Here is a 56,563-nt window from a genome sequence, read left to right on the forward strand (position 1 = left end):
CTCGGAATGCCTGGATTCGGATCGATCTCCGGAAGGACTTCCACATGATTGCCAAGCTAGAATTCTTGTTCAGAGAAGCCTGCGTCTTCGGCCCCGCGTGGTCCGACGACCAGGACGCACCTGGTGGCCACGACGGGTGCGATACCCGCAACAACGTTCTGGCCCAAGATCTCTCGGACGTGGTGTTCAAACCGGGAACACGTGACTGCGTCGTACTGTCGGGCGCGATGACCGACCCGTACTCCGGAGATCGCATCGAATTCGAACGCAGCCAGGCCAAGTCCGTCCAGATCGACCACGTCTTCCCGCTCGCCGCGGCCTGGGACTTCGGCGCGAACTCCTGGACTCCTGCGTTGCGGATGAGGTTCGCGAACGACATGTCTCTGAACCTGTTGGCCGTCAACGGCCCCGACAACCAGTCGAAAGGCGACAGCACGCCCAGTGAGTGGTTGCCGCCCGATCCTGCGTACCGATGCTTTTACGCCGGCAAGTACTTGACCGTCGCGATTTCCTACGGCTTACCGGTCAGCCGGGCGGATCACTCGGCGTTGACAGAACTCGCCACTCGCTGTTGAGCTACCGGCCGTCCTTCACCACTCGACCGCTCTGAATGACGAGTGCGATGCGCTCACGATCGGCGAAGATGGACGGATCCGTCAACGGATTGCCGCGGAATGCAACGAGGTCGGCGAACTTGCCGACTTCGATGGTGCCGACCTCGTCGGCGATACCGAGAATGTCGGCGTTGATCCGGGTAGCGGAAACCAATGCGTCCATCGGGGTTTCGACCTTGGCGCGCAGGACCAGCTCCATTCCCCGGCCCGTTTGATCGGTACCGATGAGGTCCGATCCCAATCCCACTCTGACGCCGGCATTTCGAGCAGCAAGAAGCCCGTCGATCTGACCCTGCATCATCTGGCCGATCCGAGCCGAAATCGATTCGGGTAGACCTGCTGACGCCGCGCTGTCCGAGAGCGCCTGCACCACAGCCAACGTCGGCACCAACGCGACGTCGTGCTCGGCCATCAACTTGGCGGTCTCGTCGTCGATATCGGAGCCGTGCTCGACGCATTTTGCCCCGGCAGTGACAGCGTTACGGATTCCCTCGTTGTTGTGAGCATGCACCGTGACATAGGTACCGCGCGCATTGGCTTCCTCGACGGCAACTTCGATCTCGTCGACCGTGAACTGGGTATCGGTGAGCTTGTCATGAGTGGATACCACTCCCCCGGTAACACACAGTTTGAGGAAGTCCGCACCCCTGCGGAACGTCTCGCGAACGTTCTTTCGCATTTCGTGCGGACCGTCGGAAAGCAGAGACATACAACGTAATCCGGGGATGTCATGATCGGACCAGTCCGAAGTCGGCTCCCATTCGGCCGCCAGGTGCCCGTGTCCACCGGTCTGGCACTGGATCGGGCCGCACTGAATGATCCGCGGACCCGGAATCTTGCCCGAGGCGACAACTCCGGCGAGTCCACCGTCGATTCCGCCGCAGTCACGAACAGTGGTGAATCCCCCGTCGAGGGTCGATGCGCAGGTCGCGAACATGTCTGCAGCGAGCTCGGCTACCGAGATCTGACGCCGCAGGCTCGGTGCGAGATCGCTCGATCCACCGAGATGAACGTGTGCGTCGATGAGGCCGGGCGTGATTGTCAGCCCGGTGCAGTCCAGCACCTCCGCCCCCGTGGGTGGCGTGCCACCGAGTGCACTGATGCGCCCGTTTTCCACAGCAACAGCGCAGTTCTCGATCGGGTCGGCGCCCGTCCCGTCGATGATCGTTGCACCGGTCAGCCATACGACAGACATATTGAATGTTCCTCCGACGTGTACCGATCGCCGGAAGATTCCGCCGACATACCGAATAGGGTTCGGTTAGTATGATGCATATCGGCTCCCGAAATCAAGGAGTTGTCATCACTCGATGAAGTCCGAGATTGCTGACGAATCCCTCACCAGGAGAATCGATGCCGCGTCCCACCCAGCCGATACTGTCCACGCGAAACATCACCGACGCGGCTCTGGATGCTGTCGACGCGACCGGCGACTTCACCATGCCCGGGATCGCCAAGCAATTGAACGTGACTCCGTCTTCGCTCTACACACATATTTCGGGTCGATCCGAGATCGTCGAACTCATGCGCATCCGCGTGATGTCGTCGATCTCTGTCCCCCACCCACCGGCAGGGTGGAGCGAACGGATCAGCGCGTGGGGGTGGGCCTATCGCCGAGCTGCGGTCGAGCACTGGCGCCTCATCCCGCTACTCATGACCCGCAGCGTCCGCACCGAGGTAACTTTTGATATCGATACTGCACTGGTTCAGGCATTTTCGGACGGGGGTTTCGATTCGGCCGACACTCGTCACGCAATCTCCACGCTGGACAGTCTGGTTCTCGGATCAGTCGTGAAACTCTCGACGCCGGATGTCGCATGGACCCAATCCTCCAACCCGAGCGAGATCACGCGCGAGGCTACGACCCCACTGCGAACCGACGACACGTTCGACTTCGGCCTGCGAACCCTGATCGCCGGATGGATGGCTCAGCGCGTTGTTCGTCTGTATACCGAACCTCATTCGGATTCCGACGTCACTTCACGGTGAACGACCTGGTGTGCCATCCCGTGGCGCCACCGGGAATCGGCGGAGTGCGCTCTTCCACCTGAACGTTCCCGTCCAGATCCGTCGCTCTGACCTGCACCGTGTGCAAACCCGAGCCTGCATCCCACATCCACGACCATTGACGCCAGGTGTCGATCGAGTACTCCTGCGCCAGTGTCGCCGGTTGCCATTCACCGTTGTCGACGCGAACCTCGACCTTCTCGATCCCGCGATGCTGCGCCCAGGCCGTTCCCGCCACCAGCACCTGGCCCGGCTCGATGGGAGCCAGAGCTGCCGGCACCTCGATACGCGAGGACGTCTTGATCGGTGCCTGCGCACCCCAACCGCGCTGGGTCCAATAGGCCTCGACCTTGTCGAAACGCGTGAGTTCCCACTCCGTCACCCACTTGGTGGCGGAGACGAAACCGTACAGACCGGGAACGACCTGCCGAACGGGATAGCCGTGCTCGAACGGCAACGGCTCACCGTTCATCGCCACAGCGAGAATCGCGTCACGGCCGTCGGTGACTATCTCGACCGGGGTGCCGACTGTGAAGCCGTCGACGCTGGTCGAGAGGAGCATGTCGGCGTCGGGATGGACACCGACTTCGTCGAGCAGGTCCTTCATGGGATAACCGATCCACTTCGCGTTCCCGGCCAGAACGCCGCCCACCTCGTTCGAGACACACGTCAGCGTGATGACTCGCTCGATGGGCGTTCGCGCCACCAGATCGTCGAACGACAACGTCATCTCGCGGTCCACCATTCCGTGAATCCGCAGTTCCCACGAATCCGTCGTCAATTGCGGAACGAGGAGTGCAGTGTCGATTCGGTAGAAGTCGTCGTTGGGCGTGATGTACGTCGACGCACCCGCAATCGCGATGTCCGCACCCGCCGGAATCGGCGGCGCCGGGTCAGCGGCGGTGGGCACGACAAAATCTTCACGATTCGCTACTGCTCCGGCGATTCTCTGCCCCACGAACTTCCCGGCCGCACCCGCTGCCGCAGCCACTGCCAACGCCGCACCCGCAAGCAGGAGGAACTGACGACGAGGCAACCACGAGTCGGCGACGCCCGGCGAGAGCGGCACTTCGAGTTGTGTGATCAGCAACCGCAAGGTTGCGACGCCCGCCACCACACCGACCAGCGTCGGGAACACGTACATCGCATCGGCAGTCGGGCGCTGCATCGCCGCATACACACCAACCGCGCCCAGAAGAACGAGAATGACGCTGCCGATCGGGCGGCGTCGCCGTTCCAGGAGCCCGGCCACCGCACCGAGCAGAACGATCAAGATCGACATTCCGATGAACAGCGCCGGCTTGTCATTGGTACCGAAAGTGTCGATCGCGAACTCGCGAGCCCACGCCGGCGTTCGGTCGACGGTAGTCGCACCTACCGCGTAGAAGGGCGACGCGTCCGGGTTGATCGGCAACGCAACCAGTTCACCGACGCCCAGGACGACAGCCGCGGCCAAGACCCCGGAGATCGCGTGAGCAGCCCATCTACGACGCGGTGGACGAGATTCGGTGCTCGGGTGCTCGTCGATGTTCTGTGTGACCATGTCGTCTCGGCTCTGTCGGTGCGAGTGGTGCTTCGATCGGATACCCGACATTCGGCGCTGCGGGCCATCCGGATGGGTGCACTCCTCCATCAAGAACTACTCCGAACTCGCGATTAGAGTGGGAACGATGACCGTCGACCTCAACAAGGACACGCTCCTGTGCATGTCGCTCTCCGGGCGACCGAGCAACATCGGCACCAGATTTCACAATTACCTCTACGCGGAATTGGGCCTGAACTTCGTCTACAAAGCCTTCACCACCGAAGACGTGCCAGCCGCGATCGGCGGCATCCGAGCACTCGGGATTCGAGGCTGCGGGGTGTCGATGCCGTTCAAGGAACAGGTCATCGAGCACATCGACGTCATGCATGATTCGGCCAGCGCCATCGACTCCGTCAACACGATCGTCAACGAGTCCGGAGTGCTGCACGCCTACAACACCGACTATCAGGCGGTGGCCGATCTACTGCGTGACAACAACGTCGACACGAGCCTGTCCGTCGCTGTCGCCGGCAGCGGTGGCATGGCAAAAGCAGTCGTCGCCGCGGTGCGCGACGCCGGATTCACCGACGTCACCGTGATCGCCCGCAACCAGCAAGTGGGGTCATCGCTTGCGAAGCAGTACGGCTTCGACTGGCAGGCCGAACTCGGTGAGCTTCGTCCCGGTGTGCTGATCAACGCCACCCCGATCGGTATGTCCGGCGGCGCAGAAGCAGATGCACTGTCGTTCCCCGAGCACGCAGTGCGCGCAGCCGATGTCGTCTTCGACGTCGTCGCGATGCCTTCGAAGACGCCACTGATCGCGTTGGCGACCGAACTCGGCAAAACGGCGATCACAGGAGCGTCGGTCATTGCCCTTCAGGCCGCCGAGCAGTTCGTTCTCTACACCGGTGTGCGCCCGAGCGCGGAGCAGATCCAGCGAGCGTCGGAATACTCACGGGCGTAGGAACCACGTCGCCGTGAACGAGACCGGGGAGACTCCACCTCAACAACTCGCGCGGAACTTCAACGAGTTGTTGCAAGAACTGCGCGTCGCGCTCTCTGGTGTGCAGATCCTGTTTGCCTTCCTGCTGGCCGTGGCATTCACCGAACGCTACGAGGAAGCGTCGGCGTACATCCGCGGCATCCACTTGGTGACGGTGATCCTTGTTGCCATCTCGTTCGGGTTCCTGATGGCACCCGCGGTCTGGCATCGCATGCTTTTCCGCCGTGGGCACCGCGAGAACATATTGCCCGTGGCCAACCGATTCACCCTGTGCGGCATAGCCTTTCTGGCCGCCTCCATGACCGGCACGGTCCTGTTGATCGCCGAGGTCGCCGTCGGCGGAGTTGCCGCAAAGGTTTTGGCAGCGTGCGCCGCGATCATGTTCACGGCGCTGTGGTTTCTCGTGCCGTCATTCATCGATCGCACCAAGAGCTGACTCAGGCTCCGGTGTCGACGGCGCGAGTGCTGTCGTTGGACCACTGTGACCACGAGCCCGGGAACAGCGTCGCGTCGTAACCAGCGATCGCGAGCGCCGCGATCTCGTGCGCTGCAGTCACTCCGGATCCGCAGTACACCGCCACCTTGTCTCCGACGCCCAGTCCGGCGAATCGCTCACGCAGGTGGGTCGTATCCAGGAATCGCCCGTCGCCGGTGATGTTCTCGGCGGTCGGCGCGTTCACCGCACCGGGGATGTGCCCTGCGACGGGATCCATCGGCTCGACCTCGCCGCGGTACCGCTCCCCGGCTCGGGCGTCGAGAAGGACACCGCCCTCGCTCGTCCAGTTGCCGACACCGTCGATGTCGACAGTCGGCATGTTGCCGCCGGTGAAAGTCACGTCGCCCGGGCTGACGGACTCGCCGATACCGGCCGCCAACGGCAGTCCTGCGGACTCCCAGGCCTGCAGCCCGCCGTCGAGCAGTCGGACATCCGAGAGTCCGGCCCACCGCAGCAGCCACCAACCACGAGCAGAGGCCGTGTTGCCGGTGGCGTCGTAAAGCACCACCGAATCACCGTCGTCGATTCCCCAACGACGCGCCGCGGCCTGCAGGTCTTCGAGACTCGGCAGCGGATGCCTTCCCTTGCCCGGCGACGGCGGCGAGGCAAGTTCCTCGTCGAGGTTCACGAATACCGCACCGGGAATATGGCCGTCGCGAAAATGCTGCTCGCCGTTCGAATCACCCAGCGCCCATCGGACATCGAGCAATCGCGGCGCAGCGCCGGCCTCGATGAGAGCGGACAGTTCTTCGACGTCGATCAGCACGGGAAGTGTCATGAGCCCATCCTGACACGACCACTCATGCAACCCCGAAGAAGGCACCGAGGCCCACCAACAACACTCCCGTCACCACGTCGATTCGCTTCCCGACGCCAGGGCGACGCAGCTTCTTGCCGGCTCCGGCCGCCAACACCACCACGATCGCCCACCACAGTGCCGCGGCGACCACCGTCGCGCCCGCCAACATCAACGTCCGCAGCCCTGCGCCTTCACCCGGCTCGATGAATTGCGGGAGTAGCCCGAGAAAGAACAACAACGCCTTCGGGTTCAGCAGGTTCGAGAGGAAGCCGTAGCGAAATGCCGTGGTGACCGCGATCGGTTCTTTCGCTGCCGGAATTCCCTCGTCCGAGGCGCGGGCTTTGAAAGCACTTCGAATCGCGGAGATGCCGAGCCAGGTCAGATATGCCGCCCCGGCGTAGGTGAGCGCGGAGAGCAACTGTGGCCGTGTCGCCACAAGTGCGGAGAGACCCAGTGACGCGGCAGCGGTGTGAACGAAGAGCCCGGAAATCACACCGGCGGCCACCACCGCGCCGGTCCGACGATCTGCTAGAGAATGACGCAGGATCAGGACAAAATCCGGTCCCGGCGTGAACAGGACGATGGATAGCAGGGAGCCGAAAGCGAGCCATTGACCGACACTCATCCGAAATACCTCACACCCGAGCTGATTCGAGACACATGTTCATGCCAGGAGTGTGCAACTGGATCCGGGAAGTTCAAAACGACTCCGGATATAGTTCGGCAGATGACGAAGAATGAGCCTCTGGATCCGGTGGACTGGAAGATTTTGGCCGAATTGCAGAACGACGCGTCGATCACCAACAAGGTGTTGGCCGATCGAGTCGGTTTGGCGACGTCCTCGTGCCACGAGCGCGTACGACGCCTACGCGCCAACGGCACGATCAGCGGCATCCATGCGGTTGTCGATCCGGCAGCCGTTGGCCGGTCGATGCAGGCGATCATCGCCGTTCAATTGCGACCACACCGCCGCGACCTCGTCGACCGGTTCACCGCCGACGCGCTAGCGCTGCCGGAAACGCTTGCGCTCTTCAACGTCTCGGGGCCCGAGGACTTCTTCCTCCACGTCGCGGTCCGTGACAGCGCTCATCTACAACGGGTATTGATCGACCACCTCGCCGCACATCCCGAGGTCTGGCACGCCCAAACGCACCTCATCTACGGCAAAGCGGTCACCTCACCCATCCGACCGGACAGGTAAATCGGGTCTGGGGCGGGTCGGGCAGAATCACTGACCATGTCGGACTCCACAGATACCACCGAACCGGAAGCCGTTCGCAGCAACTCGCAACCGATGAGCGCAGGCATCGTCACGGCCCTCGTCGGCTTCACCAGTTCGTTCGCGGTGGTGCTCACCGGCCTCGCCGCTGTCGGTGCGGATGCGACCGAGGCGGCGTCCGGACTGCTGGTTCTGTGTGTGACCCAAGCGTTGGGAATGCTCTGGCTCTCACGCCGGTATCGGATGCCGATCACCCTGGCCTGGTCGACGCCCGGTGCCGCTCTGCTCGCCGGCGCCGGAGCGGTCGAGGGTGGGTGGCCGGCCGCGGTCGGAGCATTCATCGTCGTCGGAATCGCGATCGTGCTGACCGGACTGTGGCCGACGCTCGGAAGGATCATCTCGGCAATCCCGACGCCCCTCGCGCAAGCGATGCTCGCCGGGGTTCTGATGCCGTTGTGCCTGGCGCCGATCATCGCCGTCCGGGACGCACCGGCAGCGGTCGCGCCCGTCATCCTGGTTTGGCTTGCCGCGCAGCGCTTCTCCAAGCGATGGGCGGTTCCGCTCGCGTTTCTCACAGCAGCGGTCGTGATCGGGATCAGCCTCGTCACGTCGGATCGAGTGCTCGACGCCGGCGCCATGATTCCCCGCATCGATCTCACCGCGCCGTCGTGGACCTGGCAGGCAATGATCGGCATTGCGATTCCCCTCTACATCGTCACGATGGCTTCGCAGAACATTCCCGGTGTGGCCGTGATGAATTCGTTCGGATACACCGTTCCCTGGCGACCGTCGATGATCGTGACGGGTATCGGCACCATCGTCGGCGCACCGGCCGGTGGCCATGCGATCAACCTCGCGGCGATCAGCGCAGCCCTGGCCGCCGCCCCCACCGCACATCCGGATCCCAAACGTCGATGGATCGCTGCCTTCACCGCAGGCTGGGCGTATCTCGTTCTCGCTGCCGGCGCGGCCGCGGTGGCCGCTCTGGTAGCCGCCGCACCGGCCGGAGTCGTGGAAACTGTTGCCGGACTGGCGCTCCTGGCAACGCTTGCCGGCGCCCTCACGTCGGCGCTGAGCGAGGCGAGTGAACGTGAAGGCGCCGTGGTCACGTTTCTGATCGCCGCATCCGGGGTCAGTATCCTGGGAATCGGTTCGGCATTCTGGGCACTGTTGGTGGGGCTGATCGTGCGTGCAGTCCTACAGGGCACCACCCTGCCCTCACTCTCGCGAAAGTCCTCACTACAGTCGAAGCCGTGAGCACAGCGCAGACGCCCCCGTCGATCAGCGAGTTTCCCGTTCTCTGGCCCGTCCCGACGCGGTGGGACGACAACGATCACTACGGCCACGTCAACAACGTGACCTACTACTCGTACTTCGACACCGCGGTCAACGCCTGGCTGATGTCTTCCACTGGAACCGACATCCGCACCCTGCCTGCCATCGGCGTCGTCGCCGAGACGTCGTGCCGGTACCTGAGCGAGCTGTCGTTCCCCGAGCAGTTGCAGGTGGGTATCTCCGTCGAGAAGCTCGGCACCAAGAGCATCGTCTACGCGCTGGCGATATTCCACGAGGTCGAAAGCGGCCATTGGGAACCTGCCGCGACCGGGCGCTTCGTGCACGTCTACGTCGACGCCGACACCCGTAAGCCGGTGGAGATCCCGGCGGCCATCAGATCGGCAGCCGGGACCTTGACCGAAAACTAGCTCAGGCCGAGCTGATCTGCCGTCAAGACGGCGCGTGCAACGATTCCGTCGATCAGCGCGACGGTCGGGCCGCCGTGCTCGGCCTTGTTGCGCGGATCGTCGAGGATGCGTCGCAGCACGCCCTCCGCGATGATCGAGAGCTTCCACAGAGCGAGTACGTGCCAGTATCCGACCGCTGACACGTCGCGGCCAGTCGCCTCGACGTAGGCAGCGACCAGCTCGTCACGGTTCGGGAAGCCTTCCAGCGTGGACGCCATGAACGGACCGGCAACCTTGTCACCGGCTTCCGGCCAGTACGCGAGTAGCGCACCGAGGTCCGCGAGCGGCTCCCCCAACGTGCACAGCTCCCAGTCGACGACGGCAACGATGCGCCCCTCGGCCGGATCGGTGATGACGTTGTTGAGGTGGAAGTCGCCGTGAACCAACGTCACTTCGTTCTGTTCCGGAATGTTTCGGTGCAGAATCTCGGCCAATCGGTCGACATCCGGAACATCGCGGGTCTTCGACTTCTCCCACTGCGCCGACCACCGCTTGAGCTGACGCTCGGCAAAGGGCTTGCGGCTGGCCAGGTCGTCCAGCCCGGTCTCTTCCAGGTCAACTCCGTGGATGCTGGCGAGGGTTTTGGGCATCGCCAAGCCGACCGCGCGACGCTCGTCCTCGGTCAACTTCTGAGCCACCGGAACGCCGTCGATCACAACGCCGTCGATGTAGCTCATGAGGACCAGCGGAGCGTCCGTGATCTCCGTATCTTCCGTGATGCCGAGGATCTTCGGAACCGGCACTTTGGTTCCCTGGAGCGAGGACAGGATGCGGTGCTCGCGAACGACGTCGTGCGCGGAAGCCAACAACGTGCCGAGTGGAGGTCTGCGCAGTACCCACCGTCCTCCGCCCGCATCCGTCACGGAGTAGGTCAGGTTCGATTGCCCGTTACCGATCCTCTCGAAAGTCAGTGGTGTCGTGGCGCCGACCCCCAGTTCGGCGATCCACGCGGAAACAGCTTCTTCGTTCAAACCGACTGCAGTCACCGCACCGATGCTAGCGGTTGAAGTCCGATCGGTTGGCCGTACCGACACGTTTGTTACTCGCCAGTTCGCAGTTCAGGTCTTGATACGGCAGTGAAAATACTTGCGGATTTCCCAATCAGGGGGATCCTGATGGTAGAGCGACAACTGCATACAACACATCGGGATTGTGCGGCGTACTCACGAGGCGCGCCGGGCATGAGCAGAAACCGAGGTGAGCGAAGATGATCGACAACCTCGATTATCCGGTCCAACTCATCCAACCGAACGGCGCACGAGTGTGCCGTCCCGAATTCGACCGCCTGATAACAGACATCGGGCCTGACGAACTGCTGTCGTTGTATCGCGATCTCGTCGTGAGTCGCCGAATCGACACCGAAGCTGTTGCCCTGCAGCGTCAAGGCGAAATCGGTTTGTGGGCTCCGATGCTAGGCCAAGAAGCCGCCCAGGTCGGTTCCGCGAGAGCGCTCGCCCCAGACGACTTCGCGTTCACCAGCTACCGCGAACATGCCGTCGCGTACTGCCGGGGTGTTCCCCCCGAATTGCTGACCACCATGTGGCGAGGAATCTCCCATTCCGGTTGGGATCCAGAACAATTCAACGTCACCAATCCGGCGATCGTCGTCGGCTCCCAAGGGCTGCACGCCACCGGATACGCACTCGGCGCACACCTGGACGGCGCCGAGATCGCAACGATCGCGTACTTCGGCGACGGCGCCACAAGTCAGGGCGACATCGCCGAGGCGATGGGATTTGCCGCCAGTTTCCGTGTCGGCGTTGTCTTCTTCTGCCAGAACAACCAGTGGGCAATCAGTGAACCGGTATCCCTCCAGTCACGCACGCCCATCTCACATCGGGCAATCGGTTACGGCATCCCCGCGATCCGCGTCGACGGTAACGACGTCCTTGCCGTGCTCGCCGTGACGCGCTCGGCGCTCAATCGCGCACGCGAAGGCAGCGGCCCGACGTTCATCGAGGCGATCACCTGCAGAATGGGCCCGCACACGACCTCCGACGATCCGAGCAGGTACCGCACCGATACGGATATGTCGGAGTGGAGAAGCCGCGATCCGCTCGAGCGAATGCGTCTGCTCCTCGGCCGTCGCGATCTTCTCGGAGAAAACGAACTCAGCACCATCGCGGCAGCCGCCGACGACGTCGCCGCTGGACTGCGACGCGCAACCATCGCGCTCGCCGATCCGCCCCCGTCAGCGCTCTTCGATCACGTCTACGCCGAGGCACACCCACTGATCGACGCTGAACGCGAAGAGCATCGCGCGTATCTCCGTAGCCTGGAAGGGGCTTCGTCATGACCGTCATGAATCTGGTGACCGCGCTCAACACCGGCCTTCGACGCGCACTCGAAGACGATCGTCGCGTTGTCATCATGGGCGAGGACGTCGGCCGTCTCGGCGGCGTATTCCGGGTTACCGACGCCCTGCAGAAGGACTTCGGCGACACTCGGGTGATCGACATGCCCCTCGCCGAATCAGGGATCGTGGGAACAGCTTTCGGGCTTGCCTTGCGCGGGTATCGGCCTGTCTGCGAAATTCAATTCGACGGGTTTGTCTACCCGGCTTTCGATCAGATCGTCTCGCAGGTGGCCAAGATCCAGTACCGCACCCGAGGCGCTGCCTCTGCGCCACTGACGATTCGGATTCCCAGTGGCGGCGGAATCGGTGCGGTGGAACATCATTCGGAGTCGCCCGAAGCGTACTTCGCTCACACCGCGGGACTGCGGGTGGTGTACCCGAGCAATCCGATCGACGGTTTTCACATGATCCGCCAATCCATTGCGGCCGACGACCCGGTGATATTCCTCGAACCCAAACGGCGCTACTGGGATACCGCCGACGTGAATACCGATGCCGCGCCCGAGCTTCCGCTCCACCGTGCCCGCGTCGCCCGCTCGGGGAACGACGCGACAGTGGTTGCGTACGGATCCATGGTCGCCACCGCGCTCGACGCCGCGCGGATTGCCGAAGAAGAAGGTCACGATCTGGAGGTCGTGGATCTGCGTTCACTCTCCCCCATCGACTTCGACACGATCGAGGCTTCGGTGAACAAGACAGGCCGGCTTGTCGTCGTCCATGAGGCGCAGAAGTTTCTCGGCGTCGGCGCCGAAATCGCAGCACACGTCGCGGAACACTGCTTCTATCAGCTGGAGTCACCGATCCTGCGGGTCACCGGATTCGACATCCCCTACCCGCCCGCCAAGCTCGAGCGATTTCACCTTCCGGACGCCGACCGGATCCTCGCGGCGCTCGATCGAACGCTGGCAGCATGAGCACGGCGCACGAATTCCGGTTACCGGATCTCGGCGAGGGCCTGACGTCCGCCGATCTGGTCGAGTGGACGGTCGGCGTCGGTGACACGGTGGAACTCAATCAAGTTCTCGCCCAGGTAGAGACAGCCAAAGCTCTTGTCGAACTGCCGTCGCCCTACGTCGGCGTTGTCAGAGAACTCCTCGTCGAACCTGGCACTACCGTTCCGGTGGGTACTCCGATCATCCGTATCGAGGAGTCTTCAGATTCACCGTCTCCAAGTGATTCGCAGTCTCCGAGTGTGCTGGTCGGGTACGGACCCGCGGCCGAGAGACCGAGCCGACGACGGAGCAGGATCACGCCGGACTCGCAATCCGCGGCGAGTACCGAGCGACGGCCCGCAACCCCCGCGGCGCGGCGCGCGGCCCGCGAAGCCGGCATCGATCTGAGCGAAATCACCGGCAGCGGATTCGACGGTGCCGTCACCGCGGCTGACGTCGCAGACGCGCTTACCGTGCAGGCGCCTTCGGATAACGCGACACGCCTGGCCCCGTCCGGCATACGAAAACAGATGGCGTCGGCGATGGTTGCCAGCACCCGCGCTCCGCAGGCCAGCGTCTTCCTCACCGCTGATGTCACGCCTTCGATGGAACTGCTCGGCAGGCTCCGTTCCTCGGAGGCGTTCACCGGACTGTCCCTCACTCCGCTGACTCTCGCTGCCAAGGCAATGGTGGCCGCCATCGCCTCGCACCCGATGGTGAACGCGCATTGGGACGAGGCCCGCGGCGACGCCGTCATCGACGATCACGTGAATCTCGGCATCGCCGTCGCCTCCGAACGTGGACTGTCCGTGCCCAACATCAAGAGCGCCCAGACCCTGAGCCTGGTCCAGCTCGCACGCGCGGTGACCGAACTGACCGTCGCTGCCCGTGAGGGAAAGACGGACGTCCATCACCTGACCGGTGGCACCGTCACGATCACCAATGTCGGAGTCTTCGGCGTCGACGGCGGCATTCCGCTTCTCAATCCAGGAGAAGCCGTCATCCTCTGCCTGGGCTCGGTGAGCGAGCGTCCGTGGGTGATCGAGCGCAAGATCGAAGTGCGGAGCGTCGTGACACTGACGTTGACGTTCGACCACCGCGTGCTGACCGGTGAGCAGGCCGCGAGATTCCTCTCATTTGTCGCAGAGATGCTCGCGAACCCGGACCTGTTGCTGACTCACCTGTAGAAAGGAACGAGTGAGCGTCAACCCCACCGACCGCGCAGTCCCCACCTCCGCCCTGGTGCGCGCCCGCGCCGGCATCTTCGGCATTTTCGGCATCAACGGATTTCTCCTCGCGATGTGGGTCGTCCACATCCCGTCCATCGAACACCGAGTGGGGATCAGTCACTCGACGCTCGGCTCACTTCTTCTCCTTCTTGCAGTCGGAGCCATTGCCGGCATGCAGTTGAGCGGCCCGCTCGCAGATCGATACGGCAGCAGACGCATGGTCGTCCTGGCGGGTAGCGGGCTGGCATTCGCCACTCTCGGCCCGGGGTTTGCCACGAACACCTGGCAACTGGGCGCTGCACTTGTCGTGTTCGGCTTTGCGAACGGCGCGTTGGACGTGTCGATGAACTCGCAGGCCGTCGAGGCCGAACAGTTGTACCGGCGCCCGATCATGGCGGCCTTTCACGGCATGTTCTCGGTCGGTGGCGTATTGGGCTCTGTCATCGGATTCGGCACTCTCGCACTGGATCTTCCGCCGTATGTCACGCTCAGCATCGCGTCGGCAATCGGCTTGCTGGCAGTCTGGTTGTGCTCGCGACCCCTTCTCCCTCACGTCGACGTGCATGCCGAAACCGCGTCGACTACCGGAAAGACACACGGCAGATTCTCGGCTCGCGTACTTGCCCTCGGAACCCTCGCCTTTGTTCTGATGCTGGCCGAGGGAGTGGCAAACGACTGGAGCGCGCTGCAGGTCAAGGAAGATCTCGGTGTTTCGAATGCCGTTGCCGCACTGTCGTTCGGCGCATTCTCCGCCATGATGACCGTCGGCCGGTTCACCGCGGATCGGATCAGCGCGGCGGTAGGCCCGGTGGCCGTGGTTCGCTACGGCGCGTTGCTGTCGTCCGTCGGCATGCTGACCGTCGTGGTATCCGGCTGGCTACCACTGACGTTGCTCGGTTGGGCCCTGTTCGGCGCCGGCCTGTCGGGATGCATTCCGCAGATCTTCACCACGGCCGGAAATCTGGGCTCAGGTTCGGCCGGCACCAACATGTCTCGCGTCGTCGGCATGGGATACATCGGATTCCTCGCCGGTCCGGCAACCATCGGCTGGGTCACCAAGCTTGTGCCTCTCACCACAGCAATGTTGATCCCGTTTGCATGCGTCCTGGTCGCAGCGGGTTGTGCGGGTGTCGTTCGGCGCGATTCTCCGACCGCCTACAGACCTCACAGCTGATCCTCACGATCGGCACAGACTCAACAGGGATGCTGGTACTCGTGACCGTCTCGACCTCCACCCAGCACCCCGCTCCCTCCACAACCACTCGCTTCCTCGTCCTTGCCGCGATCGCCGTCGTAGCGCTGGGCGTCTTGTATTTCGTGCGACCCACCTCGCCCGGTTTGAGCGTCCCGGAACAGGTGCGCGCACTTGCCGAGTGGACGGTAGGCCGATTCGACGTCACCGCTGTACTCGCAGCCACTACCGCTCTGGCCGTCGTCTCGATGGTCCGCGGACTGCCATACGGCATCGGCGCGATCCTGCTCCTCGGAATGGGCGCCAATCTCACCAACGCGGCATTCGGTTCCTGGCTCCCCGATGTTCCCCAGGACCTATTGCCCAGCGGTCACGTCGCAGCGGCGACCGCGCTGTACTGCTCGGCGATCTTGATCTCCGCCCCGCAGTGGCGTCCGGTGGTCGCCGGGCTCGGATTCGTCGGAGTTGCTGCGATCGGTGCCAGCGCGCTCGCCGCCGAGCTGAGCGGCCTTTTCGGAGTGATAGCTGGCATTCTGATCACCCTGGTATGGGCCTGTGCCGCAGCCATTTTGATGGCACGATCGCCCATCGCCGCGAAACGTGAAGAGCTGCGCCCAGATACGGCAGCCATCGCGTTCTCCAAGCACCGGAGCATCCGACTTTAGTCCTAAATCTTTGGGATTCAGAGATTTTCGCCGATAGCTCTCCCGCCACGGTTGGACATGACGTATGTTCTGAAATGTCCGAATCAAGTAGTTCCACAGCGAAGGAGTCTTTACCGTGAGCCTCGAAGATCTGAACCCGCTCGAACTGATCCAGAAGTTGATCGAACTACTTTCCGGCTTCTCTTCCGACCCCGAAACCCCCGAGGTTCCGTAAAACGTCGCCAGAGGCGCCTGTTCCGAGTTTCGTCTCGGACCAGGCGCCTTTGTCGTTTCAGCACAAGAAGTCGTTGCAACACACGACATCTTTGCAACACACGGCCACGAAAAAAGGCGTCCACTCGCAGCTGCGAGTGGACGCCCCTTCCGAGTACCAGCGCTAGAGCGCCTTGAGTTCCTCGGTTACTTCGGAGACCGACTTCTTGGCGTCACCGAAGAGCATCGAGGTGCCCTCGGCGAAGAAGAGCGGGTTCTCGATACCGGCGAAACCGGAGTTCATCGAGCGCTTGAGCACGATGACGGACTTCGACTGGTCGACGTTGAGGATCGGCATTCCGTGAATCGGTGAGCTCGGATCGTTGCGCGCCGCCGGGTTGGTGACGTCGTTCGCGCCGATCACCAAGGTGACATCGGTACGAGAGAACTCGTCGTTGATGTCGTCCATTTCCTTCATCGCGTCGTACGAGACATCCGCCTCTGCGAGAAGAACGTTCATGTGACCGGGCATACGGCCGGCGACCGGGTGAATGGCGTACTTGACCTCGACGCCCTTCGACTCGAGCAGTTTCGCCATGTCCTTGACGGCATGCTGAGCCTGCGCGACCGCAAGTCCGTATCCGGGTACGACGATGACCTGGTTGGCGTAGGCCATCTGGATGGCCGCGTCGGCGGCCGAGGTCGCCTTTGCCGTGCGCACGACACCGTCGGAGGATGCGGCTTCACCGCCACCACCACCGAAGCCGCCGGCAACGATGGCCGGGATGGACCGGTTCATGGCCTTGGCCATGAGGTTGGTCAAGATGGTGCCCGAAGCACCCACGATCATGCCGGCGACGATCATCGCCTGGTTGTTGAGCGCCAAACCTGCAGCAGCAGCTGACAAACCGGTCAGAGCGTTGAGCAGCGAGATGACGACGGGCATGTCCGCGCCGCCGATGGGCAGCACGACCATCAGTCCGAGGATGCCCGAGAGCACGAGCACGCCGACGATCCACAGTGAGCTGGTCGGGCCTTCCGGTGAGATCGCCTTGATACCGATGATCACCGAGAACGCGACGGCGGCAATGAGCAGCAGAGCATTGAGCGGCTGCTGGAGCTTGCCGATTCCGATCGGACGACCAGGCAGAGTTTCCTGCAGCTTCAGGAACGCGATCACGCTGCCCCAGAAGGAGATCGATCCGATCACCGCGGCAAAGAGCGAAGCGATGACGATGTGTACCGTCGGCGACTCGCCGTGCTGGAATGCGGTGAAACCGTCCGAGTCCAGGAACTCCGCGTACGCGATCAACGCGACCGTGCCGCCGCCGACACCGTTGAACAGTGCCACCAACTGCGGCATGGCCGTCATCTTCGTCCGGAGCGCCGGCGGAACGCCGAGCACGACACCGATGACAAGGCCGGCAGCGATGAGGATCCAGTTCCCCATCTCCGCATCACGAATGGAGATCAGAGTTGCAACGACGGCGATGAGCATGCCGACCGCGGCGATCTGGTTGCCGCGGACTGCGGTCTTCGGGCCGGTAAGACCCATGAGGCCGTAGATGAACATCGAGAACGCGACAATGTAGAGCGCATTGACCAGGTATTCCATTACTGGTCACCATCCTTCGACACAGACTTGGCGGCCGGCTTGGCCTTGAACATCGCCAACATGCGGTCCGTGACCACAAAACCACCGACAACGTTCACGGTTCCGAAGACGAGCGCTACGAACAAGATGATCTGCAACCCGATCGAGGGATCGTGCACCTTGCCAAGGACAACCAACGCACCCAGGACGACGATGCCGTGGATGGCGTTCGTACCGGACATCAACGGGGTGTGCAGGGTGTTCGGAACTTTGGAGATCACAGCGAAGCCGACGAACCCGGACAACACCAGGATCGCGATGTTCGCCAGCAGTGATGTGTACATCAGGCGCCCTTCTCTTCACGGGTGACGCACGCACCGGCCAGAACCTCGTCGGAGAAATCAGGCGCCAAGGCGCCTTCCACCAACATGAGTTCGATCAGCGCGGAAATGTTCTTCGAGTACAACTCGGACGCATGCTCCGGCATGGACGCCGGCAAATTCAACGGCGAGCAGATGGTCACGCCGTGCTTGACGACGGTTTGACCCGGCTCGGTCAGCTCGCAGTTACCACCGGTTTCACCCGCGAGGTCGACCACGACACTGCCCGGCTTCATGCCTTCGACCGCGGCAGCGGTCACCAGGCGCGGCGCGGGACGACCCGGAACCAGAGCTGTGGTGATCACAACGTCGAAGCCCTTGATCGCATCTTCGAGTGCCTGCTGCTGCTTCGCTCGCTCGTCGTCGGTCAACTCGCGGGCGTATCCACCCTCGCCCGCCGCATCGATTCCCAGGTCGAGCCACTGTGCACCCACCGAACGCACCTGGTCGGCGACCTCAGGACGCACGTCGTACCCGGTAGCGCGGCCACCGAGACGCTTGGCTGTCGCCAGCGCCTGCAGACCTGCCACACCCACTCCGAGCACCAGAACCGTCGCAGGCTTCACCGTGCCCGCAGCGGTGGTGAGCATCGGGAAGAACCGCGTCGACTCCGATGCTGCCAACAGAACAGCCTTGTACCCGGACACGTTCGCCTGCGAGGACAACGCGTCCATCACCTGCGCGCGAGAGATACGAGGAATCGCCTCCACGGCGTATCCCTCGATGCCGGCAGCCTTCAACTCGGCGATGCGGTTGTCCGCATTACGCGGATTCAGGAAACCGATGAGCTTCGCGCCGGTACTGATCCGGGCGATCTCTTCTGTCGACGGAGGCGCAACCTTGACCACCACGTCAGCAGTCCACGGATCGCCGATTTTCGCGCCGGCAGCGGTGTACAACTCGTCGGGAATCAACGCCCCGAGACCGGCCCCGGACTCGACGACCACGTCGACACCCTTGCCGATCAAAGCGGACACAATTTTCGGCACCAATGCGACCCGACGCTCACCATCACTCGATTCTCGAGGGACGCCGACCGACGGACGCACTTGTGCGCTCTTCGATGTTTCCATTTTCCATTACCTTCTGCGGTTGGTGGTTCGCCTGCTGCGACGAGCGGCAACCAGCATGTGATGAGCGGAAGATGACCCGCTTTTGGGTGAATGGTGACTGATAGTAGCCAGAGTTAACGCGGCGTAGGGAAACCGACGACGCACTTTCTCCATCTGAATCGAGTCCGAACAGTATGTTTGGACATACCTGAAGAAGCCTACTGTGAGGCCGATCACACCGGAATGGCGGACTATTCCACTATTTGAAACGGCCGAAAGACGTAAAGGCATCAGAATGACGCGCCGAATAATCACCGTCGAGCGAGTTTACGAACCAGCTTCCGAATGTAACGCCGTCCGACTCCGCGTAGACCGACTCCGGCCACGCGGCCTCAAACGCGAAAACCTGCAGTACGCCTCGCACCGGCCTCGGATGCTCGACCCGTTGTTCTACTGACAGCAAGCAAGGACCTGCCATACGGTCACGCGCAGGTCCTTGCCGACTATCTCGCAGAATTACTCTGATGTCCTAGCATTTCACTAGAGCATCAATTGCTCACATATTGAGACCGCAACTTGTGCTTGACGAGCTTTCCTGTAGCGGTCCTAGGCAATTCGTCGGCAAAGTCAATGCTTCTCGGAGCTTTGAAATGTGCGACCTGACTGCGAACGTATTCCAGCAATTCCTCGGCGACATGGGCACCAGGCTCGATTCCCTCCGCTAGTTGGACAACCGCCTTGACCTGCTCACCCATTTCTTCGTCGGGAACACCGATGACCGCCACGTCGAACACCTTCGGGTGCAAAGTAAGGATGTTCTCGGACTCCTGTGGGTAGATATTCACACCACCGGAGATAATCGTGAACGCGGCGCGGTCGGTCAGATAAAGGAAACGCTCGGAGTCGATATAGCCGATATCTCCACTCGTCGTCCACGTCGGATGATCCGGATGCTGCGCGGCAGCCGTTTTCTCGGGATCATTGTGGTACCGGAACGGCAAAGTCTCCCGCTCCCAGAACACGGTACCGATCTCGCCGACCGGAAGATCGCGCCCGGCGTCGTCACAGATGTGCACGATCCCCATCACTCCGTCACGCCCGACGGAACCCGGATGCGACAAGGCCTGCTCACTGTTGATGAAGGTAGCGCCCGAACCCTCGGTCGAGGCGTAGTACTCGTAGATCACCGGCCCCCACCAGTCGATCATTGCCGTCTTCACTTCGGGCGGGCAGGGAGCAGCAGCGTGAATGGCGACCTTCACCGTCGAGACGTCGTAACGATCACGGGTCTCCTTCGGAAGTTTCAACATTCGAACGAACATCGTCGGTACCCACTGACTGTGCGTCACAGCGTATTTACCGATCAACTCCAGCGCGGTTTCGGCTTCGAATGCATCCATCAAGATCACGGTTCCGCCGACCGAATTGATCACGCCGCAAAAACGCAGGGGCGCCGCGTGATAGACCGGAGCCGGGCACAAATAGACTGTGTCGGAATCGAACCCGTACATCGGTGCGAACACCGCGGTGTACGGATCCATGGTGGTGTTCACCTCACCCTCCGGGAGATCTCCTTTGATCCCCTTCGGCCTGCCGGTGGTTCCCGACGAATACAGCATGTCAGCCCCACGCGGCTGCGAGTCGAGTGGAGCAGTGGACTGCGCATCGACCGCTTCTTCGTAGTCGTCGAAGCCCTCGAGGGCGCCGCCGTACACCAATCGGTGCCGCACGCGTGGAATCAGCTTCTCGTCCAACGGAACTGCTGCGGACGCCTGCCCCGACGCCACCAGAATTGTCGCCTCGCAGTCGTCGACGATGTAGGCAGCCTCCGCAGCCGTGAGATGCCAGTTCACCGCGGTGATGTAGAGGCCGGATCTCAACGCTGCCCAGTACACCTCGAACGCCCGGAGATCGTTGTTCGAGATGAGAGCGACGTGGTCCCCAGGCTTGGCACCGACACTTCGGAAGTATCGCGCCAACTGCGTCGACCGTTCGTCGAGTTCCCGATAGGTGATGGACTCACCCGTCGCAGGGCGAATGACGGCGGGCTTGTCCGGTGTGGACTGGACAAAATTTCCTGGAAACACGAAGACTCCTCTGTCGGTGACGACAACGCCGCGTGAGCCTGATTCGGCGTCGACAATCCTGGTCTACCACAGGAACTCTGCCACCCTCGGAGGTTTGGCGACACCGACTCGAAGCATGGGAATGCCCGCTCACTTATCCGCCGGGACATACAGTGAGGAGAACCGCACCGTCCGAAACAGGAGATGTCCACATGAGTGGTTGGCCCCAGGACTCAGTAGTCGACGCATTGACCGAGGAATGGAGAGTCATCGACGCACTGCTGGCCGAACTCGACGGCGATCAGTGGTTGGCACCGTCGAACCTTCCGGGGTGGACGGTTCACGACATCGTGTCCCATCTGATCGGTACGGAATCACTGCTCTCGGGCATCAATCCGCCGTCGATCAATCTGGACGTGCACGCATTGCCCCACGTCCACAACGAGATTGCGGCGTTCAACGAGCGCTGGGTCGAAGGCCTGCGGCGGACACCGCACTCGGACCTGCTGACCCGATATCGCGAGATCACCGCCGAACGAACCGAAGCGCTGCGCTCGATGACCAGCGCGGACTGGGACGCCGAGACACAAACACCGGTCGGTCTTGCGCCCTATGGCCGGTTCATGCGTATTCGGACCTTCGACTGTTGGATGCACGAACTCGACATCAGAGATGCAGTTGGCATTCCGGGTGAGGAAGGCGGATTGCGCGCGGAGACTGCATTCGGCGAAATCACCAGCGCGCTCGGATTCGTCGTCGGAAAACGAGGAAAGGCGCCAGAGGGAGCGCGGATCACTTTCGAACTCGAAGGGCCACTTGCCCGTTCACTTCACGTCTCGGTCGACGCGCGAGCAACACTCGTCCCGGAGTTGGACGGTCCGGCGACCACGACCATCTCGATGAGCTCACCGCTCTTCACCCGAATTGCCGGTGGCCGCGTCCACGCGTCGGATCACCGAACCGACATCTCGCTTCGCGGTGACACCACGGTGGGCACACGCGTCGTCGACAATCTGGCGTTCACGATTTGAGGGCTGGGTGGGTAGGTCGCGAAGGTACTGAGAAGTGAAACTGTTTCTCTCGTCCTACCGATTCGGCGACCACCGCGAGGCTTTTGTCGATCTCGTAGGCCGCGGCGCTCGCATCGCGGTCATCGCCGCGGCTGCAGATTCGTGGCCCGCCAATGCCCGCAGTTCAGCAGTCACCAGCGAATTGACTCCGCTACGGGCAGCGGGCTTCACCGCAGAGGAAGTGGATGTCCGAGACTTCCTGGGTGCATCGGAAGCACTGGAACTCCGGCTCCGCGAATTCGACTGCCTGTGGGTTCGCGGCGGAAACACGTTCGTCCTGCGAGCTCAGCTAGCTCGAAGTGGCGCTGACAGGGTCATCGAGATGCTGGTTCGTTCAGGCGTCGTGGCCTATGCGGGATACAGCGCCGGAGCGTGCCTGGCGACTCCGACTCTGATCGGGCTGGACGCGTCGGACGACCCCGCTGAAGTCATGCCAACGTGCGGTATCGACCCGATCTGGTCCGGGCTCGCGCTGATCGACTTCGCGATAGTGCCGCACGGCGGCGATTCACTACTCGAAGATCCACAGGTGACTGCGCGGACGGTTGCGGCCCTGACCACGGCGGGCGCGCAATTCACCGTGCTTACAGATCACGAGGTGATACTCGTCGACCGTTGATGTAACGCAGACGGTTGATCTTGACGCAGACTGAGCAGTCGACTCGGCCCGACCGGATCAGCCGTGCTCTGCCACCGCGGTTCCGGCTGCCGGCGACTGACGCTCGAGCCTCGTCCACGCGATCTCCCAGCGCTTGACAGAGACCTCGTCAGCGTCCTCGAGAAGGGCGTCGAGGAGCAGGCGTGGATTTTCGCGCCATGCCAGTTCAGCGGCATGGACTTCCGCAGCCGAGAACAACCCGGAAGCCTCGAGATCACGAATCCATTCGCAGATCTCGCCTCGGTGAATCCGTGCGATGGTCTCGTATCCCAGACCTTCGTCAAGGAAGTCGTACGAAAAAATTGCGGCAAAGTAACTGTTCGACTCACGCTGCCCGAAAATCATGTGCGTTCCTTCCTCGAAGTTGTCCGACGAAGACTCGAAATCGAACCGTTGAGCAGCGACGCCAAAGTTTTTTTGGCGAAGTTGTAACGCTTCTTCTATCCCCGACGATTCAAACGCTAACCCCCCGAGCGGGTCTTTGGGATCACGTCCGAGAAACGATCTGATGACCAACGCAATACCCCTGGGGTTTCCGGCCACTCGCACCCATCATCGACACGCAACCAGCGCGCCGCTGACCTGCAATTTGCCCGTTTCAGGCCCTCCACTTAATCCATCCGAACAGACGACAAAAAACTTTGTGACCGGTCCCACATATTGGGATAGTTACGATCGTGATGCATATGTATCACCCGTTGTGGGCACAAAAGTACGGGCAAATCGGCACGTACAGACCAGTTTTGTTCGTTCTCCATGGCGACGAAGGTCCCTTGAACGGTCGTCCAGTTGTAGTTGCGCTAAGTAACGGATCCCACGTCGGCAACCGATATTGCGGACGGCCTGCCAGGTAGCGTGCTCCAGAGAACGTAGACGCGGCGCGGCGCAACCGGCCGTCCTTTCGAAACGGAGCCCGAAGATGACCGAGACAGTGGCGCACAATCCCGCGGAAACGCGTTTCGAGATCCGAGTCGACGGCGAACTCGCCGGTTTCGCCGAGTACTCGGACCATTCCGGCGTCCGTGATTTCCACCACACGGTGACCTATCCGCAGTTTCGTGGGCGCGGGCTTGCCGCCATCGTGGTGCGTGAAGCGCTCGATCAGACCCGGAACGAGGGATTGAAGATCCTTCCGACGTGCTCGTACGTCGAGAAGTTTGTTGCGGAGAACCCCGCCTACCAGGCATAACCGAACGAGAACGGCCGGCGAAAAACCAGTCGCGAACCTGCAGACCCCGCTGCTAGCGTCGATGGTGCCGTCGTCGAAATCCTGGGCGGCACCATCTCGGGGAAGGAAAGAACGTGGTCGCCTCAGCAGATCGGCGTCCACCTGCGTCCACGGACGTAGCTATCCCCAGCTATCTCCCTCTCGTACTGGTCAATCTCGCGACGCTGTTCTCGGCGATCGGCAACGGTATCGCCATCGTCGTGCTCCCCTGGCTGGTTCTCGAACGAACCGGTAAGGCTACCGACGCGGCGATAGTTGCCGGCGCAGCAGCCATTCCGCTACTCGTGTCGAGCCTGTTTTCGGGGACATTCGTCGACAAGTTCGGACGCCGTCGAACGTCGATGATTTCCGACGCTCTCTCTGCGATGTCCGTTGCAGCGATTCCGATCATCGCGGCCACCGCGGGCTTGACGATCCCGGTGATCGCGGCGTTGGCCGCACTCGGCGCCGTGTTCGACCCCGCCGGAATGGCGGCGAGGGAGTCCATGCTGCCTGCAGCGACTCGGACCGCCAAGTGGAAGCTCGATCGAACCAACAGTGTGTACGAGGCCAACTTCAACGTCGCGTATCTGATCGGCCCTGGCATCGGCGGTGTCCTCATCGCAACGATCGGAGCGGTGAACACGCTCTGGGTCACGGCGGCAGGTTTTGTGTTCTCGATAGTCGTGGTCGCCTTCATCCGGCTTCCCGGCGCCGGAGTGCCCGAACACGAACACCGTCCGAAATCGATCTGGCACGGCACACTCGACGGTCTTCGGTTCGTCTGGAACAACAAACTGCTGCGCACCCTGGCGCTGATCGACATGGCAGTCGTCGCGCTCTACATGCCTGTGGAGAGTGTCGTATTCCCGGTGTACTTCACAGAGTTGGATCAACCGGCCCAACTCGGATCGGTGTTGATGGCCTTGGCGATCGGCGGCATCATCGGCTCTCTCGCGTACGCCCCACTGGCGCCGATCATGTCCCGGCGGCTGATCATGATTTTTGCCGTCGCCGTTCTCGGCATAGCGATGCTGGCCATGGCGCTCCTACCTCCACTGTGGGTGATCCTCGTACTTGCCGGACTGCAGGGCCTCGTCTACGGACCAGTCGGCCCGATCGCCAACTACGCCATGCAGACGCACAGCCCGGAGCACATGCGTGGACGCGTCGTCGGTGTCATGACGTCGACGGCCTACGCCGCCGGCCCGCTCGGCTACCTCGCGGTCGGCCCGCTGCTCGATCAACTCGGAATCGCGTCGACCTTTGTGGCCCTGTCGATTCCGATCATCCTGATCGCCGCAGTCTGTGCCTCTCTGCCGGTGCTTCGCGAACTGGATCGTCCGCGGCACTCGACCGACGTCAGTTGAACCCCATCACGTCGTTGCCCCAGGCGACGCGCAATCCGTGATCGGGGTCGCTGACGAGGGTGTCGGCGGAGTCGATCAACAGCGTCGACCGCTTCTCTTCCTCGTACGGCGCCCAGTGCTTCGAGCCGTCGAGGGCCGCCGGCACGGCATGCCTGGCGAAGGCCAACCATCGCCGTTGGATACGGCCGGCCACCTCCATCGCGGCCTTCCGACCGCCGAGCCAAAACGTGGGGTCGACGTTCAGGGTTCCGAAATTGCCGAATACATAAGGTAATTCGGTCGCGTGGCCCGCGCCGATCCGCGCCGCCTTGAGCATCGGCGTCGCGTGATCGAAGCGGTAGACCCATGTAGGGGAATGCCTGCAGTGCGCGTCTGCGATCCAGAGGGTCGGCATGCGAAACGCAGCGTCCCGTGACAGTGCCAGCGCGCCACTCGGTTTCGCATGGTCAGGGTAAGCCGACATGATCTCGGCAAGTTTGGTCGCGGAGATGTCGGGGTGATCGTCGGCCAGTAATTGGAGCATTGCCTCGACGGACTGCGCACTCACCGGCATCAGCGGAGACTTCATGAACTTGAAGATCGACGCCTCGTCCTTGTTGGAACCGATGATCAGTGGGATTCGGTGCGCGTAACCCTTCTGGAAAGCCGCAACCGGGTAGTGCGGCACCAGATCGCGATCGACAACGGGTGCCATCGCCAAAGTTCCCGGAATCCGGGTCGGAATTTCGTTGACCAAATCATCGCTTGCCTTGACGAGCAGTTCCAGATCCGTGGTCAGCAGATCGCCTGCGTCTTCGGGGTCGATCGAGAGCAGTTCGAGAAACCGCTCCGCCACGGTCTTGGCGCGCTCGGCCCCGTAGACGGAGGTCGCGGGCGGACTCTGGGCAATCGCACGATGGAACAGGCCTTCGGCGCTCGGACAGGTCATGAGCGTCGTGATGGATCCTGCGCCGGAGGACTCACCGAACACGGTCACCGCACTCGGGTCACCACCGAAGGCGTCGATGTTGTCTCGAACCCATTCGAGTGCCGCAATCTGGTCTCGCAGACCACAGTTCGATTCGAAAACAGTATCCGCGGTGGAGAATGCAGACAGGTCCAGGAATCCGAGTGCGCCGACGCGATAGTTGAAGGAGACGAGAACGAGGTCACCGGTTTCAGCCAGATGACGGCCGTCGTAGATCGTTTGGGCGGCGGACCCGAGGCAGTAGGCGCCGCCGTGAATCCACACCATCACCGGTCGCGGCGTGGCGTCGGGTCGCGGGGCCCAGACGTTGATCGACAGGCAGTCCTCGTCGATTTTGAAGGCCCGATCGATCGGAACCGCCGGACTCTGGCCTTGCGGCGCGATCGGCCCGAACTCACGACAGTCGCGCACCCCGTCCCACGGCTGTGCGGGTTGTGGCGCTCGGAACCTCCGCTCACCCACCGGCGCCGCTGCGTAGGGCATGCCCTTCCACGCGAATACACCGCCATCCGGATACCCGCGGGCTTCTCCGCCTCGCGCCCGGATCACCAGAGTTCCGTCCTCGCCGAGATTTGGTCGAACGTCGGTCTCCATGTCTGAATCCCCTCCCGACCCGCGCGTGTGGCAATCAAGACCAAACCTACCAATCTCGGACGGGTGTGCGCCGAGTACGCAACCCCTCGGTGTTAAGGTCGCCTAGTTCTGACACGGGGTGCTCCGCATGGGCGGGGCTGAGAACACACCCGGGAACCTGATCAGGTAATGCTGACGAAGGGATGTCATGGCTACTACGCAGCCTGCATACAATTCTGCCGAAAACTCGGTGGCCACAGCGCCGTCGACGGATCGGTTCACAGATCGACTCTGGGCCGAGACGAAGGCCCTCCGCGAGTCGATCGACTCACTGGAGTTCCTCCGCCGCCTCGGCGACGGAACATTGCCTCTCGACGCGTTCCGCACGTACATCGAGCAGGACAAGCTTTATCTCGAGGGGTATTCGAAAGCGTTGTCCCTGGTCGCGGCCCATGCCCCGGATCCGCAGTCCGCGGGCTTCTGGTCGAATTCCGCGTCCACGGCAGCGACAGTGGAATCTGCGCTTCACGACGGACTTCTCACCGGTGGAATTCTTCCAGCGGGATCGGGAAGGCTCGAGCATTCGCAGGCCTGCCTGGGATACGTCTCGTATCTGACGGCGACTGCAGCAACTGCGCCTTACCCGGTCTCCGCAGCGGCAGTACTCCCCTGCTTCTGGATCTACGCCGAGGTCGGCCGCGATCTTGCCGCTTCAGCGCGCGAGGTACTCGACGCCGATCCGTCGCATCCGTACGCACAGTGGGTCACGACCTACGACGCACCCGAATTCCACGAGTCGGTGGCGCAGGCCCGCGTACTGGTCGATGCTGCGGCCGAAGCTGCCACCGAGACAGAGCGTGAGGCGATGAGTGAAGCATTCCGCATCGCCAGCCGCTATGAGCTGATGTTCTGGGATTCCGCACTCCACCAGCAGCCTTGGCCGGCGTCGTGATGTCGTTTGCGGCGCTGCGCCGCACGCTTGCCACGTCTGCCGCGATCGCAGCCGCGTTCACAGTTCTGACCGGATGCGCCTCTGACACCGGCTCTTCCGACGGGACCATTCGGTTCGCACTCGACTGGACACCGAACACGAACCACACCGGTTTGTACGTAGCACTCCAAGAGGGCTACTTCGAGGACGCCGGCCTGGACGTCTCGATCCTGCCGTACAACAACACCTCGCCCGACACCCTGGTCGATGCCGGCAATGCCGAGTTCGGCATCAGCACACAGAGTCAGGCCACGTTCGCCCGTGCAGCCGGCGCCGCCACGACGTCCGTCATCGCGCCACTTCAGCACCGCGCCACCGGCATCGGCGTGAAGGCGGATCGTGCGGACATCACGCGCCCACGTGATCTCGACGGGAAGACGTACGCCGGGTTCGGCGATCCCGGCGAAGTCGAAACGCTGCAGCAGATCATCCGCAACGACGGCGGGACCGGGAACTTCACGACGGTCACGCTCGGAACTTCCGCGTACGAAGCCGTGTACTCGGGCCAGGCAGACTTCACCGTCTCCTACTTTGCGTGGGAAGGCCTCGAAGCGGAGCGAAACGGAACTCCGATGCGGTACTTCCAGTACACCGATTACGGCTTCCCCGATGCATATTCGATCGTGATCAACGGCAACCAGCAGTGGTTGAAAGACCATCCCGACGAGGCACGCAAGTTCGTCAAAGCCGTTCAACGCGGATATCAGACTGCTGCCGACAACCCGGACCGGGCCGCGCAGGATCTCATCGACGCGAACCCCGGAGCTTTCACCGACGAAGACCTCGTGCGTGAGAGTCAGCGGATGCTCGCCGCCGACTACATGAAAGACGCCAACGGCGTCGTGGGCGCCCAGAATCTCGAAACCTGGTCGGGCTACTCGGGATTCCTCTTCGAGAACGGATTGCTTGCCGGACCGGACGGGAAGCCGTTGACCCAGAAGCCGGACTGGTCGGAGTACTTCACCAATGAGTATCTCGACGCGTCCTGACGTGAGCGGACGGTTGGTCTCGACCATGCGGCGGGCGCTTCCCGCGCTCGCCGTGGTGGTGCTCCTCGTGGCGGCGTGGCAGATCTACGTCGAGATCAGTGGGATTCGGCCGCAAGTACTTCCGTCTCCGGGGCGCGTTCTGTCCCAGGGGTGGGACAACCGCGAGATCATCTCCGGCCACGCCTGGTCGACATTGCAGGTCACGTTGGTCGGCTTCACTGTTTCATTGGTGTTGGCCTGGATTCTTGCCGTGATCGTGGACTTTTCGCCGTGGTTGTCACGCGCGCTGGTACCACTTTTCGTCGTCTCGCAGACGCTGCCGATCATCGCCATCGCGCCGCTGATGATCATCTGGTTCGGCTTCGGGTTGTTGCCGAAGGTGTTGGTGATCGCCCTTGCGACGTTCTTCCCCATGACCATCGGACTCATCGAGGGATTTGCCGCAGCCGACCGGGAAGCGGGCGCTCTCCTGCGCAGTATGGGCAGCACTCGCTGGCAGGAGTTCCGATACGTTCGCCTTCCTTCGGCAATTCCGCGATTCTTCACTGCCCTGCGCATCGGCATCACGTATGCGGTCGTGGGTGCGGTGTTCTCCGAATACGTCGGCGCTACTTCCGGTTTGGGTATCTACATGAGCACCCAGAAGAACTCCTTCCGCACCGACCTGGTGTTGGCGGCCGTACTGGTGACCGCGTTGATCAGCGTCACGCTGTACTTGCTGACGTTCGCCATCGAGCGCATCGTTGCACCATGGGCGATGAACGAAAGGTCGCGGACATGACTGACCCGATGGTCGAGGATGCAATGGTCGGAATCCAGGACCTGACCAAGAGGTTCGACACGGCCGGAGAATCGCGTCTCGTGCTCGATTCGGTGTCCTTTGGTGCCGACGCGGGCGAATTCGTGTCGGTGATCGGGCCGAGCGGCTGCGGCAAGAGCACGATCTTCAACGTCCTGGCCGGGCTCGAATCCCCGACCGCGGGTTCGGTCCGTGTGGGCACGCGCGCAACGGAATCCGAACCAGCCACCGAGGTGCATACCGCGTACATGCCGCAGAAAGATCTTCTGTTCCCTTGGCGTTCGGTATTGGACAACACGGCCCTCGGTTTGGAAGTGCAGGGAGTCGGCAAGAAGGAAGCACGCGAGCGCGCTCGCGAGTTGTTCCCGGCGTTCGGACTGTCCGGATTCGAGGACGCCCGGCCGTCACAACTGTCCGGCGGGATGCGCCAGCGAGCGGCGATGCTGCGCACCGTTGTTCAGGGCAAACCTGTCCTGCTGCTCGACGAGCCGTTCGGCGCACTGGACTCGTTGACCCGCACCGAGATGCAGGCCTGGCTACAAGACGTGTGGCAGAAGTACCGGTGGACCGTGCTGATGATCACCCACGATATTCGTGAAGCGATCTATCTGTCCGATCGCGTGGTCGTTCTGTCGGCGAGGCCGGCAACGGTCAGGTGCGTCGTCGACGTTCCCTTGCCGAGGCCACGCGAACTGGACATGATCACCTCGCCCGAGTTCGCCGACGTCGAGCGTGAGCTGCTTGCCGTACTCCACGACGAGACTCGCAAGTCGCTACAGCCCTAGCGGTTACTGACAATGCGCTGAGAGCGCGCCGATTTCACCTGCCGTTCAAGAGAAAGTGCATCGCAACGGTGCAACTTCGCGTAGGATGTCGCGGCGCGTTCGCCCAAAACGCCTTAATATCAGCAAGATCCGAACGCTCGACACGCAATCCGTCAACGCTGCACAATTCTCTGTACTCTTCGGTAACGTACACTCGGTCGCCTACGAGACCAACGGCCAGAAGGTAACTGGACGGTAAAGCGGAATCGTGGAGGCACAGTCATCGCAACAGATTTGGAAAGGGACAGCGTGAGCACACTGCAGTCAGGTCAGAGCCTCGGAGTCGGCCAGGAACTCAAGTCCGACAACGGCGCATACACCCTCACCTTGCAGGACGACGGCAACCTGGTTCTGTCCGAGGGCGGACAGGCTGTTTGGGCCGCAGGCACCAACGGATCCGGCGCCAACCGCGCCGAGGTGCAGGCTGACGGAAACTTCGTCATCTACAAGGACTCCGACGCCGTGTGGGCATCGCAGACCGCAGGCAACGACGGTGCCTCCCTCTCGGTTCAGGACGATCGCAACGTCGTTCTGTCCGTCGGCGGAAATGCTCTGTGGTCTTCGGACACTGCAATCGCAGCGCCGGCCGCCGAGGCTGCCCCGGAGCCCGCTCCGGCACCCGAGCCCGAGCCTGCCCCCGCCGCTCCGGCAGCGCAGAGCTACACCGTCGAAAGCGGCGACACCCTGTGGGCGATCGCAGAGCGTTTCTACGGCGACGGCAACCAGTACCAGCGCATCGCGGATGCAAACGGCATCCCGAACCCGGATCTCATCAACGCCGGTCAGGTACTGACGATCCCCGCCTGATTCACTGCTTGACCTGGCCCTGGGTGCCGACGTCCGCGTCGACACCCAGGGCCTTTTGTGTTCTACGCCACACAGATTCGCGTCCCGCCCAGCAGACCCTGATACTCCATTGCGGCATCTTTTCGCCTACAGTACTTCCGTACTGCTCCCGAAGGACAGGTGTGCATGAAAGACAGAACAGTCATGATCGGCGCTGTCGCAGTGGCCGCTCTCTCTCTGACATCAGGCCTCGTTTTCGGCGGAGCAGCCGGCGCATTCGGTGCCGGCGGCCCTGTGGTGAAGCCTCCCACTCTGGTCTCGTCGGTTTCCGTGGAGTCCGTCGCCGGGATCGAACCGGCCGCGTTCTACAGCTCGGTTGCAGTCCCCACGGTTGTCATCCCGCCGACGCCGACCTGGCGAATCGCCGACGAGACGACTGCTCCTCGTAATCAGCCGCTTGTGGTGACCGCGACAATCACGAGCTCCGCCACCTCGACTACGACGGCCACCAGTACGACAACACCCCTCTCATCCACCACAACTGCGTCGGCTACCGCGACCTCGTCACCGACCGCGACGGCCACAACCACCAAGACCAGCACCACCCCCGTTGTCACGACCGGGTCCACGCCGCCCGTCGTCGAGGTCTCGCCCGTTCTCGCCGGATAACACCCTCGCTCTTTCGCCCGCATACCGCCTGGGGTGACGGCGGTTACAGGCACACTTCAGTCGCCGCTCTCGAATAACCGATCTACCTGCGACTACCTTCCTCGTCGTCACGGTTCGTGGTCCGCTGCAATCCGGTCGACCGGAAAAGGACAGCAGCATTGTCGGAGCCTCGCGATACCGTATAGGTCTGAGCTTTTGCGGAAGGAGGTGGCTGATGAGCGCAATGGGCTTCGATCTCGATGTCAGTGTCGACCGGGCGTGGGCAGAATTTCAACGTCGCCTCGGCGATCACATTTCCATCATGGTCGACGGCGACGTGCTTGCCGTGGAATCGTCCACCGGCGATTTCGATCCAGCTGACGGCGCAGCGCCATGCGTTCAGTTCCTCGTGTGGGACGAGAACACAGTCCGCTGCGAGGTTCCTTCCAACGACTTCCTTCATCCGCGCTATCGACTCGAAGATGCCGACGAACAAAAGTTGATCGCACTCGGCTGGAATCCGCCTTCCGAGAATCTCGAGGATCCGAACAACTCCCCCGCCTTCTGCGTCGACAAGGCACAGAACTGGGCCGATCAGCTCGCAGCGATGACTGTCGCTGCATTCCGTGATGTGTTCGGTGTGCAGCACCCGGCTTTTCTATCCAGCGATCTCACCGGCAACGAGCAGACTCCGGATTTCGATCCGTCGGTCGTCGAGTCGACAGAACTTCCGACACTCGACCCCACCGCGGCCTACATGCCCAACGACGTCGACCATCTCAAGGAGTTGGTCACTCTCGCTTTGCTTCCCATGCTCGGCACGCTTCCCGAGCGAGACAGTGACGGCGACATACCCATTCGGGTCGGTTCGACTGTCATGTTCGTCGGTCCGCTTTCCGAGTCCATGGACGTGCAGTTGTTCTCGCCGCTCGTTCAGGACATCAGCAACCGCACCCGTGCAGCCGAGGTCATCGCCGATCTCAACCGCAAGTGGTCGCGCATCAAGTTCGTCTTGATCGACGACCGTCTGTCGGTGTTCCTCGAGGTGGCGGGTTCGCCATTCGTTCCCAAGCAACTCACCGATACGTGCGCCGCCCTGACGTCGTTCCTGCGTACCGTGGACGACGAGTTCGCCGCACGCGTCGGCGGAGACCTCTTCTTCGCGAACAAGAGCGGTGACTCCTCCTCGCTGCAGCCCGATCTGACGGCCGAGGACCTTCCTCCCGAACTCGAGACCCTGCTGCACCTCGATCTGGACGTGGCCGAGGATCTCGACGCGGTAGCCGATGTCTGTGGTCGTGATCGCGATCTGATTCTTCAGCTCCTCCACATCAGCAACGAATGGCAGATTCAGCTGCGTAGTCAGGCTGTGGACGCCCACAGTCGCGGAGACGCCGAAGAGGCTGCGGGATACGAGGATCAGGTCGGCGGGTGGGAACTCATGGTCGACCGTCTGCGGGGGGCCTTGCGACTGGTGGTCCTACCCAATTCTCGAACCGAGACGCCGGCAAAGCCGCAACCTGAGCAAATGGGCTTGTTTGCCGATCCCTTGCAACAGAGCCTCTTCGACGATCCGTCCTGACAACACGGATCGCCTTTCCCGCTATTCGAAGTGGGATTTGAAGATCTGTCCGTGGACGCCCACGGTTCGATCGACAACCTGCGAGACCGTGAAATCGGCTGCGGCAGAAAGATAGGCGTAGGCCGTCGCTCGATCCATTCCGCGATCATGCTCGAGGAAGTCGAGCGCGTTGACCACCGCGCGCCGCATGGCGCCGTTGAGGTCACTGTTCTGCCCATCGACCGAACCGTTGGGGTCGGACAGGCCGATCGGAATCCAGGCCTCCTCGGTCTCGGCGAACGGGTATCCGAAAGCCACCGATGGAGCGTCACCGGAATCCTTCTTGCACACGCTGAGTCGGAACGTGCCGCGCAGCGATCCTTCCATCGCCGTCAGCGCCGCCTCACCGTCACCCATGGCCATGTGGGGGTCACCGACGTAGAAGAGGGCGCCTTCAGCGAATACCGGCAAATAGAAGGTTGATCCGACACCGAGATGCCTGATGTCGATGTTTCCGCCGCCCAGGGTCGGAGGAATGGAGTTCGACGACGGGGATGTCGGGTCTGCATCCGCAGAATAGGCAACTCCCATCATTCCCATGAAGGGCCGCAGGGGAAACCGCACCTTCGACTGTCCGAAAGGCATCACGCCCTTGCCGTCTTCGATCGCCGTGAAAGTGGAAACACCGCCGTACTTCAACGGGTCCTTTGTTGCGCGCCCGTCTGTGGCGACCGGCGGCATGACTTCGTCCAGAGTGATTCCCGCTGGAGCGGTTCCGTCTGCTGTGACGGCGAGAGCGCCCTTGCCGTGTCTGCTCGACACAACGCCGTACGGCACGCGGGGAATGGCTTCGAGAGTCTCGATCTTGAGTACGTCTCCAGGCTGGGCGCCTTCGACGAAGACCGGGCCGGTGACGACGTGCGGTCCGTCCTTGTCGAAGTTTCGTTCGGTTCGGTTGTATTCGGCCGCAACGGCAATCGCATCCTCGAGCACGTCCTTCTCGGAAACGCCTTTGCTACCGAAGTATTCGAGAGGATTGCGCCCTTGATCCTCGAGAATTCCCTCGTGCGAGAGGGCGTCGATCGTGACGGTCTGGCCCGACTTCATCCGCATCACCTCGCGGGTGTGGATGTTGGGCACATAACCCCACATGACGTCCGACGGATCCGAACTCAGATAGTGATCGCCACTGACGTTTCCGCTGCCCGGTTGCAGAATCGGAATGCCATCGGCGAACGGTAGTGCAGAGGAGGACGATCCAGCCGGTGACGCGTTCGAGTGCGCGCATCCCGAAGCCACACCGGCAACTCCTACGCCCGCACCGAGGGCAGCGACTGCCCTCATGAATCCGCGTCGGCCAAGACCTTTCGTCAGATCTTCGGCTGCGTTGCGGGCAAGAGTGTTTTCCATCGAGATTCCTCCGGAGTGCGTGACGATGTGCGACTGCGAAGAAAGCTAGACCCGATTTGTTACTCGTTCATTACCATTTCATGGCAAGGAAATACCGTTGACTGAGAATGAATTCAGCGACGGCGAAGCCGCCAGAGCGAGGTCGTCTCTCGTGCCCGGGCAGCGTGAAGCGCATCGGTTCGGTCACTGACCTTTGCGTGCGTCGGCTTGACGTCCATGCGATCGACAACAGTGAGCCCACCGGCCGCAATCAGGTCGTGTAGTTCGGATCGCGTTCGGAGACCGAGGTGTTCGGCAATGTCCGAGAGGATCAGCCACGCTTCTCCCCCGTCGTCCAGATGCGCTGCGACACCAGTCAGGAAGCCCTTCAGCATCGCTCCAGCGGGGTCGTAGACGGCGTATTCGATGGGCGAGGTGGCCTTGGCCGGAATCCAGGGAGGATTGCAGACCACCAACGGAGCGGTGCCTTCGGGAAAGAGGTCTGCTTCCACCACGGTCACCTGATCGCCGTAGCCAAGCCGCGAGAGGTTGCTACGAGCGCATTGCAGTGCCCGGGGGTCCTGGTCGGTGGCCGTCACCGTCTGAACTCCACGCCGCGCCAGGACGGCAGCAAGAACGCCGGTGCCGGTGCCGATGTCGAAAGCCGATTCCGTCGACGGCAGTGGCGCAGACGCGACAAGATCGACATACTCCCCGCGGACGGGTGAGAACACTCCGAAGGCGGGATGCACTCGTGCGTCGAGAGCCTCGATGAAAACACCTTTGCGGTGCCACTCGTGAGCGCCGATCGCGCCGAGGATGTCACGCAACGAGCGAACCGAAGGCTCACCGGTAATCCCGAAAGCTTCGGTCAACGCGACTTGCGCGTCCGGGGCTCGCCGGAGTGGAATCGACAGATCTGCATCCAAGGGAATGAGCAGCATGCCGAGGATCTGCGCGCGGCGTCCTTGGGTCTGCCGGTGGAGATGGAAGGCTTTGGCTGGGTCGTCGGACGCTCGGCGCGGCTTGCGGTCGATGCGCGACGCGACGGCCTTCGACAGTTGGCGAGCGTTCTGAAAATCTCCGCGCCACAACAACGCCGTGCCTTCGCATGCCAAGCGATAGGCGTCGTCGGCCTTCATCGTGTCGTCGGCGACAACGATGCGCTTGGGCACCGGGGCGTTGCTCGTCGAACCCCAACGGGCCGATTGCTCGACGTCGTTCTCGGTCCACACTGCGAATTGTTCAGTCATGTAAGCCCTTCCGGCGTCCGACGCATAGCGGCCGGTCTACCGGCTGATGTGGTCCAGATCTGCAAAATCTGCTCGTCTGGTGTCCACACTAGTCGGGACCGGCCGCGCTACATGACTGCGAGAGGGATGTCAGCCCTTGGCTACGCGAGCTACCTCGGCGATCCGAGCCTCGGCGACCGCGTCAGCAGCCTCGCCGGCGAGGATTCCGTCGTTCTTCGACTTCGCGAAGATCTCGGTGACCGTGTCGAAGATCTTCTCGACCTTGAGCTTGACCTCTTCGGCCGAGTTGCCCTTCAGCTCGCCGGCAACCTGGATGAGGCCGCCGCCGTTTGCGACGTAATCGGGGGTCCAGGTGATGCCGCGGTCGCGGAGGATGTTCTCGACCTCGGGCACGGTGAGCTGGTTGTTGGCAGCGCCGCAGACAACCTCGGCCTTGATCGAGCGTGCGGTCGTGTCGGTGAGTGTTGCGCCCATCGCACACGGTGCGTAAACGTCGAGATCAGCGTCGATGATGCTGTCGACGATGCTCACCTGCGGGAAGTCCGCCTTGACGCGATCGAGCGCTCCGGCGTTGACGTCAGTCGCCAACACGGTTGCGCCGTCTGCGAGGAGAAGCTTGATCAGCTCGTAGCCGACCTTGCCTGTGCCCTCGACACCAACAGTCTTGCCTGCGAGCGACGGAGTGTCCCAATGCGACTGTGCCGCGGCGCGCATCGACTGGAATACGCCGAGGGCCGTCATCGGAGCGCTGTCGCCGGAACCGCCGACCGTAGCGTTGCGGCCGACGACGTAGTCGGTGTTACGACCGATGATGTCGAGATCGTTGGAGTTGGTTCCGACATCACCAGCGGTGATGTAGCGACCGCCGAGGGTCTGGACGAATTTTGCGTAGGCGCCGAGCAATTCGTCGGTCTTGGCCGTTGCGGGGTCGCCGATGATGACAGCCTTGCCGCCGCCGAGGTCGACGCCGGCAACCGCAGCCTTGTAGGTCATGCCGCGCGAGAGGCGCAAAACGTCTGTGACTGCGGCAGATTCGTCGGAGTACGGGTAGAAGCGCGTTCCGCCGAGCGCGGGACCGAGCGTCGTGGAGTGGATGGCGACGATGGCCTTGAGGCCGCTCGCGGGATCCTGGAAGAAGCTCACCTGCTCGTGGGGGTAATCGCGCAGGTAGTCGGCGCGATCGAACACGCCCGCAGTGTCGTCATGGGAAACAACGGAGTTCACGGGCTCGGCGGTGAGAGTCATTGTGGGATAGACCTTTCCGAAGGATAAACGGGGCGCAGTCGAAATATTGGGACGAATTGGCCGTTGGGTACTATTGGGGACAAATAACCCAAAGAGAATCCCGCTGAGCAATTCGTGGAACCAATGCTCTGCCTGAGTTACGATTTGGTCAATGCAAATCTCTTGAACTAGTCAATTCGATCATCCAGTGACTCATATCACTGAGGAGAGGTTCACAAAGTGCTCAGCATCGACAAGCTCGACGTCCAGTTGCTCGGTCTGCTCAGCAAGGACTCGAGGATGAGTGTGGCCGAGTTGGCCAACTCGTTGGGCGTCGCCCGCAACACCGTCCAGTCGCGAATGAAGCGCATGGAATCCAACGGACTTCTCACCGGGTTTCGGCCGAATCTCAATCTCCCCGAGGTCGGTATCCCGATTCAGGCATTTGTCGGTCTGGAACTCGAGCAGGGCAAGATCAGTGCAGTCGCTCGGAGTCTGACCGAGTTGCCCGAGGTGATCGAAATTCACGCCACGACCGGTCGCGAGGATTTGCTCGTTCGCGTCGCCACCTCGACGCACGCGGCCCTGCAGAAGTTGGCCGAGCAGATCGTGTCACTTCCAGGCGTCACGCATTCGACCACGACCATCGCTCTGACCAATCCCCTTCCGTATCGAATTCAGCCTCTCCTCGAGCACCTCACCAATGACGCCGGCTGGGGTCGTTCGACCGCCTTCCCCCGTCAGCAGGACTAGGACGGGTGGTCGCGTCGATGCTTCCCAGTGCGCTAGTTTCATGGTTATGAGTGAGATCCAGGGACAGCGCATCGCGTTCATTCAGGCGACGTGGCATCGCAACATCGTCGACCGTGCACGCGACGGATTCACCGACGCGATCGTCGAGCTCGGCTACCCCAAGGACACGGTTGATTTCTTCGAGGTACCGGGAGCTTTCGAGATCCCGCTGCACGCCCGGCGGTTGGCCAAGACCGGCCGCTACCAGGCGATCGTTGCCGCAGGTCTGGTCGTCGACGGCGGTATCTACCGGCATGACTTCGTGGCGACGGCTGTCATCGACGGTCTGATGCGCGTGCAGCTCGACACCGACGTTCCGGTTTTCTCGGTGGTCTTGACGCCGCATCACTTCCACGAGCACGCCGAGCACGTCGACTACTTCAGCACGCATTTCGTGAAGAAGGGCGCCGAGGCTGCGCGTGCGGTCGACGCCACCGTCAAGTCGTTGAAGGCCCTGCCCACCAACTAGTCGTTACCCAAGTCTCGCTGAGTCGAATGCCATCGGCTCAGCGAGATTTTTTGTGTCTATCGAGGGGTCTCGACGCTTGCCAGTGCGGAGGCATTCGAGTCGTCGACTTCGCCGTAGCGGTCGACGCATTGCTGGAAGAAGTCCCGCATCTCGGTGATTACAAGCGCATGACTGAGAAGAGACTTTTCGAGTGAATCGGCACCACCGGTGGCCTTTTGGGCAAACTTGCCAGCCATGTCTTTTCCCGACTGAAGTGTCCCAAAGCAGTCCAAGGCAGTAAGTCTGTTCAAGTTGCCTGCCATGTCTTGCAACTCGGCAAGAAACCCCTCACACGCGACGGCAAGCTGTGCTGCAACATTTGGGTCGAGGTCAATGCTGTGGGCACTTGGAGTTCGCCAGGTATGGGTCTCAGACATTAGATCCTCAATTCGGCCGATAGAACACGTGTTTAACTGGGGAGACGTTGATCGAGCAGGTTCGCGTAATGTTGCGTGAGCTCGCATGTCGACCCTTCGGGCTTAAGAGCAAGTTTGGTATCGACGCTGAGCCAAATCGCCCCCTGCGCAGCAGGCAAGGCGACGAAACATCTGACAAGGTCGGCATCCGCCTGAAGATGGAACTCGACGCCGTCTCGCTGGCCGATCGTCACGGGCTTGAATCCCACGTAGTTCGGATTCTGTTTGGTGGTCTCGATGGAACTTTCGGTCGAAAAAATCGACAAGTAATACCAGGACTCAGTCCACGAACAGATTTTCCAACCCGGCTGCTCGACGCCGGCGATATCAACTTCCTCGGTCGCCGGATCAAGCCCCACTTCTTCCAGAACCGAGTCTGGAATGTCGTTGCACGGATCGAACAAACCCTCTTGGCCGGATGCAGGCTCAGCCGCCCCCTCCACGACTGAGCTGCATCCTGCCGCAGCCCACACCAACACCCCAGCCATGAGCAGTCGCCCAACCCCCACCGACCCCCGCATGACACCCCCTGTTGATGTGGACCCACTGAATTGGATGCACCGGAGGCTCGATCGGTTCCCGCAATCAAGAAATTCCCAGTTCAGGTTCGCCGGTTCACTCAGAGCGCATCTTCAGCGATTGACGCTCAGCTCAGCAGTCGCATACTGGAGAGGTTGACTACGACTTCGGGAAGGCACCGAGTGAGCGCACCGAAAGCCCCGGCCAAACCAGCGATCCTCAGCGTCGACGACGATCCTGGTGTTTCGCGTGCCGTCGTTCGAGACCTTCGCAAACGGTACGGAGAGAAGTACCGAATCATTCGTGCGGAGTCCGGCGACCAGGCTCTCGAAACCTTGCGTGAAATGAAACTTCGCGGCGATGCAGTCGCTGTGATCGTCGCCGATTACCGCATGCCCGGTTTGAGTGGAATCGAGTTCCTCGAACAGGCAATGGACCTGTATCCCGTAGCTCGTCGCGTTCTCCTCACCGCGTACGCCGACACCGATGCTGCGATCGACGCCATCAACGTCGTCGACCTCGACCACTACCTCCTCAAGCCTTGGGATCCGCCGGAAGAGAAGCTGTACCCCGTCATCGATGCGCTGCTCGATGCCTGGGCAAGTTCGAGTCATCACCCCGCCGAGGAAACCAAGGTGATCGGCCATCGTTGGTCCGAGCGATCATCCGACGTCCGAGAGTTCTTGGCACGCAACCAACTTGCCTATCGCTGGTACATGTCGGACGAACCCGAAGGACAACGGCTGCTCTCCGCTGCCGGTACCGACGACCTGCGACTTCCCGTCGTCATCGCATCCAATGGGGATGTCCTCGTCGAGCCCACTGACGCCGAACTTGCCGACAAACTCGGGTTGAGTACTACTCTCTCCGAAGACTTTTACGATCTCGTTGTCATCGGCGGCGGCCCTGCGGGTCTAGGCGCTGCTCTGTACGGCGCTTCGGAGGGACTTCGGACGGTCCTCATCGAACGGCGAGCGACCGGCGGTCAGGCCGGCCAGAGTTCACGAATCGAGAACTACCTCGGCTTCCCCGACGGAGTTTCCGGCGCACAGTTGGCTGATCGCGCAAGACGCCAGGCAACCAAGTTCGGCGCCGAGGTCATCACCGCGCGAGACGTCACCGGTTTGGAAATCAACGGCTCGGCCCGCACAGTGCGTTTCGACGACGGTTCGTCGGTCGACGCCCATTCGGTCATCTTGGCGACCGGTGTTTCCTATCGCCAGCTTTCGGCGCCGGGACTCGATACATACACCGGCCGAGGGGTTTACTACGGATCGGCCGTCACCGAAGCTGCACGGTGCAGCGAGCAGGATGTGTACATAGTCGGCGGCGCCAATTCGGCAGGCCAAGCTGCGGTCTATCTCTCCCGCGGAGCTAGGTCCGTCACCATTCTCATTCGCGGCAACTCGCTCGAAGCCTCGATGTCCTACTACCTGATTCAGCAGATCGAAAAGAATCCGAAGATCACCGTGCGTACGTGCACGGAGGTAATCGGCGCTGAGGGTGACGATCACCTCGAACGAATCACACTGCGTAACAGAGCCACCGGAGAAGAAGACACTGTCGATGCTCAGTGGTTGTTCATCTTCATCGGTGCCGCTCCCCTGACCGACTGGCTCGGAGACGTGGTGGTCCGCGACGGAAATGGCTTCGTTCTTGCCGGCCCGGACCTTCCGTCCGAAGGCGTCACACCGGACGGGTGGCCGCTGGACCGCGCACCACATCATCTCGAAACCAGTGTCCCCGGAGTGTTTGTCGCCGGGGACGTACACGCCGAATCGGCCAAGCGCGTCGCGTCGGCCGTCGGAGAGGGCGCGATGGCCGTGATGTTCGTCCACCGCTATCTCGCTCAACAATAGGGAGATTCGATGTCCATTCCTGAATGCAGCCCAGACTTGCTTCGCACCCTGTTCCTGTTCGAGAAGCTCACCGACGATCAGCTCGAATCACTGTGCCAGGCAGGCCATATCACCGAGATCGATCGAGGTCAGGTCTACCTCGAAGGTGAGCCTGCCACCTGCTTCTACGTCCTCATCGAGGGCGAGGTGGTGCTGTCCAAGCTGTCGGGCGGCGAAGACATCGAGATCAACAGGACCACCCAGCGCGGCGTCTACTCGGGAGGCTGGACGGCGTATCTCGGCGATCGTGTACCGCAGGTCTACGCGGGGTCGATGCGAGTGACGACGCCTTCGACGTTTTTCGTCCTGGACGCCGACAAATTCGGCAACGCGATGCGCGAGTGGTTTCCGATGGCGGTTCATCTGCTCGAAGGTGTTTTCTTCGGCAAGAAGAACACTCAGCAGATCATCGATCAGCGAGAGCGACTCCTTGCACTCGGATCACTGTCGGCCGGGTTGACTCACGAGCTCAATAACCCTGCAGCCGCAGCGGTTCGAGCGACAGCCTCTTTGCGCGAGCGTGTCGCAGGCATGCGTCACAAACTGGGAATGGTCGCGTCGGGCACCTACGACCGCGATGCCCTCGTCACTCTCATGCGACTTCAAGAGGAAGTTGCAGAGGTTGTCGCCAAGGCGCCGACGCTCACTCCCCTCGAAGCCTCGGATCGAGAGGATTCGTTGGGTGAATGGTTCGAGGATCATTCGATTCGAGAGGGTTGGGATCTGGCTCCGACCTTCGTGCAGGCTGGTCTCGACACCGCTTGGCTCGAGAATGTTGCTGCAGCCGTTGACGAGTCCGTACTCGAAGGCGCAATTCGCTGGCTGAATTACACCATCGAATCCGAACTCCTGATGAACGAGATCGCCGACTCCACAACGAGGATTTCAACTCTCGTCGGTGCAGCTAAACAGTATTCTCAGATGGACCGCGCGCCCTTCCAGACCATCGATGTCCACGAATTGCTCGACAGCACGTTGATCATGTTGGGGCAAAAGATCGGAAGCGGAATCGAAGTCGTCAAGGAGTACGACCTTGCGTTGCCTCCGATCGACGCCTACGCCGCCGAACTCAATCAGGTGTGGACCAACCTGATCGACAATGCGGTGTCTGCCATGGACGGATCGGGAACACTCACCGTTCGGACAAGCCGCGATGGCGACCGCGTGTGCATCGAGATCTGCGACACCGGCGCCGGGATTCCCGATGACGTCATCGACAGGATCTTCGAACCCTTCTTCACGACTAAGCCTGTTGGTGAGGGAACCGGTCTCGGCCTTGATATTTCGTGGCGAATTGTGGTCGGCAAGCATCGTGGTGAGCTTCGGGTCACGTCGGAGCCCGGTAACACCCGGTTCAGAGTTTTGCTGCCCATCGCGGGCCCACCGCGGGATACACGCGACGACTAGCCACCTTGCACGGCCGGTAGGCAAAGCGCACGATGAAATGACCGACTTCAGTCAGCGAGAGGGTGGACCATGACCGACGGACTTCCAGCGGGGATCGATCCGAGCGTGCCGCCCAGTGGCGCGGGATGCGTCGAATGCGATGCGAGCGGCGGTTGGTGGGTGCACCTGCGTCGATGCGCGCAATGCGGTCACGTGGGGTGTTGCGACTCCTCACCGTCACAGCACGCGAGCAAGCATGCGGCCTCGACAAAGCATCCGTTCATGCAAAGCTACGAACCCGGTGAGGATTGGTTCTGGAGCTTCGAAACCAACGAGGCGTACGACGGACCTGAATTGGCGGCGCCCACTTCACATCCCGTAGATCAGCCGACGCCGGGACCTAAGGGTCGTGTCCCAGCCGATTGGCAGCAACACATCCACTGACTCAGTTCGGTTGGTCGATCGACCTCAAAGTCGAGGCGTTCGACGACTCCTGATCCAATGCGTTGTCGATGCAGGCTTGAAACTGAGCCTGCATTGCCTCCACGACCGCGATATGACTCGCCAACACATCGACGAGCGCATCCGGGCCGCCAACCGCCTTTTCCTCGAACTTAACCTGCAGTGCCCGGGCGGATCCGAGAGTGCCGAAGCCTCCCACTTGCCCGAGATAGTTCGCATCGTCCGACAGTGACCTGAACAGCGAAATTAGATCATCACACGCCTTCGCCAGATCCTCTGCGACCCTCTTCTCCAGATACAAACCGGACATCACATACTCCAATTCACTACGAGTCGAATCTCTTCCGAGCGTTATTCGGGAAGCAGCGGTAACACGGTCAGACCTACCCGCTCAACCAGTTCACACGAAGTTTCGGGGCGCTGGTCACCGACTTTCGCACCCACTCGAATCATCGCCGTGGACTGAGCAGTCGCGAAGGCGATATTGCACGCGGTGTCCGCCTTGTCATTGTGTTCCTGGAACATCAGGACCTCTCGGCCGGCAAGTTGAATTCGATGTAGATCGCGCATCACCGGATTTGCTTCGACGTCCGCAAGCGAGTGTGTTGTGGAAGTCAGACGGAGGAAGAACCAAGATCCTTCCCACTTGCATATATTGAACCCATCGATATGGGTGTTGACTATGTCAACCTCTTTTGTTGCCGGGTCAACTCCGACTCTCTCCAATTCCTCATTGCCGAGAACCTCACACGGATCAAACATCCCAATCACATCGACAGGGAAAGCCTCGCCCTCGACCGTCGAGGAACAACCCCCAACCAACAGCGCGGCCGCGACCAGGACCACTGCAACCCTCACTCCCACAGCACTCCCCCTCGTTCGCGGCCCGCTCACAGTATTGGACGCTCGCCAGCACCGATCGGTTCCACCCCATTGCATTCCGTTGCAACCCTTCACCCACGCCGATAATCGGCCTAGCGTCGATCTACCAGGGGATTCACAACGAAGTGAGGTGCGGATCAATGAAGGCAGCACGGTTCCACGGGCAGAAAGACATCCGGATCGAAGAGATCCCTGAGCCCGAATTGCGGCCAGGAACAGTCAAGCTGAAGGTCGCATGGTGCGGAATCTGCGGCACCGATCTCCACGAGTACCTCGAGGGACCGATCTTCATCTCCGCACCCGGACACCCGCATCCACTCTCACACGAGAATGCGCCGGTCACGATGGGCCACGAGTTCTCCGGCACCGTCGAAGAGGTCGGCGAAGGTGTCACGGACGTCGAGGTCGGCGAAAATGTTGTCGTCGAGCCGTACTTCGTCTGCAACGAGTGCGCCCCGTGCAAGGCGGGCAACTACCACCTGTGTACGAAGATGGGGTTCATCGGCTTGGCCGGCGGTGGTGGCGGACTCAGCGAGAAGGTCGTCGTCGACCGTCGCTGGATCCACAAGATCGGCAACATCCCGCTCGACGAGGCAGCTCTCATCGAACCGTTGAGCGTCGCCCACCACGCAGTCGTGCGCAGTGGTGCCGAAAGCGGCAACGTCGCCATCGTAGGCGGAGCCGGACCGATCGGACTCCTCGTTGCGGCAGTCCTCAAGGGTCTGGGTGTCACGACGATCGTCACCGAACTCAGCGAAGCCCGCAAAGCCAAGGCCCTCTCCAGTGGAGTCGCCGACTACGTCATCGATCCCACCACCGAAGACGTCAAAGCGCGCGTCCTCGAACTCAGCGGAGGCATCGGCGCAGACATCGGTTTCGAGTGCGCAGGCGTCAACGCAGTACTCGACACCATGCTCGACACGGTCAGGCCTGCTGGAGTTGTTGTCAACGTGTCGATTTGGGGCAAGCCCGCGACCATCGACATGCAGAAGCTGGTCCTCAAGGAGATCGATCTACGCGGAACCATCGCGTACGTCCGTGACCATGAAGCGGTCATCAAGATGGTCCAGGACGGTGTCGTCGATCTGGCGCCATTCATCACAGGTCGTATTCAGCTCGAAGAGTTGATCTCCGAAGGATTCACCACTCTGATCGAGCACAACGACACTGCGGTCAAGATTCTCGTCAGGTCGTGACCGGACGGGGCACCTCGGGACCCACCGCAGTCAGCGATCCGGGTGCCCTCCCTTTGCCCCATCCGATTTTCTCTCGGTAGCGGCCAATGTGATCGTCCTCGATCACATCGGCCGTTTCCACCGGTGTGGATTGCGGATGCACGTATAGCGCATCAGTCGGGCAGTATGCCTCACACATGAAGCAGGTCTGGCAATCCGATTGGCGCGCAATCACCGGGACGCCCGACGGCATCCGGTCGAAAACATCTGTGGGACAGACGTCTACGCACTTGTCGCAGCCGATGCATGCCGGCGCTGAAACCAGCTCGATCATGACGCCACCAGTGCAGACCCGACAGATTCGGAAGTCCGGGTCCACACCGAATCCAAACCGCCGGTGAGAACGTGATGGTGCTGCGTCACATCGAGTTCGGGAAAATCGTCCCGCTTGCTCATTCCCCGAGTCTCGGTCCGCGCCAACGTCGAGTGATACATCCACCGACCGACAGCCGTGATCGCGGCCGCTTGCCTCGCTGCCATCCGGCCTGCAGGATCGGCACCGAGATCCGCACTCACTGCACCCCATAGCGATTCGAGCTCACCGAGCGCTGCCGATACTCGATCACCGCTGCGGAGGTAGTTCTTGTCGAAGGGAATCAGCTGCACCTGAGCAGCTTTCACCACATCGTCGGCAGTAAACCCGGTACGTACCGGATTACGCAATCCGACGGTTCCGGCTCCGCGAAGGACACTGGTAGACCCGCGTCCGGCCGACAGCGCATAGCGCGCAGCACCGGTTCCCGCCCATGAACCAGAAGACATCGCCCAAGCTGCGTTGTGACTTCCCCCGCCGGTAAACCCTCCGCAGATTCGCTCTCGGGTTGCAGCGTCCCCGGCGGCAAACAGTCCTGGAACGGATGACGCGCAATCGTCGTCGACGACGTTGATTCCCCCAGTGCCGCGCACCGTGCCTTCAGCGAGCATGCCGACCTCGAATTTGTCGGTGAAGGGATCGATTCCGCGGCGATCGAATTGCAGGAAGAAGTTGGGCTGTCCCAGCCTCATTCGACGCTGCACCTCGGCGTCGGCCCGATCGATCTGCGCGAAGACGGGCTCGTTACGCAACGTGCTGGCGATGACGGACCTCCCCTTCGCCGAACCGGCCCCTTCGAGCACTCTTCCGTCTGCATGGAAGAACGTCGCGTACGCGTAGTAAGCCGTCTTGGTGATCGTCGATCCGGCCGCTGCGATTCCGTACGCGTTCGAGAACTCCATCCCGGAGAACTCGGCTCCGACTTCCGCTGCCATCAATGCACCGTCACCGGTATCGACGTTGGTACCCAACGCACCGGACAGAAACGCACAACCTCCGCTGGCGACCACTACCGCGCCTGCCGAGACTCGGTAGTCCTGGTGTTCGTGGCGTTGGTAGCCCGCAGCTCCGCGAACTCGTCCTTCGCCGTCCACCAACAGCTCCAGCGCCGGCGAATGATCGAGGATCCGCACACCGGCTCGACGAATCCAGGTGCGCATCCGTCGCATGTACTCAGGCCCCTGCAAGCCGGTGCGTATCTGCTTGCCCGTGCTGGTGTCGACGGGGAAGGGATATCTGCCCTCCACCGCGAGGAGATCCATGTTGGAGTAGGTCTGCGCGAGGACGCGGTCCATCCAATGGTGGTCGGCAAGATATCCGCCGAGCGCCTCACGACCGGCCTTTGCCCGCTCACGGGCAGTCGTATCCGGTTCGACGTACCAAACACCCGTTCCGGAGGGGGCCGTTGCGCCGCTCGTTCCGCAGTAGCCCTTGTCGACCAGGACGACGTCTGCACCGGCCTTGGCCGCGCGCAACGCTGCCCACGCGCCGGCGGGGCCACCACCGATCACCAATACATCGGTGGAGAGTTCGAGGACGTCCGTCACTGGCCAGCTCCTGTCAGAGGTCTACGCAACACTTCTGTTGCCGCAATATTCCTCGAACGAACTACCCAGCGCCACAGTCAGAATCACTGTGAACTCAACCGGTCGCTACGACGCTTCCCGCTCCTCGTCGGTGCACAACGCGGAGTACTTGGCGAAGGCTTCCTGCAAGGTCAGCGATTTGCGTCGCTCGGCGATGTCGCGGGGCTTTCCCTGTGCAACACATCGACGAGCATGCTCGATCACAGCTTCACGAATGACGCTGGAAATGTCCGCGCCCGTGAGCTCTTGGAGGGTCTCTAGGGCCCTCAGTTCCTCTACGTCGAATCTCACCGTTACCGATCGTCTAGCCACGCTCAGGATGTTACTTGCGGGTACACCAAATTTGGTGAGTTACATATGCGTCGAGTCGAATATCTTTGGGCGCCAAAACCTTCGAATTCCGATCTACGTGGGTAAATAGTTTTCCACTCACGGCACTCATGTAATGCAACGCACACGGCGCTAGCCAGCGTGCCGACGGACACTGTCGCTGTCTATGCTTGCGAAACACTGCCTTCGATCGGAGATATACCGCGTGAGCATCGACCACATCGTTTCCGCAGTCGACGGCGATGCTGCCGAGCGAATCAAAACGGCCCTGACCCAGAGAGCCGCAACCTCGACGGACACGACCACGCTGGTGTTCGACGGCGTCCGGATCGAGATTCCACCGTCGGTCGGCGACGCCGTCGTGCAGCTCCTGACCTACCTCGCTGCCGGGGACAGCGTCACCCTCGGGCCAGTCGCAGAGCTCCTCACCACCTCGCAGGCAGCAGAGATCCTCGGCGTTTCGGACACGTATGTGCGCAAACTCGCCGACGCCGGGAAACTCCCGATCGAACTACGCGGCACCCACCGCAGGTTCCGCCTCGACGACGTGATGGCTTACCGCGAGCAGTTCCCCAAACGCGCCTAGCTCTTCGCGTACATTCCTTCGATCTCTTTCGAGAACCGATCGACGACGACATTGCGCTTGATCTTGAGCGTCGCTGTCATCTCACCGTCTTCCTCGGTCAGATCGCGATCGAGAATGACGAACTTCTTGATCGACTCTGCATGTGAGACAGCGGCATTGGCGTCGTCGACGGCCTTCTGCAGCTCCGCTCGAAGGTCCTTGTCGTCACGTAGTTCGGCGACGGTGGCACCAGAAGGCTTGCCGTTCTCCGCCCTCCACTTCTCGAACACCTCGGGGTCGACGGTCAGCAACGCCGTGATGTAGGTCTTCCCGTCGCCGACGACGACTGCCTGCGAGACGATGGAATGCGAACGGATACGGTCTTCCATCGGGCCGGGCGAGACGTTCTTGCCGCCCGCCGTCACCAGAAGATCCTTCTTGCGTCCGGTGATGGAAAGGTAACCTTCGCTGTCGAGTTCACCGAGATCACCGGTTCGCATCCAGCCGTTGACGAATGTCTCTTCGGTGGCCTTGTCGTTCTTCCAGTATCCCTTGAAGACGACTCCACCGTTGAGTTCGATCTCGCCATCCTCGGCGATGCGAACCCCGTTGCCGCCCATCGGCTGTCCGACGGTTCCGATCTTCTGAGCACCCGGGACGTTGACGCAGTGCGCTGCTGTGGTTTCGGTGAGGCCATAGCCTTCGTAGATCGGAACTCCGAGCCCACGGAAGAAGTGCCCCAGTTCAGGAGTGAGGGCGCCGCCGCCGGAGATCGCGAACCAGCACTCGCCGCCGAGAGCCGCGCGAAGTTTCGAGTACACGAGCTTGTCTGCCACTGCGTGCTTCACCTTCAGGATCAGCGAGGGACCGCCCTTGTCGAGAGCCTGGCTGTACTCCTTTGCAGTGGCTTCTGCGAAGGCGAAGATCGCGCCGGGAATCTTTCCACCGGACTCCGCCTTGCGTGCTGCGCCGTCACGAACTTTTTCGAATACACGCGGAACACCGAGGATGGTGTTGGGCTTGTACCGCTCGAATTGAGTTGTAATGGTGGCAAAGTCGGACCAGTGCGCCTGCGAAGCGCCAGCTTCGAACGTCGCAAGGGACACCGCGCGGGCCAGTACGTGAGCGAGCGGCAGGAAGGTCAGGACTCGGTTTCCCGGAACCGCCACCTTGCCGATCGATGCCGTGAGAATCCCGCGCACCTCGGACAAGAAGTTGCGATGCGTGAGGATGCATCCCTTGGGACGGCCTGTGGTGCCGGAGGTGTAGACGAGTGACGCCAGATCGTCGGCCTTGATGCCCGCGAGTCGCTTCTTCAGCTCGGTATCGTCAACGTCGGCGCCCTGTGCGGTCAGCTTATCGACTGCTCCGTCGTCGATCTGCATGACGGCCTTGAGAGAGCTTGGCGCGTCCTGGAACAGCTGCTCGTGCGCGCCGGTTTCGACGATCGCGATGACGGCCTCGGAGTCTTCGAGGATCCAGCTGACCTGCCCCTGAGACGACGAGTCGTAGATCGGAACGGTAGCGGCGCCGGCAGCCCAGATGGCGAAGTCGAAGAGCGTCCACTCGTATCGGGTCGCGGAGAGGAGTGCGACGCGGTCGCCTGCCTGCACCCCGGCTGCAATGAGACCGTTTGCGACGCCGGTGACCTGCTCGGCGAACTCTTTGGCTGTGACGTCTACCCAACCCTCTCCCTTGGGGCGGGAGAACACCGTCAGTTCGGGCGTGCGCTCGGCGTGAGTGAAGACGGTGTGCACCACAGACTCATTGTCGGAGATGGTGAACTGGGCTTTGGCGCTGTACTCACTCACAGGGTGTCATCTCCGTTGGTCTGCGATTCGATGCTGATTCTGAAGCGGTGGAGTGCGCGGGCGAAGTCTGCGACCTCGGACTCGGTCCAATCGTGCAGCCTGCCGGCGACTTGGTCGAGCCGACGCGCGTCGGCGGCGTCGAGGTATTTGCGGCCAGCCTCCGTGAGGTGCAGCGGATTGCCCTGACGAACGGATCCCGGATCGGCATATACCCAGCCTGCCTCGATGCACCCGCGCACTTGACGCGAGATGGTCGAGCGGTTGACGCCGAAGACTTCGGAGATCTCCGTGGCCTTGCATCCGTCATTGCGGCCGATGAAGGAGAGGAACGAATGCTGGGCGATCGACGGGTGGTCATCGGAATGCCGATCCCCCGTCATCAACTGCCGCGTCAGGTGCACCAGCTCGTCATGAACGGCTGGTGGACCGGTGAGCGCCATTGCTCCGTCGTGTTGCACTGGGCAACTATAACGCTGCCCCCAGTGTCCGACGCAATATGACCGCCGCCACCGACAAGAAGTCCGTCGGTGGCGGCGTGAAAAGTTAGACCAGATCCTCACCGTTGCGGCGAGCAGTTGCCCAATCCTTGAAGAATCCCTTGCTGATGACTCCCAGCACGACCAAGACCAACGCCGGCCAGATCAGAACATAAATGGTCAGTAGAGCTGTACTCATTCGTATTCCTTCCACTTGTCTCGACGGTTACTTTCCGGACGCTCCCACGGCAGGAAGCTCGTCATCGTCGAAGTCTCCCGTCCGCTGCTTGATCAGTTCGAAATCGAACGTCTCACGCTGATTGACGGACATCGCAAAGCACACGACGGTACTGACGGCATAGGCCACCAAAGATCCGCTGAGCGTTGGGTAATCGTGCAGGAAGCCGATCGCGAACGGCGCGGACAGCACGATCGCCAGGCCACCGACGATCTGCGCAACCTTCAGACCGAAGAATCCAAATACCATGAGTCCCAGCACCACTCCGATACCGATAACGGCAACGATGTCGGAGAAGAGCCCGAACATCCCATCCATCGGCACCCAACTGAATCGGACGGGCAAGAAGGCGGCAAGCGCCACCAGAACCGACACAGTGAAGGCCTTGTTGGTGACCTTTCCCCAATAGAAGCTCGCGATAACCGGGAACACCAGCGCGCCCCACAGCGCGCCGACGAACACCAACAGATCAAGAATGCTCAGTTGCAGACTTGCCAAGGAGATAGCCGCCGCCGTGGCAACTATCATCGTTACTCGGCCGATGAGCAGCATCCGTCGAGGGTTCGCATTGGCCTTGCCTGCGACGGCTTGGCCGTAAACGTCGGTCATCACGATGGACGAGAGCGCAGCAAGGTCCGAGTCTGCCGTCGATGACAGCGCGCCGATGATCATGACAAAGAAGACGGCCAGCAAAATTCCGGGCAGGTACGACGCGGCCATCTGCGGAATCAGGTTGTTGACGTCACCATCCATCGGCTCGATTCCGAGGTACAGAGCGAGAACACCCAGCATTCCGACACCAATGACCGTTGCGCCGTATCCGACGGTTGCGGTGATGAAGGTGGGCTTGATCAGGTCTTCGCGGACCGCGAACAGACGTTGGGCAATGGTCTGGTTGCCGATTGCGTAGGCAAGAACTGCCGCGATGTACGGCGCGCCCTGCTCGAAGAAGGCAACGCTCGAGAAGAAGTTGCCCTGCTCAGCAGTAAGGTTGCCTGCCCCGGATTCGAAGGCTGCCGGGAACCCTGCCGCAAAGAAGATGAACGGCAATAAAACCGCTACCGCACCGAGCATTCCGATCAGCTGAACGAAGTCGGTCAACACCGAAGCGCGGAAGCCCGACCACAACGTGTACAGCAAAACGCCCAGCGCAACGATGAACACACCCTGGATGAAGTTGAACGGCGAAAGCAACGCGATCAGCAGACCACCAGCGAGGAAGTTCGACATCAAACTGATGAGACTGCCGACGATATTGGAGCCCGCGAGCATCAGCTGACTCGAGCGTCCGTGCCGCGCGTACATGACCTCAGCCAGGGTGTGGGCTTTCGGCGCTACTTTGCGAATTCGCTGGCCGAACGGATAAATGAAGAGAATCATCAACGCGCCCCACAAACCGTAGTGAATGGGGCCGGAGATTCCGTAGGTGTAGCCAGAAGTGGCAGATGCGTACATCGACGACGCCCAAATCCAGGTGGCCGTCATGCTCGCGGCCGAAACACCAAATCCTAATTTGTTTCCGGCGGTCATAAAACCGTCGGCATTTTCCTGTTTCTTACCAATACGAAGAGAAATCAGAAATGTTCCACCATAAAAAGCAACAAGCAGTGAAACAATTACCAAGGTACTGAACTGGACCATGTCGGACCCCGTCACATGCCACATCCTTCGCACATAATCGGCAGAGCAAAGCGCAAAACCCCTGTTCAGGATCTTTGCGCTTCGTTTCTGCACGCCCTAGGAGCGACCGCCATACCAACACCGGTCACATATTCAATTGACTAGCAACACGCACTTCGTCTTTTCGGAAACCCAACCTCCACAAAATAAATCTTCTGCGCAAGCTTTTGGCTCGACCACGCAATTCAACAACTGAGAATCGACCGTAGCATAATGGCAATTTCGAACAAAAACTCCGATATTTTCCCACCCGAAAATATTCATGTTTCCGCCGCAGTAAAATCGTGCGCTTCCAGCGCATATAACAACTCCGCATCGATTGAAATCGATGCTCGATTCGATCGCTCAGCTACTTCGACAGGACCATCCTGGCAAACCGTCGGCCCCACTCGGGATCGGCGGAAACATGCTGGTCCAGCGGATTGGAGACAATCGCCCCGATCATTCGCAGGTACACGAGAGTGTCTCGCACCATCCACGTCCAATCGTCGTCCCCGAGTCGTGTTCCGTCTGTTGTCGACCAACCCAATGCCGTGAGGCCTTCGATCATCACTTCACTACGTTCGGACTCCGACAAGCCGGCAGCCAACGTAAGGAACAGAATTCGGCCGGCTTCCTGCGCCATCTCACCCTTTCCCAACGGCATGGCCGACACGATGTGACGCCACAGCTCGCCTTCATATGCAAGCACTGACGCGCCGAGTCGAGTCAGAAGCAATGTGCCTCGGAGTTTCCGGACAAATCTCAGTGTCTTTGCGACTTCAACGAGTACTGCTAATTGCGAGTCACTCCCTGCCGTGACACCGATCCAGTCGCTGCCCCAATCGAGTTCGTCTCGGGCGGCCGCAACATGGTCCGAAGGAAGTGCCCCGGACGCCGTCAAAACAATCCCACCACCTCGCGCGGAGTTCAGCAGCCACAGCAGTTGGCAGGTTGCTCCCTCACGCATCACCTCGAAATAGTTGTCATATCCGCCACGAAGCTCCGATTTGGCAACTGCGGCAAACAGTTTCGGCGCGGAATGAACCGACAGGCGGCGCAAGAAATTCTCGAACAGCGAGCTTTCCACGGGCGGTGATTTATGCAATGCCACTGCAATGGTGACTGCTGCATTGGACTCTGCGGGAACAAAACGTTCGGGATCGAACAGTCCGGTACTCGCCTGCACGTTCAGGAACTCGCGATACCCGATCGGACCGCCAGAATCCTCCGGCGGGCACGCTCTCTCGCCGTCGAGACAGGATGGCTCAGAAATCGGCTGGTCTTCGACAATCTGCTCGAGAACCAACGTGTGACTCCACCTTGCGCGGGCGTTGTACTCATAACGGACGTACTCCCCGACCGCGGTAACTGCCTCGTCGATCCGGACTTCGTCCTCACCAAACTCGTCTTCCTGGTATCCGTCGCGCTCGATCACCTCTGGCGCGATATACCGATCTGGGCCATTGTCCGTTGAATGATGGACACTCACCCACTGATGAGCGTGTTGATCTCCCCACCCCATCACCGCCTGCACAATCGAATGAAGTTGGTCCAGTTCGATATTCGACGGGACCGAAAACCGACTCCAAATAGGCGGCGTGATGCAATCGAGTTCGATCCGCATGACAAAGTTCGCCACCTCCGGCCGTCGACGCTGATTCCGCATCTGCCTCGGCGTAAGGACCTTCATCTGGCTTTGCGCCGCTTGATATGCAGGTACCAAACGCAGATGTGAAGCTCGCCGAACTCGCTGACCCGTCATGTATGGAGGCTAGATCTACCTACCGACAGCCGAGATACTCACTGCCACAAGGTTGCCCGATTTGTCGGGGCTCGCATCTTGTCGCTGGTCGGCTGTCAAGTCCAGATCAACACGGACCTACCCAGGCATCTTTGATCATCCACTGCGCGGACAATAGTGTGCGCCGATTACCGTAGACCTGACAGCTACCGCACGAAAACAGTGCCCAGCGCCTGCTCGGACTGGCACAGAACATGAGGATCCATGAGCGACCAAGACACGACCGCCGACCAGCCCCTCCACATCAACGGCGCAATTGCCTTGGTGACGGACGAGCGCGACGAATTGGTTCGCCTGTGCGTTCAAACTCTCGCCGAACTACTGGGCAGTGAGCCTGCCACCGATGACGACGGCGACATTGTCGTGCCGGTTCACGGGTTTGTCGTCTACGTAACTGTTGCGGATGACGGACCCCAGATCAACGTCTGGGCCTCGGTCCTGACCGGCCTCGGCAATCCCTCGCATGCTGCGACTCGGTTGATCGAACTCGCGCAGGAATGGCCTCGCCTGCGCTTCGCTTTCAGCGGCGATCACCTGCTGGTCTCCACGATGCTCGACGCAGATCCCTTCGCTCCGCAGCATCTGCTGAACCTGATCGACGAGGTTCACGACTTCACTCACGAACTCGACGACGATTTTGCTGAATCCTTCGGCGGAGACCTCGACTGCGACGCCGATGACGACAGCTACGCCGGAGACTGCAATCCCGGCGGTTGCGGCGGTGACTGTGACTGTGCGTGCGGCGATGAAGCAGACGGCGAGCTCAGCATCAGGGCGGTCACCTCGACGCCCAGCAAGTAAGCAAAACTCACGGCTAGTTTTGCGTGCGTGCATCTCTGCGATTGCAGAGATTCGCGCACGCTTACGTTTGTCGTCGCTCCACGGGACGACCGAAAGCGACCGAATGAAAATCGACTGCGCGGCAGGAACGACGACGGAAAGATCGTCACTGCCGGTTTCGCGACTGTGCAGCGCAATGACCTTCGGCCTGGCAGCGAACTCATCCAACAGACCACGACGGGTTGGCCTGCTATTCCTTTGTGCGGCTTGGCCGATCGCTCATATCAGTCGCCGATTTAGACGCCGAACGCGCCTGAATCGCGAAAAACATTCGCCTACAGCTACTTTCGTCGGCGTAATTCAACGACGCAACGCCCCCTAGATGTCGCAGTACCAACCAGACGACTGGGATTGCGGGCGAGGCCGCCCCAAGATCAGCCTGAGTACGGCTCGCACGCAGGTCCGGTGATGTAGCCCTGCTCGCAGCCGTGCTGCGTTTGGATATCACCGCTGGTCGGCTCTTTGCCACACTTAACACCGCAGCGTTCGTATCCGTTTACGACACCATCACCGTTCCGGTCTTCGTCAGGGTCATATGGGTAACCACCTCCGGGATTCGTGTTCGCCTCCGCACGCATCTCCGCACAGGCCGGATCGGTCGTGGAGTACGAGCCATCGGTGTACACCGCAGTTCCCGGGTAATCGCAGTACCGTAGAACCCTTTCCGAAGCTTGTGTAGTTGCCGGAGGCACATAGGTGTCGCAGGATGCCTCGTAGCCAGTGGTGTTATCGGAGTACAACGCGGTACCTGACTGGTAGAGGGAGAGATCGCCGCATACGAAGGTGATCGGCGCGACCTCGGGTGTGCCACTTGGGGGAGGTACTACGGACTCAGTTGCCGGGACGGCTGTTGACGATGAGCTTGATGGGGTTGTCGACGGCAAGTCTGTGCCTGGGCCGCCGCAAGCAGAAAGACTGAACGACGAGAGCAATGCGCCAACAGCGAGGATAAGCGCTCTCTTCATGTCAGTCTCCTGTGCGTTCCCGCACGCTGTTGTGTCGAACGAGCAACTCCGGCGATCATCGCCGTTAGCATTCTCCGCATCGTGCCGCCTTCACGCGGTAGCGATTCGGCTCACATTGATAATCGGCAGACGAGAAAACTCGTTACGGAGTTGCGAGTTCTCTCGCCTGTGATCGACAACATCGCGCCAGCACCGAGCCCCCGAACGACCGCCCGAACGAGAAGTTGAGCGCAGCCAGCTTTCCCGCTTCGGATTCGGCGTTCACCAGTTTTCGGTAGCACTCCTTTGTGTTGGCGGCACTCGTGACAGTGGTCGGCGTATCGACTAGTTCCGACGCTGATTGACCGATCGAGAGCCTTGACAGGAGGAAGCGAGTTGCGCGTTACTGCGTATCCGTACTGACCAATGGCCCAGTGCGCTTCATTGATCTTTGCGCAGACCGACACTGGCTCCGCAACCTGTCCGCCGGTAATCGAAGCAAGAGTGTGGTCAATTCCGTATCACTA

General features: G+C 61.3%; 57 protein-coding genes and 1 riboswitch. Of the genes, 31 read left to right on the forward strand and 26 right to left on the reverse strand.

Annotation, left to right across the window (positions count from 1 at the left end; all coding sequences use genetic code 11):
- The first annotated feature begins 44 nt into the window (after positions 1–44).
- Positions 45–575 carry an HNH endonuclease family protein gene (locus AC1Q61_RS26080; protein ID WP_492651388.1) on the forward strand — a complete coding sequence of 177 codons (531 nt, stop codon included), beginning with the start codon at positions 45–47 and terminating at the stop codon, positions 573–575.
- A 1-nt stretch (position 576) separates the two neighbouring features.
- On the opposite strand, the gene AC1Q61_RS26085 is transcribed toward AC1Q61_RS26080, so the two are convergent.
- Positions 577–1,809 (reverse strand): metal-dependent hydrolase family protein, encoded by a 1,233-nt coding sequence (locus AC1Q61_RS26085; protein ID WP_058227692.1) that lies wholly within the window; start codon positions 1,807–1,809, stop codon positions 577–579.
- A gap of 158 nt (positions 1,810–1,967) precedes the next feature.
- Here AC1Q61_RS26085 and AC1Q61_RS26090 point away from each other — a divergent pair, with 158 nt between their 5' ends.
- Positions 1,968–2,603, forward strand: a complete 636-nt coding sequence (locus tag AC1Q61_RS26090) for a TetR/AcrR family transcriptional regulator C-terminal domain-containing protein (protein ID WP_007726121.1) — start codon at positions 1,968–1,970, stop codon at positions 2,601–2,603.
- Here AC1Q61_RS26090 and AC1Q61_RS26095 read toward each other — a convergent pair.
- Positions 2,590–4,164: a molybdopterin-dependent oxidoreductase gene (locus AC1Q61_RS26095; RefSeq protein WP_020908339.1), complete on the reverse strand. Its 1,575-nt coding sequence runs from the start codon at positions 4,162–4,164 to the stop codon at positions 2,590–2,592. The two genes, AC1Q61_RS26090 and AC1Q61_RS26095, sit on opposite strands and share 14 nt — an antisense overlap.
- Before the next feature lie 127 nt (positions 4,165–4,291).
- On the opposite strand from AC1Q61_RS26095, the gene AC1Q61_RS26100 reads away from it, so the two are divergent.
- Both AC1Q61_RS26100 and AC1Q61_RS26105 read left to right on the forward strand, forming a co-directional pair.
- On the forward strand, positions 4,292–5,110 hold the full coding sequence (locus tag AC1Q61_RS26100; protein WP_118603808.1) for a shikimate 5-dehydrogenase: 819 nt from the start codon (positions 4,292–4,294) through the stop codon (positions 5,108–5,110).
- 13 nt (positions 5,111–5,123) lie between these two features.
- Positions 5,124–5,585, forward strand: a complete 462-nt coding sequence (locus tag AC1Q61_RS26105) for a DUF6328 family protein (protein WP_118603790.1) — start codon at positions 5,124–5,126, stop codon at positions 5,583–5,585.
- A 1-nt stretch (position 5,586) separates the two neighbouring features.
- Here the strand turns inward: AC1Q61_RS26105 and AC1Q61_RS26110 are convergent, their stop codons facing one another.
- Both AC1Q61_RS26110 and AC1Q61_RS26115 read right to left on the reverse strand, forming a co-directional pair.
- Positions 5,587–6,423 (reverse strand): sulfurtransferase, encoded by an 837-nt coding sequence (locus AC1Q61_RS26110; RefSeq protein WP_003941325.1) that lies wholly within the window; start codon positions 6,421–6,423, stop codon positions 5,587–5,589.
- Between the two features lie 22 nt (positions 6,424–6,445).
- Positions 6,446–7,069: a LysE family translocator gene (locus AC1Q61_RS26115; protein WP_003941342.1), complete on the reverse strand. Its 624-nt coding sequence runs from the start codon at positions 7,067–7,069 to the stop codon at positions 6,446–6,448.
- A gap of 102 nt (positions 7,070–7,171) precedes the next feature.
- Here AC1Q61_RS26115 and AC1Q61_RS26120 point away from each other — a divergent pair, with 102 nt between their 5' ends.
- From AC1Q61_RS26120 to AC1Q61_RS26130, 3 genes are read left to right on the forward strand one after another with little or no spacing between them, the layout of a single operon-like run.
- Positions 7,172–7,645: an Lrp/AsnC family transcriptional regulator gene (locus AC1Q61_RS26120; protein ID WP_003941284.1), complete on the forward strand. Its 474-nt coding sequence runs from the start codon at positions 7,172–7,174 to the stop codon at positions 7,643–7,645.
- Between the two features lie 36 nt (positions 7,646–7,681).
- On the forward strand, positions 7,682–8,920 hold the full coding sequence (locus AC1Q61_RS26125; protein WP_003941402.1) for a benzoate/H(+) symporter BenE family transporter: 1,239 nt from the start codon (positions 7,682–7,684) through the stop codon (positions 8,918–8,920).
- Positions 8,917–9,366, forward strand: a complete 450-nt coding sequence (locus tag AC1Q61_RS26130; protein ID WP_007726113.1) for an acyl-CoA thioesterase — start codon at positions 8,917–8,919, stop codon at positions 9,364–9,366. Before AC1Q61_RS26125 ends, AC1Q61_RS26130 begins: the two co-directional genes overlap by 4 nt.
- On the opposite strand, the gene AC1Q61_RS26135 is transcribed toward AC1Q61_RS26130, so the two are convergent.
- On the reverse strand, positions 9,363–10,391 hold the full coding sequence (locus AC1Q61_RS26135) for a phosphotransferase family protein (protein ID WP_039972642.1): 1,029 nt from the start codon (positions 10,389–10,391) through the stop codon (positions 9,363–9,365). The two genes, AC1Q61_RS26130 and AC1Q61_RS26135, sit on opposite strands and share 4 nt — an antisense overlap.
- Positions 10,392–10,612: 221 nt before the next feature.
- Between AC1Q61_RS26135 and pdhA the strand changes: the two genes are divergently transcribed.
- From pdhA to AC1Q61_RS26160, 5 genes are read left to right on the forward strand one after another with little or no spacing between them, the layout of a single operon-like run.
- Positions 10,613–11,701, forward strand: coding sequence for a pyruvate dehydrogenase (acetyl-transferring) E1 component subunit alpha (gene pdhA / locus AC1Q61_RS26140; protein ID WP_007726109.1), 1,089 nt, complete (start codon positions 10,613–10,615; stop codon positions 11,699–11,701).
- Entirely contained in the window at positions 11,698–12,675 is a 978-nt protein-coding gene (locus AC1Q61_RS26145) for an alpha-ketoacid dehydrogenase subunit beta (RefSeq protein WP_007726108.1), read from the forward strand. Before pdhA ends, AC1Q61_RS26145 begins: the two co-directional genes overlap by 4 nt.
- Entirely contained in the window at positions 12,672–13,880 is a 1,209-nt protein-coding gene (locus AC1Q61_RS26150) for a dihydrolipoamide acetyltransferase family protein (protein ID WP_118603784.1), read from the forward strand. Before AC1Q61_RS26145 ends, AC1Q61_RS26150 begins: the two co-directional genes overlap by 4 nt.
- 10 nt (positions 13,881–13,890) lie before the next feature.
- Positions 13,891–15,096, forward strand: a complete 1,206-nt coding sequence (locus tag AC1Q61_RS26155) for an MFS transporter (RefSeq protein ID WP_064074723.1) — start codon at positions 13,891–13,893, stop codon at positions 15,094–15,096.
- Between the two features lie 29 nt (positions 15,097–15,125).
- Positions 15,126–15,779, forward strand: coding sequence for a hypothetical protein (locus AC1Q61_RS26160; protein WP_118603781.1), 654 nt, complete (start codon positions 15,126–15,128; stop codon positions 15,777–15,779).
- Between the two features lie 376 nt (positions 15,780–16,155).
- Here AC1Q61_RS26160 and AC1Q61_RS26165 read toward each other — a convergent pair whose 3' ends face one another.
- The 4 genes from AC1Q61_RS26165 to AC1Q61_RS26180 form a co-directional block, all read right to left on the reverse strand.
- Complete coding sequence (locus AC1Q61_RS26165) at positions 16,156–17,586, reverse strand: NAD(P)(+) transhydrogenase (Re/Si-specific) subunit beta (RefSeq protein ID WP_003941368.1); 1,431 nt, start codon at positions 17,584–17,586, stop codon at positions 16,156–16,158.
- Complete coding sequence (locus AC1Q61_RS26170; protein WP_003941319.1) at positions 17,586–17,909, reverse strand: NAD(P) transhydrogenase subunit alpha part 2; 324 nt, start codon at positions 17,907–17,909, stop codon at positions 17,586–17,588. The genes AC1Q61_RS26165 and AC1Q61_RS26170 overlap by 1 nt, the downstream gene beginning before the upstream one ends.
- Positions 17,909–19,018, reverse strand: a complete 1,110-nt coding sequence (locus AC1Q61_RS26175; RefSeq protein ID WP_003941381.1) for a Re/Si-specific NAD(P)(+) transhydrogenase subunit alpha — start codon at positions 19,016–19,018, stop codon at positions 17,909–17,911. Before AC1Q61_RS26175 ends, AC1Q61_RS26170 begins: the two co-directional genes overlap by 1 nt.
- A gap of 527 nt (positions 19,019–19,545) precedes the next feature.
- Positions 19,546–21,084, reverse strand: a complete 1,539-nt coding sequence (locus AC1Q61_RS26180; RefSeq protein WP_042923127.1) for an AMP-binding protein — start codon at positions 21,082–21,084, stop codon at positions 19,546–19,548.
- A 191-nt stretch (positions 21,085–21,275) separates the two neighbouring features.
- On the opposite strand from AC1Q61_RS26180, the gene AC1Q61_RS26185 reads away from it, so the two are divergent.
- Together AC1Q61_RS26185 and AC1Q61_RS26190 are read left to right on the forward strand one after the other, a co-directional pair.
- A complete protein-coding gene (locus AC1Q61_RS26185; protein WP_003941328.1) occupies positions 21,276–22,094 on the forward strand; it encodes a maleylpyruvate isomerase family mycothiol-dependent enzyme in 819 nt (272 codons plus the stop codon).
- Positions 22,095–22,128: 34 nt separating this feature from the next.
- Positions 22,129–22,752 (forward strand): Type 1 glutamine amidotransferase-like domain-containing protein, encoded by a 624-nt coding sequence (locus AC1Q61_RS26190; protein ID WP_042447910.1) that lies wholly within the window; start codon positions 22,129–22,131, stop codon positions 22,750–22,752.
- 57 nt (positions 22,753–22,809) lie between these two features.
- On the opposite strand, the gene AC1Q61_RS26195 is transcribed toward AC1Q61_RS26190, so the two are convergent.
- A complete protein-coding gene (locus tag AC1Q61_RS26195; RefSeq protein WP_003941297.1) occupies positions 22,810–23,136 on the reverse strand; it encodes a hypothetical protein in 327 nt (108 codons plus the stop codon).
- A gap of 574 nt (positions 23,137–23,710) precedes the next feature.
- Between AC1Q61_RS26195 and AC1Q61_RS26200 the strand changes: the two genes are divergently transcribed.
- Entirely contained in the window at positions 23,711–23,980 is a 270-nt protein-coding gene (locus tag AC1Q61_RS26200) for a GNAT family N-acetyltransferase (RefSeq protein ID WP_042923125.1), read from the forward strand.
- A 161-nt stretch (positions 23,981–24,141) separates the two neighbouring features.
- Positions 24,142–25,368 carry an MFS transporter gene (locus AC1Q61_RS26205; RefSeq protein ID WP_039972654.1) on the forward strand — a complete coding sequence of 409 codons (1,227 nt, stop codon included), beginning with the start codon at positions 24,142–24,144 and terminating at the stop codon, positions 25,366–25,368.
- Here the strand turns inward: AC1Q61_RS26205 and AC1Q61_RS26210 are convergent.
- Complete coding sequence (locus tag AC1Q61_RS26210; protein ID WP_492651386.1) at positions 25,361–26,929, reverse strand: carboxylesterase/lipase family protein; 1,569 nt, start codon at positions 26,927–26,929, stop codon at positions 25,361–25,363. The genes AC1Q61_RS26205 and AC1Q61_RS26210 overlap by 8 nt on opposite strands.
- Positions 26,930–27,033: 104 nt before the next feature.
- Positions 27,034–27,129: riboswitch (TPP riboswitch) on the forward strand.
- Here AC1Q61_RS26210 and AC1Q61_RS26215 point away from each other — a divergent pair.
- The 7 genes from AC1Q61_RS26215 (at position 27,117) to AC1Q61_RS26245 (ending at position 33,527) form a co-directional block, all read left to right on the forward strand.
- Positions 27,117–27,860, forward strand: a complete 744-nt coding sequence (locus AC1Q61_RS26215) for a TenA family protein (protein ID WP_007726090.1) — start codon at positions 27,117–27,119, stop codon at positions 27,858–27,860. Its footprint overlaps the riboswitch before it by 13 nt.
- Complete coding sequence (locus AC1Q61_RS26220; protein ID WP_215516003.1) at positions 27,860–28,888, forward strand: ABC transporter substrate-binding protein; 1,029 nt, start codon at positions 27,860–27,862, stop codon at positions 28,886–28,888. Before AC1Q61_RS26215 ends, AC1Q61_RS26220 begins: the two co-directional genes overlap by 1 nt.
- Positions 28,866–29,669, forward strand: a complete 804-nt coding sequence (locus AC1Q61_RS26225) for an ABC transporter permease (RefSeq protein ID WP_215516004.1) — start codon at positions 28,866–28,868, stop codon at positions 29,667–29,669. The genes AC1Q61_RS26220 and AC1Q61_RS26225 overlap by 23 nt, the downstream gene beginning before the upstream one ends.
- Positions 29,670–29,677: 8 nt before the next feature.
- A complete protein-coding gene (locus tag AC1Q61_RS26230) occupies positions 29,678–30,472 on the forward strand; it encodes an ABC transporter ATP-binding protein (protein WP_042923210.1) in 795 nt (264 codons plus the stop codon).
- A gap of 288 nt (positions 30,473–30,760) precedes the next feature.
- Positions 30,761–31,318: a LysM peptidoglycan-binding domain-containing protein gene (locus AC1Q61_RS26235; RefSeq protein WP_030536825.1), complete on the forward strand. Its 558-nt coding sequence runs from the start codon at positions 30,761–30,763 to the stop codon at positions 31,316–31,318.
- Positions 31,319–31,483: 165 nt separating this feature from the next.
- Positions 31,484–31,966: a hypothetical protein gene (locus tag AC1Q61_RS26240; protein ID WP_215516005.1), complete on the forward strand. Its 483-nt coding sequence runs from the start codon at positions 31,484–31,486 to the stop codon at positions 31,964–31,966.
- 214 nt (positions 31,967–32,180) lie between these two features.
- On the forward strand, positions 32,181–33,527 hold the full coding sequence (locus AC1Q61_RS26245) for a T3SS (YopN, CesT) and YbjN peptide-binding chaperone 1 (protein ID WP_042923120.1): 1,347 nt from the start codon (positions 32,181–32,183) through the stop codon (positions 33,525–33,527).
- Positions 33,528–33,548: 21 nt separating this feature from the next.
- Here the strand turns inward: AC1Q61_RS26245 and AC1Q61_RS26250 are convergent, their stop codons facing one another.
- The 3 genes from AC1Q61_RS26250 to AC1Q61_RS26260 form a co-directional block, all read right to left on the reverse strand.
- Positions 33,549–34,916: an acetamidase/formamidase family protein gene (locus AC1Q61_RS26250; protein ID WP_215516006.1), complete on the reverse strand. Its 1,368-nt coding sequence runs from the start codon at positions 34,914–34,916 to the stop codon at positions 33,549–33,551.
- Between the two features lie 113 nt (positions 34,917–35,029).
- The gene (locus tag AC1Q61_RS26255) at positions 35,030–36,148 is read right to left on the reverse strand and encodes a methyltransferase (protein WP_042923118.1); all 1,119 of its coding nucleotides are present in this window, start codon (positions 36,146–36,148) and stop codon (positions 35,030–35,032) included.
- Positions 36,149–36,277: 129 nt separating this feature from the next.
- The gene (locus AC1Q61_RS26260; RefSeq protein ID WP_042923116.1) at positions 36,278–37,393 is read right to left on the reverse strand and encodes a Glu/Leu/Phe/Val family dehydrogenase; all 1,116 of its coding nucleotides are present in this window, start codon (positions 37,391–37,393) and stop codon (positions 36,278–36,280) included.
- A 219-nt stretch (positions 37,394–37,612) separates the two neighbouring features.
- Between AC1Q61_RS26260 and AC1Q61_RS26265 the strand changes: the two genes are divergently transcribed.
- Both AC1Q61_RS26265 and AC1Q61_RS26270 read left to right on the forward strand, forming a co-directional pair.
- A complete protein-coding gene (locus AC1Q61_RS26265) occupies positions 37,613–38,125 on the forward strand; it encodes an Lrp/AsnC family transcriptional regulator (protein WP_003941343.1) in 513 nt (170 codons plus the stop codon).
- 46 nt (positions 38,126–38,171) lie between these two features.
- Positions 38,172–38,633: a 6,7-dimethyl-8-ribityllumazine synthase gene (locus tag AC1Q61_RS26270; protein ID WP_007726074.1), complete on the forward strand. Its 462-nt coding sequence runs from the start codon at positions 38,172–38,174 to the stop codon at positions 38,631–38,633.
- A gap of 56 nt (positions 38,634–38,689) precedes the next feature.
- Here the strand turns inward: AC1Q61_RS26270 and AC1Q61_RS26275 are convergent, their stop codons facing one another.
- Positions 38,690–38,869, reverse strand: coding sequence for a hypothetical protein (locus AC1Q61_RS26275; protein ID WP_238704732.1), 180 nt, complete (start codon positions 38,867–38,869; stop codon positions 38,690–38,692).
- 212 nt (positions 38,870–39,081) lie between these two features.
- Positions 39,082–39,609 (reverse strand): DUF3558 domain-containing protein, encoded by a 528-nt coding sequence (locus AC1Q61_RS26280; RefSeq protein ID WP_308251915.1) that lies wholly within the window; start codon positions 39,607–39,609, stop codon positions 39,082–39,084.
- Positions 39,610–39,789: 180 nt separating this feature from the next.
- Between AC1Q61_RS26280 and AC1Q61_RS26285 the strand changes: the two genes are divergently transcribed.
- From AC1Q61_RS26285 to AC1Q61_RS26295, 3 genes are all read left to right on the forward strand, one after another.
- A complete protein-coding gene (locus AC1Q61_RS26285) occupies positions 39,790–41,466 on the forward strand; it encodes an NAD(P)/FAD-dependent oxidoreductase (protein WP_042923114.1) in 1,677 nt (558 codons plus the stop codon).
- A gap of 9 nt (positions 41,467–41,475) precedes the next feature.
- A complete protein-coding gene (locus tag AC1Q61_RS26290; RefSeq protein ID WP_003941311.1) occupies positions 41,476–42,912 on the forward strand; it encodes an ATP-binding protein in 1,437 nt (478 codons plus the stop codon).
- A gap of 69 nt (positions 42,913–42,981) precedes the next feature.
- Complete coding sequence (locus AC1Q61_RS26295; RefSeq protein WP_003941317.1) at positions 42,982–43,335, forward strand: UBP-type zinc finger domain-containing protein; 354 nt, start codon at positions 42,982–42,984, stop codon at positions 43,333–43,335.
- 1 nt (position 43,336) lies between these two features.
- Here the strand turns inward: AC1Q61_RS26295 and AC1Q61_RS26300 are convergent, their stop codons facing one another.
- Together AC1Q61_RS26300 and AC1Q61_RS26305 are read right to left on the reverse strand one after the other, a co-directional pair.
- The gene (locus tag AC1Q61_RS26300; RefSeq protein WP_030536816.1) at positions 43,337–43,663 is read right to left on the reverse strand and encodes a hypothetical protein; all 327 of its coding nucleotides are present in this window, start codon (positions 43,661–43,663) and stop codon (positions 43,337–43,339) included.
- 41 nt (positions 43,664–43,704) lie between these two features.
- The gene (locus AC1Q61_RS26305; RefSeq protein ID WP_007726058.1) at positions 43,705–44,211 is read right to left on the reverse strand and encodes a DUF3558 family protein; all 507 of its coding nucleotides are present in this window, start codon (positions 44,209–44,211) and stop codon (positions 43,705–43,707) included.
- A 164-nt stretch (positions 44,212–44,375) separates the two neighbouring features.
- Here AC1Q61_RS26305 and AC1Q61_RS26310 point away from each other — a divergent pair, with 164 nt between their 5' ends.
- A complete protein-coding gene (locus tag AC1Q61_RS26310; protein ID WP_003941279.1) occupies positions 44,376–45,431 on the forward strand; it encodes a 2,3-butanediol dehydrogenase in 1,056 nt (351 codons plus the stop codon).
- Here AC1Q61_RS26310 and AC1Q61_RS26315 read toward each other — a convergent pair.
- The 3 genes from AC1Q61_RS26315 to AC1Q61_RS26325 form a co-directional block, all read right to left on the reverse strand.
- Complete coding sequence (locus AC1Q61_RS26315) at positions 45,421–45,744, reverse strand: 4Fe-4S dicluster domain-containing protein (RefSeq protein ID WP_042923112.1); 324 nt, start codon at positions 45,742–45,744, stop codon at positions 45,421–45,423. The genes AC1Q61_RS26310 and AC1Q61_RS26315 overlap by 11 nt on opposite strands.
- Positions 45,741–47,330, reverse strand: a complete 1,590-nt coding sequence (locus AC1Q61_RS26320; protein WP_042923110.1) for an FAD-dependent oxidoreductase — start codon at positions 47,328–47,330, stop codon at positions 45,741–45,743. The genes AC1Q61_RS26315 and AC1Q61_RS26320 overlap by 4 nt, the downstream gene beginning before the upstream one ends.
- 105 nt (positions 47,331–47,435) lie before the next feature.
- Positions 47,436–47,681: a hypothetical protein gene (locus AC1Q61_RS26325; RefSeq protein WP_020908376.1), complete on the reverse strand. Its 246-nt coding sequence runs from the start codon at positions 47,679–47,681 to the stop codon at positions 47,436–47,438.
- A gap of 223 nt (positions 47,682–47,904) precedes the next feature.
- Here AC1Q61_RS26325 and AC1Q61_RS26330 point away from each other — a divergent pair, with 223 nt between their 5' ends.
- The gene (locus tag AC1Q61_RS26330; protein ID WP_042923108.1) at positions 47,905–48,285 is read left to right on the forward strand and encodes a helix-turn-helix domain-containing protein; all 381 of its coding nucleotides are present in this window, start codon (positions 47,905–47,907) and stop codon (positions 48,283–48,285) included.
- Here the strand turns inward: AC1Q61_RS26330 and AC1Q61_RS26335 are convergent.
- From AC1Q61_RS26335 to AC1Q61_RS26355, 5 genes are all read right to left on the reverse strand, one after another.
- Positions 48,282–50,075, reverse strand: coding sequence for an AMP-dependent synthetase/ligase (locus tag AC1Q61_RS26335; RefSeq protein ID WP_042923106.1), 1,794 nt, complete (start codon positions 50,073–50,075; stop codon positions 48,282–48,284). The genes AC1Q61_RS26330 and AC1Q61_RS26335 overlap by 4 nt on opposite strands.
- Positions 50,072–50,533 carry a MarR family winged helix-turn-helix transcriptional regulator gene (locus AC1Q61_RS26340; RefSeq protein ID WP_003941330.1) on the reverse strand — a complete coding sequence of 154 codons (462 nt, stop codon included), beginning with the start codon at positions 50,531–50,533 and terminating at the stop codon, positions 50,072–50,074. The genes AC1Q61_RS26335 and AC1Q61_RS26340 overlap by 4 nt, the downstream gene beginning before the upstream one ends.
- 85 nt (positions 50,534–50,618) lie before the next feature.
- The gene (locus tag AC1Q61_RS26345) at positions 50,619–50,750 is read right to left on the reverse strand and encodes a putative transporter small subunit (RefSeq protein WP_003941363.1); all 132 of its coding nucleotides are present in this window, start codon (positions 50,748–50,750) and stop codon (positions 50,619–50,621) included.
- Between the two features lie 27 nt (positions 50,751–50,777).
- Positions 50,778–52,430 carry a sodium:solute symporter family protein gene (locus AC1Q61_RS26350; protein ID WP_252194522.1) on the reverse strand — a complete coding sequence of 551 codons (1,653 nt, stop codon included), beginning with the start codon at positions 52,428–52,430 and terminating at the stop codon, positions 50,778–50,780.
- A 388-nt stretch (positions 52,431–52,818) separates the two neighbouring features.
- A complete protein-coding gene (locus tag AC1Q61_RS26355; protein ID WP_308251916.1) occupies positions 52,819–54,117 on the reverse strand; it encodes a plasmid pRiA4b ORF-3 family protein in 1,299 nt (432 codons plus the stop codon).
- Positions 54,118–54,456: 339 nt separating this feature from the next.
- Between AC1Q61_RS26355 and AC1Q61_RS26360 the strand changes: the two genes are divergently transcribed.
- On the forward strand, positions 54,457–55,053 hold the full coding sequence (locus tag AC1Q61_RS26360; RefSeq protein WP_215516008.1) for a T3SS (YopN, CesT) and YbjN peptide-binding chaperone 1: 597 nt from the start codon (positions 54,457–54,459) through the stop codon (positions 55,051–55,053).
- The last annotated feature ends 1,510 nt before the right edge of the window (positions 55,054–56,563 follow it).

The organism is Rhodococcus sp. MPR-R1B, assembly GCF_058793255.1.

Bases quoted from the DNA above. Each gene is read 5' to 3' on its own strand.
- AC1Q61_RS26080 (WP_492651388.1), top strand. From the start codon at position 45: ATGATTGCCAAGCTAGAATTCTTGTTCAGAGAAGCCTGCGTCTTCGGC.
- AC1Q61_RS26085 (WP_058227692.1), bottom strand. From the start codon at position 1,809: ATGTCTGTCGTATGGCTGACCGGTGCAACGATCATCGACGGGACGGGC.
- AC1Q61_RS26090 (WP_007726121.1), top strand. From the start codon at position 1,968: ATGCCGCGTCCCACCCAGCCGATACTGTCCACGCGAAACATCACCGAC.
- AC1Q61_RS26095 (WP_020908339.1), bottom strand. From the start codon at position 4,164: ATGGTCACACAGAACATCGACGAGCACCCGAGCACCGAATCTCGTCCA.
- AC1Q61_RS26100 (WP_118603808.1), top strand. From the start codon at position 4,292: ATGACCGTCGACCTCAACAAGGACACGCTCCTGTGCATGTCGCTCTCC.
- AC1Q61_RS26110 (WP_003941325.1), bottom strand. From the start codon at position 6,423: ATGACACTTCCCGTGCTGATCGACGTCGAAGAACTGTCCGCTCTCATC.
- AC1Q61_RS26115 (WP_003941342.1), bottom strand. From the start codon at position 7,069: ATGAGTGTCGGTCAATGGCTCGCTTTCGGCTCCCTGCTATCCATCGTC.
- AC1Q61_RS26120 (WP_003941284.1), top strand. From the start codon at position 7,172: ATGACGAAGAATGAGCCTCTGGATCCGGTGGACTGGAAGATTTTGGCC.
- AC1Q61_RS26125 (WP_003941402.1), top strand. From the start codon at position 7,682: ATGTCGGACTCCACAGATACCACCGAACCGGAAGCCGTTCGCAGCAAC.
- pdhA (WP_007726109.1), top strand. From the start codon at position 10,613: ATGATCGACAACCTCGATTATCCGGTCCAACTCATCCAACCGAACGGC.
- AC1Q61_RS26145 (WP_007726108.1), top strand. From the start codon at position 11,698: ATGACCGTCATGAATCTGGTGACCGCGCTCAACACCGGCCTTCGACGC.
- AC1Q61_RS26150 (WP_118603784.1), top strand. From the start codon at position 12,672: ATGAGCACGGCGCACGAATTCCGGTTACCGGATCTCGGCGAGGGCCTG.
- AC1Q61_RS26160 (WP_118603781.1), top strand. From the start codon at position 15,126: ATGCTGGTACTCGTGACCGTCTCGACCTCCACCCAGCACCCCGCTCCC.
- AC1Q61_RS26165 (WP_003941368.1), bottom strand. From the start codon at position 17,586: ATGGAATACCTGGTCAATGCGCTCTACATTGTCGCGTTCTCGATGTTC.
- AC1Q61_RS26170 (WP_003941319.1), bottom strand. From the start codon at position 17,909: ATGTACACATCACTGCTGGCGAACATCGCGATCCTGGTGTTGTCCGGG.
- AC1Q61_RS26175 (WP_003941381.1), bottom strand. From the start codon at position 19,018: ATGGAAACATCGAAGAGCGCACAAGTGCGTCCGTCGGTCGGCGTCCCT.
- AC1Q61_RS26185 (WP_003941328.1), top strand. From the start codon at position 21,276: ATGAGTGGTTGGCCCCAGGACTCAGTAGTCGACGCATTGACCGAGGAA.
- AC1Q61_RS26195 (WP_003941297.1), bottom strand. From the start codon at position 23,136: ATGATTTTCGGGCAGCGTGAGTCGAACAGTTACTTTGCCGCAATTTTT.
- AC1Q61_RS26200 (WP_042923125.1), top strand. From the start codon at position 23,711: ATGACCGAGACAGTGGCGCACAATCCCGCGGAAACGCGTTTCGAGATC.
- AC1Q61_RS26210 (WP_492651386.1), bottom strand. From the start codon at position 26,929: ATGGAGACCGACGTTCGACCAAATCTCGGCGAGGACGGAACTCTGGTG.
- AC1Q61_RS26215 (WP_007726090.1), top strand. From the start codon at position 27,117: ATGGCTACTACGCAGCCTGCATACAATTCTGCCGAAAACTCGGTGGCC.
- AC1Q61_RS26220 (WP_215516003.1), top strand. From the start codon at position 27,860: ATGTCGTTTGCGGCGCTGCGCCGCACGCTTGCCACGTCTGCCGCGATC.
- AC1Q61_RS26225 (WP_215516004.1), top strand. From the start codon at position 28,866: ATGAGTATCTCGACGCGTCCTGACGTGAGCGGACGGTTGGTCTCGACC.
- AC1Q61_RS26230 (WP_042923210.1), top strand. From the start codon at position 29,678: ATGGTCGAGGATGCAATGGTCGGAATCCAGGACCTGACCAAGAGGTTC.
- AC1Q61_RS26240 (WP_215516005.1), top strand. From the start codon at position 31,484: ATGAAAGACAGAACAGTCATGATCGGCGCTGTCGCAGTGGCCGCTCTC.
- AC1Q61_RS26245 (WP_042923120.1), top strand. From the start codon at position 32,181: ATGAGCGCAATGGGCTTCGATCTCGATGTCAGTGTCGACCGGGCGTGG.
- AC1Q61_RS26250 (WP_215516006.1), bottom strand. From the start codon at position 34,916: ATGGAAAACACTCTTGCCCGCAACGCAGCCGAAGATCTGACGAAAGGT.
- AC1Q61_RS26255 (WP_042923118.1), bottom strand. From the start codon at position 36,148: ATGACTGAACAATTCGCAGTGTGGACCGAGAACGACGTCGAGCAATCG.
- AC1Q61_RS26260 (WP_042923116.1), bottom strand. From the start codon at position 37,393: ATGACTCTCACCGCCGAGCCCGTGAACTCCGTTGTTTCCCATGACGAC.
- AC1Q61_RS26270 (WP_007726074.1), top strand. From the start codon at position 38,172: ATGAGTGAGATCCAGGGACAGCGCATCGCGTTCATTCAGGCGACGTGG.
- AC1Q61_RS26275 (WP_238704732.1), bottom strand. From the start codon at position 38,869: ATGGCTGGCAAGTTTGCCCAAAAGGCCACCGGTGGTGCCGATTCACTC.
- AC1Q61_RS26280 (WP_308251915.1), bottom strand. From the start codon at position 39,609: ATGCGGGGGTCGGTGGGGGTTGGGCGACTGCTCATGGCTGGGGTGTTG.
- AC1Q61_RS26290 (WP_003941311.1), top strand. From the start codon at position 41,476: ATGTCCATTCCTGAATGCAGCCCAGACTTGCTTCGCACCCTGTTCCTG.
- AC1Q61_RS26295 (WP_003941317.1), top strand. From the start codon at position 42,982: ATGACCGACGGACTTCCAGCGGGGATCGATCCGAGCGTGCCGCCCAGT.
- AC1Q61_RS26300 (WP_030536816.1), bottom strand. From the start codon at position 43,663: ATGTCCGGTTTGTATCTGGAGAAGAGGGTCGCAGAGGATCTGGCGAAG.
- AC1Q61_RS26310 (WP_003941279.1), top strand. From the start codon at position 44,376: ATGAAGGCAGCACGGTTCCACGGGCAGAAAGACATCCGGATCGAAGAG.
- AC1Q61_RS26315 (WP_042923112.1), bottom strand. From the start codon at position 45,744: ATGATCGAGCTGGTTTCAGCGCCGGCATGCATCGGCTGCGACAAGTGC.
- AC1Q61_RS26345 (WP_003941363.1), bottom strand. From the start codon at position 50,750: ATGAGTACAGCTCTACTGACCATTTATGTTCTGATCTGGCCGGCGTTG.
- AC1Q61_RS26350 (WP_252194522.1), bottom strand. From the start codon at position 52,430: ATGGTCCAGTTCAGTACCTTGGTAATTGTTTCACTGCTTGTTGCTTTT.
- AC1Q61_RS26355 (WP_308251916.1), bottom strand. From the start codon at position 54,117: ATGCGGAATCAGCGTCGACGGCCGGAGGTGGCGAACTTTGTCATGCGG.
- AC1Q61_RS26360 (WP_215516008.1), top strand. From the start codon at position 54,457: ATGAGCGACCAAGACACGACCGCCGACCAGCCCCTCCACATCAACGGC.